This is a genomic window from Pseudomonas sp. PDM10, from assembly GCF_014852295.1.
Classification (GTDB): domain Bacteria; phylum Pseudomonadota; class Gammaproteobacteria; order Pseudomonadales; family Pseudomonadaceae; genus Aquipseudomonas.
On sequence record NZ_JACVBJ010000002.1, the window covers coordinates 798,223 to 855,893 of the forward strand.

A 57,671-nucleotide genomic window follows, 5' to 3' on the forward strand; every position below is an offset into this window, starting at 1 on the left:
TTTATCTGCTGACGCAGGATGGGTCCGATTTGCTGCTGGTTGCGCAGCAGCAGATGATGGGGTGGAAGGCGCCGGTCTGACGCTACGCGGTAAGGGAGTGGAAGTAGCGAGACGTTAGGAAGAATAAACTCTTTCTATTTTGCTGCTTCCTATTCTTGCGGATTGGTAGCGTGCTTGTCAGGCGGCATCCAACTGGGCTTAGAGATTCAGCTTGTCAGGAAAGAATGACAGGGGGGCTTGAGTAGCCTTCCATTTTTTCGCAAACTCTTTAGCTTCTACTATCTGTTCAGATGTCATTTTTTCGGCAATTTTTTGGAGTTTACTTTCGGCCATCTCCCGCAGACCACCACCGCCGTCTAACTCCCCTAGTAAATATATAAGTGCATATCCTTTAATAATATCGAATGGGAAGCCATACAGGTCCGGTTCGTGGGCAAGGTCTGATCCATAACCATAGACAGTGGATGCATAGCCTACTAACGCCGCTTGTTCATTCCAATACCGATAACCTTCAATGTCTCCTTTCTCAAACAAAATCGCACCATATTCCATCATTGATCTTGGATTGCCACCTTCGGCAGATGCTTTAAACCATTTATCAACCTCTTCCCCTCTCTTCCAAGGCAAGAAAAAGCCTTTTCCTTGTCTATAGATCACGCCCATCCAATATTGAGAAAGTGCATGGCCAGCTATAGCTGATTTTTCAAGCCATGATTCGTCAACGGTTAATTCGTACATAATATACATGGCCTCTGCGTCCCCCTGGATCGCTTTCGGCAATGCTATTTTTTTAGCTTGATTTAACCACTCGGCCGGCATTTTTTGATTAGGTGGGCAGTTGTTTGAAAATGTACAAAGATCCTTCACGATACGCCCAAGTTGAATCATTGCGTATAGATCACCTTGGGCAGCGGACGCCTCGTACCATTTTCGAGCTTCAGGATTAATATAGTGATTTTTTCTCCTGAGCGATTCTCCCAGATAATACTGTGCTTCGTGATCGCCGGCTTCCGCAGCAATGGTCAGGAAGGGGGTAGCAGAAACAGCCTTGTATTGATTGTAGAGAATTATTCCCCGCACTTTTGCTGATTGCTGCTCCGAGGAAAGTTCGGCGGATGCTGGATTTGCAAACGCAATAATCAACATAGCGGTAAATAGACTTTTCTTTATCAACGTTAACGGCTCAATTTTTCCGGGAAAAACGACAGGGGGGGATGAGTGGCCTTCCAGTTCTTTGCAAAATCGTTAGCTTCTGAAATTTCATCTGGTGTCATTTTTTCGGCAATTTCTGGAAGGGCTTCATTTACGTAAACCTGTACATCTCCGCCACCGTCAAGTTCAGATAGTAGCGAGGTCAACGCATAACCTTTAACCCTATCTAATGGGAAGTCGTAAAGCGATGGTGAATGGGCTGAATATGCGCCGTAACTGCTAACGCCTGACTCGTACCCTTTATTAGCTGCTTCGACAATCCAATGGCGAGCGACTGTTAAATCACCTTGGTCTTCATAAATAAACGCAGCGTATTCCATCATTGCAGGGGGGTATCCTCCTTCTGCAGATAGCTTCAGCCAATTTCCAACTGCCTCATGCCGCTTCCACGGCAAGAAGAAACCGTCTCCTTGCCTGGTTCCAATAGCCATCCAGTATTGAGCTAATGCATATCCAGAATTTGCAGATTTCTCCAGCCATTCATCCTTAAGCGTTAGTTCGTACATTAAGTACATCGCTTCGGGATCACCACTTTCAGCAACAGCTTTCGTCAAATCTAGCGCGCCTTTCAACCATTGCGCCGGTGTTTTTGTACTTTCAGGACAGTTGCCCATGTTGACGCAGAGATTATCACCACTTCGTCCGAGTTGTATCATCGCATAAACATTATTTTGGTTTGCTGATTCCTCGTACCACTTTTGAGCTTCGGCAGTCATGAACCGCTTTTCTTTGCGTAGTCTTTCGGCTAAATAAAACTGTGCTTCTGCATCTCCAGCTTCAGCTGCAATACGCAACTCGAGTTGCGCATTTTTATATTGATTGAATAGCAAGATTCCTCGCGATTTGGCAGTTTGCTCATCCGGAGTAAGGTGTGCGTTTGCGTTGCCTGATAAAGCTGAAATAAGTAACGCACCAATAATAAGTTTTTTCATTTCACATCGCAGATATAGGCTGTCTAGCCTCCACCCAAGGATGAGTTTAAACACGCTGAAACTCCTATGGATGGAGGCTGATATCAAAAATCGATTTTTTCAGGATAAAAAGACAGCGGGGGATGCTCATTTTTCCATTTTTTAGCAAGCTGCGTTGCATGTTCAATATCTTTGGGGGTCATATCTTTTGCTATTTGCGGTAGCGTTTCTTCGACGTCAACCTGAGCAGTTCCTCCGCCGTCTAGTTCTTTCAATAGCGAAATTAATGCGTAGCCTTTAGTTTTATCCATCGTAAAGCCTAATGTGTTAGGCTCGACAGCCAAAAAATAGCCATAGTTATAAACGCCGGATTCATATCCAGTAGAAGCCGCTTGCTCTACCCAATACCGGGCCTGTTCTAGATTTCCTTTTTCTCGGTATATCCCAAAGAGCTGCATCATTGCTTTAGGGTTTCCGCCTTTAGCGGAGGCCAAAAACCAAGTCTCAACCGATTGCTGGCGCTTCCAAGGAAGCAAAAAACCTTCCCCTTGACGATCACCGATAGCCATCCGATATTGCGCGACGGGACTTCCAGCATTAGCAGATTTTTCTAACAATTTCCGGTCGGCTGTTAATTCATACATTATATATAGTGATTCAGCGTCACCTTGATCCGCTTTTTCTTTTGCGATCGTTGTCGCTTCTGCCAACCATTCCTTCGGTTTCTTTTTTTGACTTGGACAGTTGTTCATTGTCCTGCATTGATCGCTGTTACTCCTGCCTAGTCGGATCATTGCGTAAAGATCACCTTGTTCGGCGGCAGCCTCATACCATTTATAGGCTTCGATAGTGATATGTTGCTTTTCTTTATGCAGTTCTTCGGCCAAATAGAATTGAGCCTCTGCATCTCCGCCTTCTGCTGCAATCCGCAATTCGGATTGGGCACCTTTATATTGATTGAATAGCATCAATCCCCGAGTTTTCGCTGCTTGTTCAACAACGGTGAGGCCTGCGCATGAAGCGCCTGAAAAAAATAGTGCGAACAGAGCGATTATTCGGAGAATTTTCATAGAATAGAAATTGTTAGTGCGACTCTGGTTTTTATAGAGTGTGCCCATAGAGGCGGTTGTATCCCTTGATGCGTCTGCAGATAGATTCTAGAACTCAAAGTTACAGGCCTAATTTCTCGGGATAGAAGGAAAGTGGTGGGTGTGTGGCTTTCCACTCTTTAGCAAAACGATTAGCCTCGGTAATTTGTTCGGGTGTCATCTTTTCTGAAATAAGAGGAAGTTTTCCTTCGACATAAATTTGGACGTTTCCACCTCCGTCTAGCTCTTTCAATAACGAAACCAGCGCATAACCTTTTATGAGGTCGATAGGATATCCGACTTTATCAGGGGTATGAGAAAGATAAGCGCCGTAGCTACTTACAGCGTCTTGGTAACCAGTTTTTGCAGCTATCTCAAGCCAATGACGAACGCCTTCCATATCACCACGCTGATACAAAATAGAAATGTATTCAATCATGGCCTTTGGGTAACCACCTTCGGAAGATTCTTTCAACCACTTCTCTTCGGCGGATTTACGATTCCAAGGTAGTAATAAACTACCTTCGCCCTCCGAATAACGATTGGCTAACAGCCATTGTGCGGGGGCATAGCCTGCTTCTGCCGATTTTTCTAGCCATGTTAGATCAGACTTCGCGTTATACATGATGGCCATTGCTTCGGCATCCCCCTTCATAGCCCGAGGCTCCGCCGTTTTTATTAGTAACTCTAACCAATCGCCAGCACTTTTAATTCCAGAAGGACATTTATTTGCCACCGCGCAAAGGTCCCCACCAGCTGTGGCGAGCTGAAACATTGAGTAGTAGTCGCCTTGAGCAGCAGAAGCTTCGTACCACTTTTTAGCCTCGGCGGTCATAAACTGTTTTTCTTTTCGCAGTTCTTCGGCTAAATAGAACTGTGCTTCTGTATCTCCGGCTTCCGCTGCAATACGCAACTCAAACTGCGCATTTTTATATTGGTTGAACAGCAATATTCCTCGTGATTTGGCTGATTGCTCATCTTGAGTAAGGTGCGCGTTTGCGTAACCTGATAAAGCTAAAGCGAATAATGCACCGATAATGAGTTTTCTCATAACAGTCCGTGTGCAAGAAATATTCTTCTCCAAGTTAACGACTCAACTTGTCAGAAAAAAACGATAGGGGAGGGTGAGATGCTTTCCACTCTTGCGCCACCTTCTCTGAATTTTCGATCTGTTCAGTCGTCATTTTTTCGGCAATTTCTTTATGCTTTTCCTGGACGTAATCCTGTATGGCGCCGCCGCCATCTAGTTCTTTTAACAAGGAAAAAAGGGCATGACCTTTCACCAAATCCAAGGGATAGCCGACCTTGTCGGGCATGTGTGCGATGTAAGCGCCATAATTGCTCACAGCCCGCTGCTCACCGGTCTCTGCTGCGACCCGCAACCAGTGACGAATACTTGCCATGTCACCCTCTTCGAACAAGATTTGCAGATAATCCATCATGGCCGCTGGATACCCACCTTCTGAGGCGAGTTTCAACCAGTTGCGAACTGATTCCTGGCGTTTTCCCGGGAGAAAAAAGAAGCCTTCTCCCTGGCGTTCCCCGACAGCCATCCAGTACTGCGCTATTGAATAACCGGCGTTAGCGGACTTTTCTAACCAAGCCCGATCCAGAGAGATCTCATACATCAGGTACATGGATTCAGGGTCGCCTTTTTCCACGTTGAGCAAAGCTGTGTTATTGGCTTGTACCAACCATTCGGCGTGTGTCTTTTGTCCTGCGAGGCAATTTTCCACTTGATGACAAAGGTCGATCCTACTGCGACCTAGCCGAATCATTGCGTAAACATCACCATGCGCTGCCGAAGCCTCATACCACTTCCGTGCTTCGGCATCTATGTAGCGGTTTTTCTTTCTAAGTGACTCAGCCAAATAATATTGGGCTTCGTGATCACCTGATTGTGCTGCTAATTCAAGGAATGGCACTGCTGCACTTGTTTTGAACTGATTGTAAAGTGTGATGCCTTGCGCTTTCGTGGAATTCAGGTTCAACGTAGGCTGTGCGTTAACCTGGATAGATATTTCGATCGCGAAGAGGGCTATGAAAAAATACGCTCTCATAGTGTTAATGCTTCATAGCTTGTCAGGGAAAAACGACAGCGGAGGGTGGCTGGATTTCCAGTTCTCCGAAAAAACTTTAGCTTCTTTCATTTGCTCTGGTGACATTTTTTTCGCGATGTCCGGTAGCACGTCCTCAACATCTCGTCGAACATGTCCTCCTCCGTCAAGTTCATAAAGGAGAGAAAGCAGAGCGTATGATTTAACAAGGTCTAATTTGAACCCATAATTAGACGGATCCTCTCCCAAATAGGAGCCGTATCCGAACACTCCCTCGACATATCCTGAGGCAGCAGCTTTTTCGCTCCAGAATCTGAAACTTTCAAGATCATTTTTTTCAACTGAAACTGCTGCTAGCCCCATCATCCCTGGTGGATAGCCACCTTCCGCTGAAGCTTTCATCCAGCGCTCCACAGCGTCTAATCGACTTGCTGAAAGTAGAAAAAATCCGCCGCCTTCTTGATATTTTGTGGCTAAGCGAAACTGCGCGAGAGAAAAACCATGTTGTGCCGACTTTTCGAGCCATTTGTCATCGCCGGATATCTCATACATTAGGTACATTGACTCCGCATTTCCACGTCCGGCTTCTAGACTTGCAGATTTTTTAGCTAAGTTCATCCATTCCTTGGGCGCTTTATTTCCTTGAGGACAATTATTCATTGCAATGCATAAGTCATCAGTCGCTTGACCAAGCCTTATCATTGAATAGACATTTCCTAGAGTCGCAGAGTCTTCGTAAGCTTTTTGTGCCTCAGTATTCATATGGCGATTATTTTTTCTTATGGCTTCGCCTAAATAATACATAGCCTCATCATCTCCACCTTCGGCTGCAAGCTTTAGGTATGAGATTGCGGAAATGGCTTTGTATTGATTGTATAAAGTTATTCCCTGTATTTTTGCTGCTTGTTGTTCCACGGATGTTTGCGCGAATGCACTACTTGAAAGGGCAGTAATTAATAGCGCGCATGCTAAGTGGGTGCTCATTGAAATTAGCGACTCAACTTGTCAGGAAAAAATGATAGGGGTGGATGGGTGGACTTCCATTTTTTTGCAAACTCCTTAGCTTCTATTATCTGTTCAGGTGTCATTTTTGCAGCGATTAGAGGAAGTTTGTATTCGACATTGACTTGCATTCCGCCACCACCATCAAGCTCGGAGAGTAAATATACAAGCGCATAGCCCTTTATGATATCGAACGGGAATCCATAGGTGTCGGGTTCATGCGCTATATCAGATCCGTATCCATAAACCGTATCCGCGTAACCGACCAGCGCTGCTTGTTCATTCCAATGCCGAAAACCTTCAACATCCCCACTTTCAAATAGTATTGCGGCGTATTCCATCATTGACTTTGGATAACCACCTTCGGCGGAAGCTTTAAACCATTTTGCCACGGCCTCTCCACGTTTCCATGGCAGGAAAAAACCTTCACCTTGTTGGTAACCTACCCCCATCCAGTATTGAGCAAGTGCATTACCTGCCATGGCAGCCTTTTCAAGCCAGGCGTCGTCTAAAGTTAACTCGTACAATATATACATAGCCTCCGCATCACCCTGAATTGCTTTGGGCATGGCTATATTTTTAGCTTGATTCAACCACTCAATGGGCTTTTTTTGATCAGGAGGGCAATCATTTGAAAACGTACATAGATCTTTTTCGCTACGCCCAAGCTGAATCATGGCGTAAAGATCCCCCTGTGCGGCAGAGGCCTCATACCATTTTCGTGCTTCAGGATTCATATAATGATTTTTCCTCCTGAGCGATTCACCCAAATAATATTGTGCTTCGTGATCGCCGGCTTCCGCAGCAATGGTCAGGAAGGGGGTGGCAGAAACAGCTTTGTATTGGTTGTAGAAAGTAATCCCTTGTGTTTTTGCTGATAGCTGTTCCGAGGAAAGTTCGGCGGATGCTGGATTTGCAAACGCAATAATCAACAATGCGGTAAATAGACTTTTCTTTATCAACGTTAACGGCTCAATTTTTCCGGGAAAAACGACAGAGGGGGATGAGTGGCCTTCCAGTTTTTTGCAAAATCGTTAGCTTCTGAAATTTCATCCGGTGTCATTTTTTCGGCAATTTCCGGAAGGGTTTCATTTACGTAAACCTGTACATCTCCGCCGCCGTCAAGTTCAGATAGTAGCGAGGTCAATGCATAACCTTTAACTCTATCTAATGGGAAGTCATAAAGCGATGGTGAATGGGCTGAATATGCGCCGTAACTACTGACGCCTGATTTGTACCCTTTTTTAGCTGCTTCGACAATCCAATGGCGAGCGACTGTTAAGTCACCTTGATCTTCATAAATAAACGCAGCGTATTCCATCATTGCAGGGGGGTATCCTCCTTCTGCAGATAGTTTCAGCCAATTTCCAATTGCCTCATGCCGCTTCCACGGCAAGAAGAAACCGTCTCCTTGCCTAGTTCCAATTGCCATCCAGTATTGAGCTAATGCATATCCAGAATTTGCAGATTTCTCCAGCCATTCATCCTTAAGCGTTAGTTCATACATTAAGTACATCGCTTCGGGATCACCACTTTCAGCAACAGGTTTCGTCAAATCTAGCGCGCCTTTCAACCATTGCGCCGGTGTTTTTGTACTTTCAGGACAGTTGCCCATGTTGACGCAGAGATTATCATCACTTCGTCCGAGCTGTATCATCGCATAAACGTTATTTTGGTTTGCTGATTCCTCGTACCACTTTTGAGCGTCCTCGGTCATGTAGCGTTTTGTATTTCTAATTGATTCAGCTAAATAGTACTGGGATTCCGCATCCCCACCTGTTGCGGCTATCGTCAAATACTGTATTGCAGGCGCCATCTTGTACTGATTGTAAAAAACTATTCCCGTTTGCTTGGCTGCATTCAATTCAGCTGTAGGTTTTGCAAACAATTGGCAAGAAAAAAGCAGCGAAAAAACTGCAGTAGCGAGTGTGAATTTTTGGCGCATGTGTTGTCCTCAGTTTCTACTGGTCTGGAGCAATGTATTTGGCTTTGCCAGCGGGTATATATGTTCGGCCATAAAATTGACTGCGCTGGCAGTAATTATCACTATTTGAGCCTAATAATTTCACATGTTGAGCATATCGTGTACGCATTTTGTCGTTTTCTGGATCGGCAAGTCTTAGAACTGCATCTGACATAAAGTTATCAAGCGCCAGTCGATTATCACAATAAAATTGCCTTTCGTTCGCTGGCTTTAGTCCAAAGCGATTCATGCACATGCAGATCTCCTCGAACTGACTCTGGGCTTTATCGACGGTATTCTGTTTTTTTGCGTTATCTAATATCCATCTAAGAATACGCTCAATAGCTTTTTGTTGTATCAAGTGCGCTTCGCTTTTGTCGTATTTGCGTTCTTCTTTCGCTGTATCGCCCGATGAATTGGTACTGCTAATACTGAATTCGTCTGCAGGGCTAATTAAAGTCATTAATAGCGGGCCCAAAGCACCCGGAATCGCGTTAACGCACCATTCCTCCAATTCTGCTTGGTTCGCATAATAAATAATAGTATCTGCAATCGGCCCTCCCTTGCCGGTAGCGGTCAAACTCTCATAAAGGGCCATGACTGCATCCACTCCCATGATATAGACCATAGGGATATCAAAGCCGCAAATGGCCAAGGCATTTAGCTTGGACATGTAATCGTTTGTATTTTTATCGATGGCAAAGAAAGGATTTTGCTTGTTTTTATAAAGCTCTCTACGGAACAAGTTGATCAACTCTGTCACTGCGTCGTAACCTACTTCAAACTTGAAAGCCCCACCCACACCAGGGCCGGCTACCAACGAAGCCTTCAGTACCAGAATCAACCGGCCGTCATACAACGAAATACTCGCTTCGCCCTTTATCCCCAAACCTGCGGCCACATTTAGTTCGGCGGTTAAACGAGCGAGGCTGAACCACTCGTTGGTCTTCATCGAGTCTTTGGACCCCGATGTGGGTGCCCGTTGTAGCAGGGCGACTTCGGAAGGCGGGGCCCAGTTCAAGGCGCCGGTCACCATGATTCCCGATTGCAAACCGGCGAATAAATTGAAGGCGGCTTTGCCTCCATTCTGTACTTGCAGGTTTTTATTGACTCCCTTGATTTGATCGCTGGTTTCGGTGTGGACGAAATCGCGTTTGTCTCCAGTCCGTACCACGGGTTCTGGCGGAGCCAAATGGAATCCCGCGTTGCCAACGTCCAGCGCTATCTCGGAGGAAAGCAGCAGCGAGGCGCCGGCATAGCCCCAGGCCTTGGCGCCGAGATACAACGAAAACCGGCCGAGATTGAGTGTTTGTTGGACGCTATTACCGTCCAGATAGGTAAACGTGATTTCTTTGGCTTTGCTGCGTTCAGGCAGATCGACTTTAAACAGTTCGACTTCACCACGGGCGAGGTCGACGCCGAATGACGCTTTGGCCGAGGCTTTAAATCCTTCCGCCAGGCTAAAAGCGGGGCCTTCGACTTTTGTTGACCCGTGAATGATCTCAGTGGATGACGACGTCAGGCAGCGAACCAGTTGCGCTTGGGGGCTGATATCAAAAATGCGAAAGGTCTTGCGCACGTTGTCTTTGAACAACACCTGTTGCAGGCGTACACCCCATTCCTTGCGGCTGCCGGCACTATCAAGGGCAGTGACTTTGTAATTCTTGGTTTGCAGAAAGGTGTAAAACTTTTCGATCTCGAACCAGCCTTCGGGGGAAAACCAGTCGCTTTCCTGGTCCTTGATCCGCAGAGCGCCTTCCTGTTCGAGCCATTGGCCGAACAAATTCAATTCACTGTCGGTGGCGGCTTTGCCAGTGCTGTTACCTGGGCGTTTGGTCAAGTCTTTGACTTTGGCGCCGACCTTTTTCCAGTCGTTCTTGACGGTGGCCTGAAGTCTTGGAAGCGAATACATGCTCAGGTAGGTCAATGGTTTCTTGAGGTCATCCAGCATGCTCATTTCATGAAGCGGAAAACCATCCTTGACCAGCCGATCCATCGGCTTGGCCTGGAACTGCTCGGGCTCCCACAACAGATGTCGACGAACAGGTGCGGTTTCCATGTTTTTCTCGGCTTGCAGTCGTAACTTTTCTTTATCTGCCTGCAGACGGTCCCATTCGGCGCGCTCGAGGGAAACAAGGTTGGCCGGCGCTTTGGCCTGCCGGCCGCTTGCTTCGATCCAGCCTTTATATTTTGTGCTAAGTCGTTCGTTGACCTCTGTCTGCTTTTTCTCAAGCGCCAGGTATTGCTTGAACAGGTCGACGCCACCTTCGACCGAAGCACCGCTCGCAGGAATCAGGGCGAATTCGGGTAAGGCAATTCCGTATTGAGCAACACTAGTAATGGACTCAAGGTAAGCAACATAGATCGCTTTTCTTTTTAAACGCTGTGCTTCCTGATCGCGCACGTACGTACAAAGAGGGAGTTGGTTATTCGCCCCGCAAGTCGCGACCTCGTCTAGTCGCTTTTTGTCATTAGCCAGCAGCGGCGCGAGTTCAGCCGAGCCTAATGTGGCCAGGTCTTTTTCTTTGAGTAAGGTTTCTCGAGCTTTGAGGTATTTCTGAACGCCCTCGCGCGCTGCAATGGATTCAGGGGAGTACAGACTTCCACTTTCGTAGGCGTAACCCTTTTCTTTAGCGGCGACGATGGCAGTGCGCTTCAACTTTTGCCATTCAGCATGAACACTGTGCACCCGCGTTGCGTCTTGTTGCGCCGCCATCCACTCGGACTTTTTGATGTCATCTTGTTCAAGTCGGGTTAGAGGCGTCGAGGGAGCCGGAGCCGGTGGCGCTGCAGCCTTTCTCTGTTGCTGCGCCTCCAGCAACGTGGCATCCAGGTCACTGATGCTTGGGTATTGCGCTTCAATCTCGAGCATTCGCACTTGCTCTTCGCCCGCGAGAAAGTTGCCCAATTTGGGTTCGAGGAAGTATTCAAGCAACCCTGTGCTGTAGAGGCCTTTTTTGCGCTCCTCGGCAGACTTGCTTGAACTTACTTTTTGGTCCAGGTCATTGGCCGCTTCTTTAAGCGCCGAAGTCGTGCGTTCCGGCAGTAGCCAGAACGATTCATTTTCGGTGTCGTAAATCGCGCTGCCGTAGGTTGTTGAACACGGCGTTTTTACTTTGTCATGAGAGCCGGGCGTTTCATCAGGTGCATTGGGCTGCTCACCGAGATCCCGTGGCGGCTTCGCACAGGTTTCTTCGGCTGTTGGTGCAGTAGGTACAGCACTGGTATTGGATTCCATAAATGCTTCCATTCATTCGTTACACGGACGGGTTCATCAGGCGGCGCTGGTAGCGAGTTGCTTCAGCTGTTCAACCTTGATGAACGACTCTTCCCTGGATTGCAGGATGGCCATGGCCTGGGGCTGTGTTTCGAGCAGCGGGCCATTGGCGATGTGGGCCAGTTTGAGCAAATGCCGGCCTTCGTAGATGTTGTGATTGACCAGCACATCGAGGTTTTCCGCGATGTTGGGCAGTTCTTCGTCAGTCGGCTCGCCAAATGCGGCGTATTGCTCATCGACCCAGTAGATCCAGCCCAATCGCTCTTGAACCTTTGGTGCATCGTCCGGGATGTTGAACGCTGAGGCGTCGCGCAGCCATTCGAGTTCCGAGACCGGGCGCCAGCTCAACCAATTACCGTTGCCAGCACCGAAATGAGTCGGCGCCGGGGTGTAGACGTGATGCCACGGACCAAAGAGCTGATGCGAGGTTTCGCCGGCGGTGTAGGCCAGTGCGGCCCACAGGCTTGGCTTGTGATAGCTCAGCAGGCTTTGTCCGCCGGAGCCGTCATTGGCGCGTAACAGCCAGCGCGCATGGGTTAGTGCTTTGGCTGGGTCGTCAGTGGTCAGGGCGATGCCGGAAAAGTTTTCCTCACAAAGCTTTGCGGCTTCGGCGGCCAGGCGGCTGCCCCATGGCGCGTTGAGCCACAAGGGGCCGTCAGCGGCGATCTCGGCGAAATCGGTGCCGATGAACAAGCCTTGGGAGTTCATCGGTTCGCCGACGCGGTAGAGGCGGCTCATGGCCTCAGGCTGGCGGGTGCGGTCGATGATGAAGCACAGTGTCTGGCTCGACGGTTCTCTCGGCAGTTGCTCGAACGAATGGCGGGGTTCGGCGAGGAGGGCGTTCAACGCTTTTACATGCATGTGCAATCCTTACGGCTGCAGGCGCCGTTGCTTTGTTTGCCGCACAACGGCGTGATGCCGGACTCGTTCAGGCGTTTTGGCAGCGGTATCGGGACTTTGCCGGCCTTATCGGCATCCGCCATCTTCATCGGCCCCGGCAACAACGGCGCAGCAGGCGTCCCCGACCCCGGCCCACCGCCCGAGTTAACCTTCACCTGCGCACCACTGATCGTCACGCCCCCCGCATCCACCTTCACAAAGCTCCCGCCAGCCTTGGCCGTCAGCTCCATGCCACCCTCAACCACAACCTTTTCCCCGGCGTTGTAGTGAATCTCCTGGCCGGCCTCGACAAACTGCGCCGTCCCCACCTTCACATGCTGGGTCACGCCAACGGTGAGGTGATCATCCGCCCGGGTTTCAGTCTTGCGGTCGAGGTGGGTGATGCGATGTTCTTCAACCTTGAATTCGCTTAAAACATTGGCCTCAACGGTGTCGTGTCGCTCGTTGCCGACGCGAATCTTTTGGTCATGCTCAATGTTTTCATCCCAATCGCGCTGGGCGTGCAGATAGATTTGTTCCGCACCTTTTTTGTCTTCAATCCGAAACTCGTTGTAACCGTTGCCGCCCGGCGAGCTCAGGGTTTTGAAGGTGCTGCGGGTCTTGTTCGCCGGCAGGTCGTAGGGGACGACGTTTTCCTTGTGGTACAGGCAGCCGGTGATCAGCGGTTGGTCCGGGTCGCCTTCCATAAACGACACCAGCACTTCCATGCCGATGCGCGGGATGGCGATGCCGCCGTAGGCACTGCCGGCCCAGCCGGTGGCGACGCGCAGCCAGCAACTGGTCTTGTCGTCGGCCTGGCCTTCGCGATCCCAGTGGAACTGGACTTTGACGCGACCGTATTCGTCGCAGTGGATTTCTTCACCCGCAGGGCCGGTGACGATGGCGGTCTGGCTGCCGAGGACTTTGGGTTTCGGGTGTTCGAGGGCAGGGCGGAAGTGCGCGTCCCACGGGGTGGCGAGGAAGCGGTTGCGGTAGCCCTGGTGGAAATCGTCTTTGTTCTGGGTGACGTCGCTGGTGACGTTTGCGCCGAGCACTTGCGGCTGTTTGCCTTCGTGCACCACTTCCAGCAGCAGCCAGAGGTCGTTCCACTCGGCGCGCGGGTGTTCGCTCAGGGCCATGAAGTGGCCGCTGACCAGGGTGGGCTCGTCGCCTTTGCCTTCGGCCAGTTTGTAGTCGCTGCGATGGCGTTCCAGGGCGCGGGTTGCCAGTTGCTTGCCGCGTTCGCGGTCGGTGAAGCGGCCGGGGTAGTCGTAGTCTTCAAGGTCCGGGGCGAACGTGCTTTTGGCGGAGCCCTCGGGCAGGATGCGCGGTTTCTCGAAGTCGTAATCGCGACGGCTGACGCGGGTGGTGCGGGTTTCCAGGCGCAGGTTGAAGCGCTTGATCACCGGTTTCTCGGCGGCCATGCCGGAGTCTTGCTGATAGGCCACGGGCGCGAGTTTGCGGAACACCGTCTGGTCATCGCCGAACACCAGTTTGTGGCCGCTGGCACTGTGCTGGAAGTGGAAGTGAATGCCTTCTTCTTCGCACAGGCGCTGGATGAAATGCAGGTCGGATTCGTCGTACTGCACGCAGTAATCGCGTTCCGGGTAGATCGCGCCGAGCTGGAAGCTGTAGGCATCGGCCAGGATGCCGCGCGCTTCGAGGACCTGAGCGATGATCTTCGGCACACTTAAATGCTGGAATATCTGCTGGTCATGGTTGTGGCGCAGGTAGGCGAGTTGTGGCACCAGACTGATGCTGTAGCGGGTCAGGCTTTTGCCGGAATCGCCTTGCTCGATGCGGTACACCAGGCCGTGGATGATGCCTTTGCCGGTGGCGCCGAAGGTCAGGCAGCCGGGCTTGTGCAGCAACTCTTCGAGTTTCAGGTCGGGGCGCGCGCTGACCAGTTCGATGTCGAAGCAGAACGGCTGGTTGAGGGTTTCGCGACCGACGAAGCTGAGTACCTGAAGGTCAACGGAAACGCCTTCCAGCGTCAGGGAAATATGGGTTGCGTTCGCGTCCAGCATGCCTTTAATTCCGTCCTTTGAATAAGCTGGGGCGGATGGTGCAGGATTAAAGCGCCTCGTTCAAGGAAACGAATAGTCATTTACCGACTAAAGTCGTCTGTAGCCAGTAACAGCCTTCTGCCATCATCGCCGCTCACTTCTGTGTGTCCACTTCATCCTGGCAAGTTACTTGTCCGGGCTGAAGGCTATTTTCTGGCTTATTGCGCCTTGCGCAAACGCTGCACTGTTGGAGCTTTTTTTCATGCGTCCCCCCTTTACTCTCATCACCGCGCGCCAGTCACTCGGCTTCGGCGCTTTAGTCCTGTGCGCCGGTTTTACCGGGTCGGCCTTTGCGAGCGGTTTTATCGACGACACCACGGCGAAACTCGAATCGCGCACGGTGTATTTCAATCGCGACTTTCGGGATGGGCACACGTCCACCGAGCAGGGCGCTTCGAAACGTGAAGAGTCGGCCCAAGGTTTTATTCTCAATCTGCAATCGGGTTACACCGAAGGCACCGTCGGTTTCGGGATCGATGCTTTGGGCATGTTGGGCCTCAAGCTCGACTCCAGCGCCGACAGCAGCAACAGTGGTTTGCTGCCGTCCACGGGGCAGGATCCGCGTGGGTCGAAAGACCAATACGCAAAACTGGGGCTGACCGCCAAAGTGCGCGTCTCGCAAAGTGTGTTGAAGTACGGCGCATTGCTGCCCGACGTGCCGTTGCTCAAGTACAACGACGGTCGTTTGTTGCCGACGATGTTCAACGGCGCAATGCTCACGTCCAAAGAGGTCAAGGACCTGACCTTTATGGCGGCGCGGCTGGACCAGTACACCGCCCGGGATTCCACCGATTCCCAGGACATCCGCGTGCATTGCAAGAACAAGCGTTATGCCTGCAACGTCACCGCCGATCATTTCGACATGTACGGCTTCGACTACAAGATCAACGAGCGCCTGGCCGGCCAATATCACTACGCCGAGCTGGAAGATATCTACCGTCAGCACTTCGTAGGCTTGCTGGCCAACCAGCCGTTGGGCGAGGGCGTGCTCAAGGCTGACCTTCGATTGCTCAAGAGTGCCGATAGCGGCGCTGCTCGTGCAGGTTCCATCGACAACCGCGCCCTGAGCGGCATGCTCGCTTACGCCATCAGCGGCCACACCTTCAGCGCCGGTTGGCAGCGCATGAACGGCGACAATTCGATGCCGTATCTGGATGGGACCAATCCGTACCTCGTCAACTATGTACAGGTCAACGACTTCGCTGCTGCACAGGAACGCTCGTGGCAGCTGCGTTATGACTATGACTTCAAAGCGATTGGCATCAATGGGCTGAGTTTCCTGACCCGTTACGTGAACGGTGACCATATCAAGGTGCTGGGCAGTGATCAGGAAGGGAAGGAGTGGGAGCGCGACAGCGAACTCAAGTACGTGGTGCAGAGCGGGACGTTCAAGGATGTCAGCCTGCGGTTGCGCAATGCGACGTACCGGACCAACTACGAGAAGTTTGCCCGGGATGTGGATGAGACCCGGTTGATTGTGAGTTACAACTTTTCGGTGCTCTGACAGAGCGAAATGATCGTTCCCACGCTCCGCGTGGGAGTGCAGCCCGGGACGCTCCGCGTCCCTTTCGCGAATTGGAACGCGGAGCGTCCCTTGAGGCATTCCCACGCGGAGCGTGGGAACGATCAGTTAGGTGAGTTGCTGGCGATACGGTAAGTCCGGCCCGGTCTTGCTGCAGGTCAGCGCTGCCGCCTGCACTGCAAATTTGAGCATGGCATCAATCTGCTCACGACTCAGCTGCTGCACACCCTCAACCGAATCCAGCTGCTGCTCCGTCAGCCAGGTAATCAACGCCGCCTGGAACGTATCGCCAGCGCCCACGGTGTCGGCGATTTTCACTGAACTCGCCGGTACCGACCAGGAGCCATGCTGACGGCTGAACACCGTCGCCCCCTCGCCACCACGGGTCAGAAACACCAACTGACAGCGGTGCTGCTGCCAGCCTTCAATGACCCGTTGCGGATCCTGCTCGGGGTACAACAGGCTCAAATCTTCATCGCTGACTTTGATCAGGTCGGCCAGCTCAACCAAGGTGGCAATACGCGAACGCCACAGGTCGATATTCGGCTCAGGATTGAGCCGTACGTTGGGATCAAGGCTGATCAAGCGTTTACCGCTTTCCCGTTGCACCAATGCCAACAGCGTGTCGGCAATCGGTTGCACCACCAGCGAAAACGAACCGATGTGCAGGCCACGTACCTCAGGCCCCAGTTCCGGCAGATGTTCGGTTTTCAGCTGACGATCCGCGCAGCCTTCACCCCGGAAGCTGTAATGAGGTGAACCATTGGCACCGACGGCCACCATCGCCAGGGTGGTAGGCGCGGCGAAATCCACCAGGTAATCCGGGCGCACGCCTTCATCCTGCAGCACCTGCTGCAAGCGCCGACCAAGATAGTCGGTGGAAAGGCCGGCAAACAACGCAGCATCCACCCCCAAACGGCGTAAACCCACCGCCACGTTGAACGGCGAGCCGCCGGCAATCGCCTTGAAATTCACTTTTGAAGCCAGGCCGCTGGCGTCGTCTTCACTGAAGAAATCGAACAGCGCTTCGCCACACACCAGGTACATAGTTATTCACTCTTTAAAGGGTTGCGACATGCTGTTGATAGCGTTCGTAGGCTTGCTGACAGGCCGCCACATTGTCTGCGATCGGCAAGGTTTCGCTGGCTGGATCGAACTTCACGCAGCGCTCGCATAGATCCTCCAGGCTGTCTTCATGGCCGTTTTCCCAGGAGATGCACCACGCCGCCTGAATCGCCGCGCCAAGGGCCGCGGCTTCGCTTTGTTCGGTGCAGATGACTGGGGTGTTCATGATGTCAGCGACGACCTGTCGCCACACCGGGCTTTTCGAGCCGCCGCCGATCAGGCAAATGCTGCGGCTTTGTAAGCCATTCTGGCGCAGCAGGTCCAGCCCATAACGCAAACCGAAGGTCGTGCCTTCCACCACGGCGCGGCACAGGTTGGACTGGGTCAGGTTGGTCATGGTCAACCCCAGCAGGCTGCCGGTGGCATGGGGCAGGGCGGGGACGCGCTCGCCGTTGAGGAACGGCAGCATGCACACGCCTTCGGCGCCGATGGGGGCTTGCGCGACGAGTTCGTTGAACTGTTCGATATCCAGCTCGAACAGCTCGCGAATCACCCCGGTCGCGTTGGTCAGGTTCATGGTGCAGATCAGCGGCAGCCATCCACCGCTGGAGGAGCAGAACGTTGCGACGCAAGCGTCCGGACTGACTGTCGGCTGGTCAGCGTAGGCGTACACCGTCCCCGATGAACCGAGGCTCATGGTGATTGCGCCGGGCTTGATATTGCCGGTGCCGATTGCGCCCATCATGTTGTCGCCACCGCCGCTGGAGACCAGCGCCTGCGGGTTGATGCCCAGGTGTTCGGCGATGCTCGGCAGGATCGTGCCGACGGCTTGATGAGCGTCGATCAGCTCTGGCAGCGCGGCTTGCAGTCGCCCGGTGGCATCGATATCACGCAGCAGCTGCAAGTCCCATTGGCGGGTGCGCACGTTGAAATACCCGGTGCCCGAGGCGTCGCCGTACTCACTGCAACTGCGGCCGGTGAGCCAATAGTTGAGGTAGTCGTGGGGCAGCAGGATGCGCGCGATGCGAGCGAAAATCTGCGGGTGTTGTTCTTTGGTCCAGAGCAGTTTGGAGACGGTGTAGCCCGGCGCGATCACAACGCCGAGGCGTTCCAGCGAGCCTTTTTCGCCACCCAGATGGGCCAGCAGGCGGTCGTTTTCCGGGGTGGATTCGGTGTCACACCAGAGTTTGGCCGGACGCAGCACCTGACCCTGATCGTCGAGCAGCACCAGCCCGTGTTGCTGGCCGGAAACGCCGATGCCGAGGATGTCCTGGCCATCGACCTTTGCCGCGAGCAATGCACGGCGGGTGGCAAGCGCGAAGGCTTCCAGCCATTGCGAGGTGTCTTGCTCGCGACGGCCGTTGGCGCCAGTGATCAGGCTGTGCGCGGCGGCACCCTGGCCCAGCACCTCACCGCTGACGGCGTCGAGGATGATGGCTTTGGTGCCTTGGGTGCCGCAGTCGATGCCGAGGAATAGTTGTTGGTTTGCCATGGGCGGTCCTGCTGGTTTGTAACGTTAATCTGAAAACCACCCCTCACCCCAGCCCTCTCCCCAGAGGGGAGAGGGGGAAAGGGGGCCGATCTTTGTGCTTTTCAAGCCTGAGTTCGACTCGATTTTTCAGGTCGATGTAGCACCAAGAGCAACTCGGTCAGCCCCCTCTACCCCCTGGGGAGAGGGTTAGGGTGAGGGGTGGTTCTCTCTGACACTCAAGCCACCTAGGCCAGCACCCGCTCCAAAGTCCGCGTCACCCCCCCATCCCGCAAGCTGTTACAGCACCACTCAAACGCCGCCACAAACTCGGGCGAATGCGGGATCGCCGTACCAAAAATCTCCTCAACCGCCAGCAACCGCTGCGTGATCAACGCATCATCCGCCACCAACGCCTGACAGAACGCCGCCCGCGGATCAGGAATGCTGTAGGTCTCGCCATTCTCGTCCACGCCCTTCAAATACAACGCCCAAGCGGCCACCACCAATGCCGCACGCGTCGTCTCTCGTCCATCGGCAATCAATCGATTGATCGTCGGCACAGTGAACTTCGGAAACTTCGACGAACCGTCCGAACACACGCGCTCCAGCTGATCGGCAATCGCCTGGTTGGAGAAGCGCGCCTCCAGGGTGTTTTTGTACTCGGTCAGGTCAATCCCCGGCACGGGTGACAGTTGCGGGGTCACGTCCAAGTCCATGTAGGCACGCATGTAGCGCACGAACAGCGGGTCGTTCATGGTTTCGTGAACGAAGCGGTAACCCTTCAAAAAACCCAGATAAGTGAGTGCGAGGTGACTGCCGTTGAGCAGTTTGATCTTCATCTCTTCATAAGGCGTGACGTCGTCAGTGAACTGCACGCCGACCTTTTCCCAGGCTGGCCGACCGTTGACGAACTTGTCTTCCAGTACCCACTGCACAAACGGTTCGCAGACCACCGGCCAGGCGTCGTCGATAGCGTGTTTATCGTGCAGTTGCAGCTTGTGTTCGGTGCTGGTCATCGGCGTGATGCGGTCGACCATCGCGTTGGGGAAACTCACGTTGCTGGCGATCCAGTCCCGCAGATCGGCATCACGCAGGGCGGCGAACGCCAGTAACGCTTTGCGAGTGACCGCGCCGTTGTGCGGCAGGTTATCGCAGGACATCAAGGTGAACGCCGGTGTGCCGGCTGCACGACGTTTGGCCAGTGCGGCGCAGAGAAAACCGAACACGGTTTTCGGTGCGTTCGGGTGCGCCAGGTCGTGCTGGATTTGCGGCAGCTGGGCCATGAACTCGCCGGTGCTGTCGTCGATGCAGTAGCCGCCTTCGGTAATGGTCAGCGAAACGATACGGATCTCGGGGCTGGCGAGTTTGTCGATCAGCGCTGCCGCGCCGTCTTCGGCCAGCAGCATGTCGCGAATCGCGCCGATGACCCGGACTTCGGTATCGTCGGTATCGCCCAGCTCGAACAGGGTGAACAGGTAGTCCTGCTCTTTGAGATCGTCCCGGGCGCGGCGGTCTTCGGCGCGCAGGCCGACGCCGCAAATCGCCCAGTCCAGACCTTCGCCGGTATTCATCAACGCATCGGTGTAATACGCCTGATGCGCCCGGTGGAAACCGCCGACGCCGATGTGCGCAATGCCTTGGTGGGTGTCGCTCAGGGCGTAAGCGGGCAGGACCACCTCGGGGGCGAGGCGGTTGAGGTTCTGTTTATTCAGTTTCATCAGATGCTCTCTAAAATCAGGCCGCAGCACGCAACGGGCGGGTCAGCGCCACGCCGTCGGCATCGAATAAATGGCAGTGCTCGGCGTCCAGGTGCAGGCTCAACGACTCGCCATAACGGCTGGCCAGGTCGCCGCGAACGCGCATGGTCAGCGCTTCGCCGGACGAGGTCACCACGTGGCAGAAGGTGTCGCTGCCCAGGCGTTCGCTGACGTCGGCGGTGACCTGCAAAGTGCAGTCGCCGGTTTGCGCGAGATTCAGATGCTCCGGGCGAATACCCAGGGTGACCGCGCCGCCGACGCTCAGGTTGGCGCCGCTCAGCGGCAACGTGATGCGGGTGCCGGCATCCAGCAGCACTTCGCAGCTCTGGCTTTCGACGCGGGTGACTTTGCCCTTGAGGAAGCCCATTTTCGGCGTGCCCAGGAACCCGGCGACAAACAGGTTGGCCGGTTGGTGATACAGGTCCAGGGGCGAGCCGACTTGTTCGACTTTGCCGCCATTGAGTACCACGACTTTGTCGGCCATGGTCATGGCTTCGACCTGGTCGTGGGTCACGTAGATCATCGTGGCTTTGAGTTCTTTGTGCAGGCGCAGCAGTTCCAGGCGCATCTGCACCCGCAGGGCGGCGTCGAGGTTGGACAGTGGCTCGTCGAACAGGAAGATTTTCGGATTGCGCACGATGGCCCGGCCGATGGCCACGCGCTGACGCTGACCGCCGGACAACTGTTTCGGTTTACGTTCGAGCATCGGCCCGAGTTCGAGGATGCGCGCCGCTTCGCCGACTTTCTTCTCGACCTCGGCTTTCGGTACGCCAGCCAGGTCGAGGGCAAACGACATGTTTTTGCGCACGCTCATGTGTGGGTACAGGGCGTAGGTTTGGAACACCATCGCCAGGTCGCGCTTGGCCGGGCTGACTTCGGTGATGTCACGGCCATCGAGTTCGATGGTGCCACCGCTGACTTCTTCCAGACCGGCGATCAGGCGCAGCAGGGTGGATTTGCCGCAGCCCGACGGGCCGACGAACACTACGAATTCTTTATCACGGACTTCGAGATCAATGCCCTTGATGATGGAAAAGCCTTCGAAGCCTTTTTGCAGATTCTTGATTTTCAGGTTGGCCATGATGATGGGCCTCCACTTGTTGTTATTCAGTTGAGCCGTGCGGGCTTTTTTGTGGGAGTGAGCCTGCTCGCGATGAGGCCGCCTCAGTCAGCATCACTGTTGAATGACACTCCGCCATCGCGAGCAGGCTCGCTCCCACAGTGGTCGCGTTGAGTCGGCGATCTTCATTTCACGGCGCCGAACGACAGACCGCGGACCAATTGTTTCTGGCTGATCCAGCCGAAGATCAGGATCGGCGCGCAGGCCAGGGTCGATACCGCCGACAACTTGGCCCAGAACAACCCTTCGGGACTGGAGTACGAGGCGATCAACGCAGTCAGCGGCGCGGCTTTCGACGAGGTCAGGTTCAGCGACCAGAACGCCTCGTTCCAGCACAGGATCAGCGACAACAACACCGTGGACGCCAGACCGCCCTTGGCGATCGGCAGCAGCACCCGGACCATTTCCTGCCACAGCGTGGCACCGTCGAGGCGCGCGGCTTCGAGGATGTCCTTGGGGATGTCTTTGAAGTAGGTGTAAATCATCCAGACCACGATTGGCAGGTTGATCAGGGTGTAGATCACGATCAGCGCGATGCGCGTATCGAGCAGGCCGAAACTCTTGGCCAGCAGGTATATCGGCATCAGCACGCCCACTGGCGGCAGCATCTTGGTGGAGAGCATCCACAGCAGCGTGCCTTTGGTGCGCTTGGTTTCGTAGAACGCCATGGAGTACGCCGCCGGCACTGCGATCAGCAGGCACAGGGCGGTAGCGCTGAAGGAAATCACCACCGAGTTCCAGGCGAAGCTGAAGTAGTCGCTGCGCTCGTTGATGTGCAGGTAGTTCTCCAGCGTGGGCGTGAAGAGGAACTGCGGCGGCGTGGCGAACGCATCGATTTCGGTTTTGAAACTGGTCATCACCATCCAGAAGATCGGGAAGAAGATCAGGATCGCGATGGCCCAGGCCAGGGTGCCGAGCAGCAGGCTTTGCAGACGGCGGGATTGTTGAAGGGTCATGGCGCAGGCCTCAGGCTTTGTCTGTCAGATTTTTGCCGATCATGCGCACCAGCACGATGGCGGCGATGTTGGCGATCACCACCGCGATCAAACCGCCGGCGGATGCCATGCCGACGTCGAACTGCACCAGCGCCTGGTTGTAGATCAGGTACGCGAGGTTGGTCGAGGCGTAGCCGGGGCCGCCGTTGGTGGTGGTGAAGATTTCGGCGAACACCGAGAGCAGGAAGATGGTTTCGATCATCACCACCACGGCAATCGGGCGGGCCAGGTGCGGCAGGGTCAGGTGCCAGAAAATCGCGATCGGCCCAGCACCGTCGAGGCGCGCGGCTTCCTTCTGCTCCTGGTCGAGGGACTGCATGGCGGTCATCAGGATCAGGATCGCAAAGGGCAGCCATTGCCAGGACACAATGATGATGATCGACAGCAGCGGGTAGTGCGCCAGCCAGTCCACCGGCTGCGCGCCGAACAGTTTCCAGACGTAGGCGAGAATCCCCGACACCGGGTGGAAAATCAGGTTCTTCCAGATCAGCGCACCGACGGTGGGCATGATGAAAAACGGCGAGATCAGCATCACCCGCACGATGCCGCGACCGAGAAACTCACTGGCCTCCAGCAGCGCACTGATCAACACGCCGAACACCACGCTGATCAGCAGCACGCTGCCGACCAGCAACAAAGTGTTGGTGGCTCCGGGCAGGAACCCTGAGTCACTGAGGAAGTAGCTGAAGTTCTCAAGTCCCACGAACTCGTTTTCGCCGGGGTAGAGCAGGTTGTAGCGGATCAGCGAGAAGTAAACGGTCATGCCCAGCGGCACGATCATCCACAGCAGCAACAACGCCACCGAGGGACTGACCAGGAACCAGCCGGGGTTGGCCAACCGGCTTTTACGCACCGGTTGGGGAATGTCCATGTGAGCTTTGGCAGTTGAAATATTCATGGTGATAGAACCGATTCATGCAGACCTATGAAGATCTAATGTGGGAGCGAGCCTGCTCGCGATGGCGGTGTATCAGTCCCCGCAATGTCGAATGGGAGGTCGTCATCGCGAGCAGGCTCGCTCCCACAGAAGGCGGGAGCAGGTTGTGGGGTTACTTGGGGTAACCGGCGCGCTTCATTTCACGTTCGGTGGTTGACTGGGCAGCGGTCAGGGCCTGGTCGACCGTGGTCTGGCCGATCAGCGCTGCCGAGAACAATTTGCCGACCTGGGTGCCCACGGCCTGGAATTCAGGAATGGTCACCAACTGGATGCCGATGTACGGCACGGGTTTGAGGGTCGGTTTGCTCGGGTCCGCGGCTTTCAGCGATTCAAGGGTCACCTTGGCGAACGGCGCAGCCTTCATGTACTCATCGCTGTACGTCGAAGCGCGAGTACCTGGCGGCACGTTGGCGATGCCGTCTTTCTCGGCAACCAACGCACCGTATTCCTTGGAAGTGGCCCAGGCGCTGAAGGTTTTCGCCGCGTCCTTGGCCTTGGAACTGGTCGGAATCGCCAGTGCCCAGGAATACAACCAGGCCGAGCCCTTGTCGGTGGTCTCGTGCGGTGCGTAGGTGAAACCGACGTGGTCACTGACCTTGCTTTGGGTCTTGTCGGTGACGAAGGAGCCAGCGACGCTGGCATCCACCCAAATGGCGCATTTGCCACTGTTGAACAGCGCGAGGTTTTCGTTGAAACCGTTGCTCGACGCGCCCGGCGGGCCGGATTTTTTCATGGTGTCGACGTAGAAGTTCAGCGCGTTCTTCCACTCGGGGCCGGTGAATTCCGGCTTCCACTGCTCATCGAACCAGCGCGCACCATAGGCATTGGCGACGGTGGTGATCAGCGCCATGTTCTCGCCCCAGCCGGCCTTGCCGCGCAGGCAGATGCCGTACTGTTCTTTATCCTTATGGGTGAGTTTGCTGGCGAATTCACTGATTTGGGTCCAGGTCGGGTGCTCGGGCATGGTCAGCCCGGCTTCCTTGAACAGATCGGTGCGGTAATAGGTGACGGAGCTTTCGGCATAGAACGGCAGGGCATACAGCGAACCCTTGACCGACAGGCCTTCACGCACCGATGGGAACACGTCGTCGAGGGCATAAGACGCCGGCAAATCCTTCATCGGCTCCAGCCAACCTTTGGCGCCCCAGAGTGCGGCTTCGTACATGCCGATGGTCAGTACATCGAACTGTCCGCCCTGAGTGGCGATGTCGGTGGTCAGGCGTTGGCGCAGAACATTCTCTTCCAGCACCACCCAATTGAGCTTGATGTCCGGGTGCTCGGCCTCGAAGGTTTTCGAGAGTTTTTGCATACGGATCATGTCGCTGTTATTGACGGTGGCGATGGTCAGGGTCTGGGCGCCGAGGCTGACGCTGCTGAGGGTCATGCAGGTGAGGGCAAGCAGAGCTTTTACAGAATGTTGCATCGTGCACTCCTTTTCTGCACCCGGCGGGTTACAGAAGGACAGTTATTGTTTTTGTGTCTTCCGACGGCAGGAAGAATGTGCACTGATTACAGCCTTCAATTGATGACGTGACAAATCATCCATCGCACTTCAATCGATACTATTTTGCACTGGACTTTGAGGGGAGAGGTGCAGGGAACGGGTTTTCAGCGGTTAAAGCCTATTGAATACGTACAGGTTTTCAGTGCGAAAACAGGTCTTAACCTGTGGGAGCGGGCTTGCTCGCGAAGGCGTCGTGTCAGTCAACATCACTGTTGAATGATCCATCGCTTTCGCGAGCAAGCCCGCTCCCACAGGGATTTGTGGTTAACCAAGGTTTTGTTCGGTCAACCGCTGCACCGCCAACCGCCGGTAATGCGATGGCGTCATGCCCTTGAGCTGCTGGAAGCGCCGATTGAAGTTGGAAATATTGTTGAAGCCCGACTCGAAACACACGTCGGTGACCGGTTTGTTGCCATCGGCCAGCAGCTCGCAGGATTTGCTGATGCGCAGGCGATTGACGAATTCGATGAAGCAGCGGCCGGTGGCTTGCTTGAACACACGACTGAAATAGGTCGGCTTCATGCCCAAGTGCTCGGCGACTTCTTCCAGCGGCAGTTCCCGAGCGTAATGCGCGAAGATGTAATCCACCGCCCGGTTGGTGCGATCGATATTGTGCTCGTCGGCCAATTGCGGCGTCGTGGCCCCGGACAGCAGCTGATAGTCGTCAGAGGCGGCCAACAACTCCAGCAGAATGAAAAAGTGCCCGAGACGCGTCACGCCTTGGGTATCGGCGATGCGCTGCATCAAGGTCATGGCCTGGCGGATGGTGTGCTTGCAGCGAAACTCGATGCCGTACTGGGCGCGCTCCAACAGTGGCGCCAGTGCCTTGAGTTCGGCAAACACCAAGTGGCCGCTGTCGAATAGCTCGTCCGTGAAATTGACCAGCATGTCGCGCTTGGGCACCACTTCGTCTTCGGCCACCTGGCTGATCCAGTTGTGGGGCAGGTTGGGGCCGGTGAGGAACAGCGATTGCGGATAGAAATTACCGATGTAGTCACCGATGAACACTTTGCCGGAGCTGGCGACGATCAGATGCAGTTCGTATTCCTTGTGAAAATGCCAACGCACCAGCGGGCAAGGGAATCCGTGCTGACGGTAGATGATGGACAACCCGTTGTGGTCGTCCATCAATTCGTAGGAGGGGTCTGTCACGCGGGCTGTTCGTGTCATGTCAGGATGCTTTTCTTGTTATCGCTGTTCGATCATGCCTCTTTTGGCGCCTGCTGTGCCAGCCTGCCACGACTTTCGCTAACGGGGGACCCGATCGCGCGCTTTCATCTGGTTTACCGTTCGGCAATAAGAGACGATGTTGGACTCTTCAATGAAATCGACGTTGATGATGTTGCATTTTGACGCCCAGTCGCTGGTATTCGGATCGAACCAGGAATCAAGATCGTCATGAATATCCACGGGGCCACCGAGCGCGCTGTAACTGGTGGCGGAAAGTGACCACGGTGCCCCTGTGCCTGGCGGGTATTTCAGTACATTAATAATGTGCTGCTTCAAATCAGCGGCGTTAGTGATACCGCTGCCAGACCATTTGTGCCTGATCTGCTCGTGAAATACAGTTCGATCAAGAGCGCTGTGCCATGGAGCGGCGACCAGTATCCTTTGCAGTGGGCTGATTTGCTTGAGTCTCTCAAGGCTCAGGCCCTGGTTTTGGACAGGAATCATCCGGTGGTCGATAAACCTCAACATCATGTCGTTGAAGTAGTTGAAGTCAAATGGATGCTCGCCATTCTTGAGTTGGTGAAAGTCCACAATGACAAACTCATCTGGATTTTCCATAAGGAATCTATTTAGGTCGGTTATCAGGTTTCCCAGCGTGCGATTAGAGCGATGACTGTCATGTGTAAATATGAATTTTCCTAACCCCGGGGCAGCGGCGTCATAGATCAGGCGGGCGTCAAGTACTCGAGACCCATGACACAGTTGGCTATAGAACGATTCATGCTGACAGGCCACCCAGTGGGGGGGAGGGCCGAAAAAAGGCCAGGGCGCTTTCCAGTCGCAGCCGGCGTTATGAGTGCCAGGTAGCGTCAGTTCGCTGAGGGATAAAGTGTTAATGGCTGGCGTGGCGGACATCCAGTTGTTATTGGCGTAGTTGCTCATTTAATGCATCCTTGCATTAATTTATAAGAAGGGTTGATGGCGCCGAACTTAAGTAAGTTTGGCTGGGTACTTATAAAGTTGAGTGTCAGGCTCGGTCAATAATAGTGATAATGCAAAATGTTTGTTGTTGGCGTAAGTTCTATCGCGGATTCCGATTCTTTGCCTCAATCCATTGCGCCATGTATTGCGTACTTTTGTGATGGTGATGACGCAACATACTTCCCATAAAGTTGTCGTTTCTAAGTTGTGCCAGATGTTGTTGGCAATGCAACAGTTTTTCGATCAGTGCCGGACCATGCTCCGATTGTCGATAACGATCGGCCAGCAATGTCTTCCCTTGGGATTGGGCATCCGTCCACAGAGCCTCGTCCTTGTACAGCTGAACCGCGCACTCGGCGAACGCCTGTGCCGTTCGGGTCACAGCCCCCGGCCAGAGATGTTCGCCATGCATCGCTTCTGCGCCGATTGGCGTTGTGACGGTGGGCGTGCCACACAACATGGCGTCGACAATTTTGCCTTTGATTCCGGCACCGAAGCGTAGGGGGGCCAGACAAATCCGCGCGCCAGACATGACCTGCAATGCATCTTCCGCCCAATTCATTACATGAAAACCCTGGCCGGGGTTGTGCAATGCCGTCGCTTTGGGTGGTGTGTAAGCACCGTAAATGTGCAGTTGAGCTTTTGGCAGTTGTTCGCGGATCAGCGGCCAGATAGTGGTTTTCATCCAGAGCACCGCATCCCAGTTGGGCGCATGACGGAAGTTGCCGATGCTGAGAAAGTGCGCGCGGTCTTCAAAAGAAACCGGTGGCACGCTCGGTAGATCGACCATCAGCGGGCACCAGTGCAGCAAGTGGCGCGGCAGCTTGAATTGCTCGACCAGCAACTCGATCTCTACTTCAGAAATCATCAGATTCAGGTCGCAACGATAAATCGCTGCGATTTCCCGTTTGGCCAGATCGGTCTCGGCCATGAGCTCAAACTCTTCACGTAACGCTGGTGCGAATAGCTCATTGAAGTCATTGGTGTCGTCGCTCGCCTTCAAACGCTCCTTGAGGCGTTGATGGCGGGCATCTCGCAGGCTTTGCAGGTCGGAAGTCTCAAGCACGCGCAAGGCATCCGGGCAGTGCTTCTCAACTCGCCAACCGAACTGTTCTTCCATCATGAACCGATCGAACAAAACGATATCCGGGGCCAGTTCGCTGATGAACGTGTCGAAACTGCTGTTGTTCAATTCGATCGGAACTTCGCGAATGCCCAACACCGTCAGGTCTGCCCGATGCTCACCGGAGCTGGCCGGACTACTGAAAGTTATGTCCCAGCCTTGCTGCAAGAAAGTCTCGAGAATTTGCATCATATGCCCACCGGCCGCTGAAGAACGGGGCTCGGGCCAGACGTAACCGATGACCAGGACTTTGGTTGCGTGGGGCTGGGTCATGAACCGGTATTCCTTGATGTAGGTAGATGGGCGCGAGAGAGGGGCACCATTAAATCACAGCAGACGGAACTGAAGTTCACCTCACGGGAATGGAACCCTGTCCTAGATTCAGCCGTATAGGTCCGGTAATGCGCTTGTTTCCGGCTCCCTTCAACATTGCGCGTAGATGGGAGAGATTGGCTTGAAAAGCCGGAGCATTCGTCACCGACTGACTCAGTAACGAAGTAACAACGGCTTGGGAGTCAGCATTAAGTAAACCGGGCGCCTCGTTTAGAAACGGCACGATGTCACCCTCCGATGGGTTGAGCAGCACTCCGACATCTTTACCGGCAAGCCTGCTGGAGGGGGCAATATACTCACTACCCTTGGCCAGATTGAGCAATTCGGATACTTCCGTGTCACCCAGCCCCGAGGACTTACTAAGACTTTTGTCTGCGTAGAAAAAATCCAGAGTGCCTGGCCCGCCATGAGACATTTCGTGCACCAATATGTCAGCGATTCTGCTGTCGTCGTATTTCATGCGTCGGTAGTAATGATTTAGTTGGTCGGCATAGAACACTATGAATTGTTCGTGTGCTTGATCTGCCTTCGTAGAGGCTTGCCAGGCCTTGTAGCGATTGGTGTAAAGTCCGCCCATTACATCCCCTGCGCTGGACCCATCAACCATGAAGTTACTGATCGAGACAGTCTTGAGATCGTCTCTCATGATTTTGAGACCGTCCAGATACCATTCGATCACCTCATCCGAGTCCGAACCGAAGAACGCCTTGAGTACGAATTTGCTGTCAACGTCGTGAATTCGCTTGCCCAGTACGTCAATTGCAAAGTCGATTTTTCGGCCCGCAATGGGTAACGCGTTGGTGATGACGGTTCGTGCATAGCTTTTAGGCATGACTCGATGCAAGCCGGGTACTCGCACCAAATCATTGGTGACACGAAAGTTCTTCAAAGCGGGGCCCCACGGTTCGCCAGTCCGCAGATTGAGGGCATACCACTGGTGCTTGTGGCGAATAGCCAAAATTGAGACAGCTTCAGCAGAGTCTCCCAGCGATTGCCATGTACCTTGCCTGACATCCGTACGATTGGCCGCCCTGAACAGGTCATAGGATTGTGCGCGTCCCGTGAGCCGTTGCAGCTGAAACGTCGCGTTGTCCAGGGCAACCGCTCCCTGTTTGCTCAATTTAAGGAAACCCTTTTTAAGCAGATTGACACCACCAAACAACAATTGAGGCGTGCCATCCAAAGGATTGAGGATTGAGAGCGTCACACCGACACCAATCCTGGCCAAGTGGGCGGTTTTTGCGGCCAGGGAGGCGGTCTTGGCTGCTGCGTTCGCAAACTGTGCAGGGACACCGATCACCACCGCGAGAATCGCAAGCCCATCGATGATGCACCCGACGGCACCTTCAGCCTGGCGCGTCTTGTCATCCGAAGAGAGGTCCTCAATGCATTTTTTGAATGGCACAATCAAATCAATGATGAAGGTGCCTATGCGCTCGGCTTTTTCTCGCTCAAGCTCCAGCGCCGTTCTACCCTCGGCATTGCGGTACAGCTCTTCATACGTCGCGAAGGGGCGGTGCTTGAAGATGAAGCGAGCGATAGCCTCAAACTGTTCGGTGCAAAAGCTATGGTATGGACTACTGCGCAAGGGTGGAAGTATCGACGGGGCAGACAGTACTCCGAGTTTTTCGATCACCGCCTTACTGGAAATATCGTCTCGAGGTGCAACTCCCTGACTGTAAGCGACGAAATCAATCGGCAAGTGAAAGGGGGCGACCGCCGGACTTGGGTCAGTCAAGTTCCCCTTGAAGTCCAACCGGGAAGTTGAATTTAATTTGCCCGAGTCGACAAGTAAGCGACCCAGCCTGGTATTTTTTCGACATTCGCCGCGCAGAGTGAACACTTCATAACAGCTGACGCGGCCCTGGTAAGTCGCACAGAGGACTATTCCGTAACGGCAGATGGCCGCGTCTTTGTCGATCTGTCTCTCTGTCCGTTGCGCAGGTTTGGTGTTCACGCCGACAAGACCGACTGAACTGGCTGGCGTGCTGTGCAGGGCCGCTACCGACTCTCGAATCGTATAAAAACTGATTTCGCCCACCTGAAGTGCGATCCGATCCTGATCGGGCAACTGTGCCAGGGCGAGTTTTATATTAGTGACGACACCGGCTTCAAGTTTTTCATAGTAGGCATCGAATGCGGGCTCAAACAGCTCACTCACGGGATACAACGATGTGATTTGCGGGAAAGACTTATAAATGCTGGTGCCACTTCGGTTCCACTCACCTGATGCAAGATCATCAGACATGTGCAAATCCACCATCGACATCTTTAGTGATGATCCGCGATTGGCGTAAAATCCTTTCCCTGCCTGTACCAGAATTTTTTTGTCGAGATAGTCGCACCCCGGAAGTTCTTTTTGCAACTGTGAAAGTGCGAGGGCCTGCCGGGAAGGCAGAGGGCTGGTGAGTGCATGGATAACACTATCGAAGTGACCGATATATTCGCTGAAGGCGGAAGTCGCAACATGCAATGCGTGTTCATTGTAATTGCCATGCGTATCAGCCGAAATCACTCCATTTAATGCTGCCCAGTTGATAATAGGGTTGATCGCCACAACACTGTGTAGCAGCGAGAGTTCTGAAGTCACAGGCTCAAGCGCCGCAAAGTCCAGCAGCTGACTGTACGTCATCATCCGAGACGATCCGGGGTCATTGAGCTCGGCCAACGCTACGGCCTGACTGAATGTGACCCAGGCCGGGGAGCCCAGTCGTAATGACTCGGGCAGGTCCCTGACGAGAAACTCAGGCGCGATACCCGCAAGGAGGATAAACGAAGCCAGCGGTGTCGCACGGCCTGCCTCTTTGTTCAATCCGGCGAGGTGATCTTCAAGATCCCCACGAACAGCGAGGGGACTACGATCAACGTTACCAGGCTGATAGAGGTCATAGCCTGCGATCTGATTTCGTGTTTGGCCAGCCGATGAATCAAATCCAAGGATGACCGCTGCCAACAGCAACGACTGTACGTGTTCTTTACAGGCGTCTTGTCCATCATGGGTGCCATACCATTCCACAGCGGCGAGGTATTCGCGTCCATATTCTATTGCTCTCTCGGTTTCCAGGATCTGGTCCAGCAGGTAACCGGCTCCCGCTTCCACCTGTTCGATGGATTTATCTGAAATGACTGGTCGAGCGAGCTCCTCCAGAATTTCATGAGGGTGCTTGAACACCTCACGGGTGAGCGCCATCACTCGCTCACGTTCCGCTGCGCTCAGCAAAAACGGGGAGCTTTCAGCGCCCGAGATTGCTTGCCAGTAGTTACCAACCGGAGAGGCATTGGGTAAATCGAGGTGTAGAAACCTGATCAGGTTTTTTGTTTCGCCCACCGTCTTCGGGATATTGAACTGATGGAAGGTTAGCCACTGTTCAACGCTAATAGGGTCGTTGAAGTAAATATAACCGCCCGCCATCTCTGCCAATTCACCTATCACTGATAATGAATGTTCGAGACCAGGAAAATATCTAAATTCATCCCTCAGGCTTATCCAAGGGGTGTGTCGGCGAACATCGAGATCACCGCGCACATTGACTCTAAGGCAAGTTTCTTTGTCAAAAATAGTCAGGGCTTCGCTGAGCTTGGAAAAGTCGGAAGTGTGAACCATTTTTTCCAGAAGCACTCTTCCTGGCTCATAGGCCTCATCAAACGGAGTGCCTGGGCGGTGGGGAATATGGATGTTCGAAAGATCGACAGGTTCATTGTCTTCTGCGCCCTGGATGATAATTTCAAGTGCACGAATAAAATCCTCTTGTTCACCTCGAATTGTTTTTGTCAGTTCAAAGTTGTCAGGTGTCGGAGGGGGTGAGGTGATGATGCTGCTCATAAGTAAATCCGTTGACTTTGTGTGGGTTGAAAGTTGGCGGAAATACTCTTTTAATTCGATCTGGGAAGCAAAGAGCGTTGTGTTAGTGCGTATTTCGACAGCGAAGTTTGATGGGTTGTGTTTATTTGCGAAGGCGCACGCTCTAAAGGTAATAAATAGACAATGTTTGCCGGCAGGTGGCAAACTATTGGAGAGAAGAATCAGTTTCAGGGGGAGGTAAGTTATTGATGTTGTATTAAGCGACAGCAAGCGTGGCACTGAGCTGAACGCTCCGGCGGCAGGCGCAAGAAAATGAATGACCAAAAACAGTTAAGGAAACACGACAACTCCACTGAGCAAAACGGTCGAGATTGTCGTGTCTTGATTCACTGACCCAGGGTGGGGGGTAGTGTTCTGCAAAACGCCTCATCGGCGGGTGGTGCCTGATTCGGATACGTATCCGGCAGAACCTTGACCATCGTCGTTTCGATAACGCCGTCTGCGTACTCAGCCTCGAAGAACGCTGCGCTCCAACCCACCTTGGGAGCACGGAGAGTCGCATGGACTTCCGTGGAGGCCGGCAACTGTGCTGCGGTGTAGCGCACGCCGCAGTTGTACCTGAAGTCCCGGGCCTTTGGGTTGTGGGCTGTCCACTGGGTCATCCTGATTGGCATTTCGTACAAGGTCAGTTGCAACGTGGTCGATGTGGCGTCCAGGTGCTGTTGCTGTGCCTTTAACCTCGGTGCGGTATTGCCGGCCTGCCGCCGCTTGATGTAAGGAATCAGGTTCGCTTCAACAAACGCCCGCACATCGTGGGCGGCATTGGGAATGACCCGAAGTGTATTGTCACCCGGCAGATCCATAAGATACTGGCGTGAAGCATCCGGGATGAAGAAGTCATCGCCACTGGCGTTGACGATGTATTTCGGGATCTTCAAGCGGTCGATGTAGCCGGATAGATTTCGATAGTTCATCGGATCTTCGACTTGCAGCAACTTCTTGAACGGCTCGCTCTTGCGTTGGGCGATCACGCCTTGCGAGTGGTAGTCGAAGTACGCCAGAGGCCAGTTACCGCCGTAAGCCAGAGCCGTCTGGTCGAACACTTTGTCCGTATTCAAGACGTCTATGACAAACGGCACGATGCTATCGACGCGTGAGTCCGCAAGGGCAGACAGCCATACCGCCCAACCGCGTTTCGACGCGCCGGTAGCCAGAAAACTCACCACCTGGCCTGGCTGCGTTTCCTTTTGCGCCAGGTCCATGGCCTTGACCAGCGCTTCCATCATTGGCACATGCAGCGACATAAAGGGTTGTTGTTCCGGGGCCTGCATGAATAGGTCCCAGCTGCGGGCAACGCTGTCATCTTCTGTGCGCCGCACGCCGTCATCGCTGTAGGTCAAATACTGGTTAGGGACATTGCTGACAGCCACTACGATCAAACCGGTTTGCCGGGCAATGTTGAGCAGTGTTTGCTGCGAAAAGTTATTGGGTGCTCCCGGGGACCCACCGGGCAAAGGGTTATTAACGCCGTCGTTGGCGACCAGCACGGCGCGCGTCCCCTTTACGTGGTCGGGAATGTACAGGTCGACTCCGTGAATCCAGTCTGCCGGGGCGACTTGACCGCTCTGGCCCCAGGACTGTGACCTCAGCTCGAAGCGCCGGATGTTGACGCCGGGCTGTTGCTCTTGTCCCTTACTGATGTAGCGCAGCGGTTGTGCCGCTTGGGCTTTGTGATAGCAGCTCAATACTTCGCTGAACGCCTGTCCGCTCTGTTCAAAGCAGTGCTGGGGATTGTCGGAAGAGGCTGACTGGCAACCATATCCGGCGATGAGCATCAACGACAATCCGCTGATTCTCAAATAACGTGCGTAGCGTTCGGTTCGACTCGGCATGGACTCGGTTCCTTATGAGTGGGATCACCGGTCCAATCAAACGCCAGGCGGGCGGCCTTTTCTACTGTCAGAGTTGACAGGTCAGAGCCGAAAAACGCCGAAAAATGCAGCCTTGCGTCGGTTTATGCAGAAGTGGAGGGGCCACAGCCCCAGACAACTTTCTCAAGCCAGCATGCCTTTGACCTTGTCGCGCAACTGATCAATAGAGAACGGCTTGCCGATCACCGACATGCCTTCGGGCACATCCATGCTTTCGGCATAACCGCTGGCAAACAGGATGGGCAGCTCGGGACGCAACATCCGGGCCTGGGCGGCCAATTCGCGACCGTCCATGATTGGCAGCCCCACATCGGTCATCATCAAATCGATGTACTGGTCTTCATCGTTGAGAAACTCCAGCGCCTGTTCGCTGCCATCGGCCTCGAGCACCTTGAACTCGAGTTCCTCCAGCACATCGACAATCAGCATGCGCACGATGGCGTCGTCTTCGACTACAAGGATGATGGACGCGGTAGCGGACATAGTGGGTTCTCAGAGAATGAATTCGCGGTTGTCGGTCGATCGAAATCGCCGGGCTCTTGCTTGAGTAAGTGACGGAACCCGACAAGTTCCCACGCGGTAGAAAAAAGAATAGCCGCCCACGTGCCGGCAAGGATAACCGCTCCTTTGCGGTGGAGCAGTGGAATGTAGGATTTTGCGCGGAAAGGTATCAGATAGTTGGATCAAACCGGCGCTTTTGGGGCAAACTCCTTGGTTTTCAACAGTTCGACAAGGTTTCCCCCCATGACATCCGCGTCTTCGGTTGATGAGCAACGATTCCGCAAACTCCTGAGCCGCAACCTCAGCCTGCCGTTAGGTGTCGGCGTGCTCAGTGCAGTGTTCTTTGTTTCGCTGATTACTTACCTGCTGTCGATGATCCAGTGGGTCGAGCACACTGACCGGGTGATCAATAACGCCAATGAATCGATCAAGCTGACCGTCGATTTGGAAACCGGTATGCGCGGCTTCCTGCTCACTGACGACGAGCACTTCCTTGAACCTTACGAAACGGCCAAGCCGCGAATCGCTGTCGCCCTCAATACCTTGCTCGACCTGACCGCGGACAACCCGGTGCAGACCGATCGTCTGCACCGGCTCCAGGCCTTGCAGAATGAGTGGGCCACTTACGCGCAGTCCCTGATTGAATTGCAGCGATCCAGCGGCGATTACCGCAGCGCGGTCAAGGCCGGGCGCGGCAAGCGGCTGACCGATGAGATCCGCAAGCAATTCGAAGACGTGATCGACATGGAGCAACAGTTACGCACCACGCGCAACGAAGAAGTGCGCCGTACCACGATCTGGAGCATCAGCCTTTACCTGTTATTCATCGCCGGGATCAGCGCCTTGCTGGCCTATATTGGTCGTCGGGATTTGCTCAATCTTTCGCAAAACTACAGCGCCACCCTCGCCAGGCAACAGGCCAGTGCCCAGCGTCTGGAACAGCAAGCCTGGCTGCGCAATGGCCAGACTGAACTGGCCGAACAAGTGCTGGGGCAACTGTCGCTGAATCTGCTGGGCCGCAACATCCTGCAGTTCTGCGCGCAGTACCTGGGCACCGCCGTCGCCGCCATTTATGTCCGCGAAGACCATGGCGGTCTCAAGCGCATTGCTTCTTACGGTTTCTCCCGCGAGCAGGAAGCGCGCAAACAGCAGATTTACAGCGATGAAGGCATTGTCGGCCAGGTAGCGCACCAGGCTCGCTTGATCCGTCTCGATGACGTACCGAGCGGTTACTTCAAGGTCAGCTCCGGCCTGGGTGAAGGTCTGCCGCACAGTGTGCTGGTGGTGCCGACCAGTGATGACGATCGGGTCAACGGTGTGATCGAGCTGGGTTTCCTGCGCCCGCTGACGGACCGCGATGTCGAATTGCTTGAACTGATTGCCGGCAACATCGGCACGTCCATCGAGGCCGCTCGCTATCGCCAGCGCCTGCAGGAAGTGCTGGCTGAAACCCAGCAGCTCAATGAAGAGCTGCAAGTCCAGCAGGAAGAACTCAAGACCGCCAATGAAGAGCTGGAAGAACAGTCGCGGATTCTCAAGGAATCTCAGGTGCATCTGGAGACCCAGCAGGTCGAGCTTGAACAAACCAATGAGCAGCTCGCCGAACAGGGCCAGATCCTGGCGGAACAGCGCGACGCCATGGACCTGAAGAACACCCAGCTCAATCAGGCCCAGATCCAGCTCGAAGAACGCGCCGAAGAGTTGCAGCGCTCGAGCAAGTACAAGTCTGAATTCCTCGCCAACATGTCCCACGAGTTGCGCACGCCGCTGAACAGCTCGTTGATCCTGGCCAAGTTGCTGGCAGAAAACCCTCAGGAAAACCTCAGCGCCGAGCAGGTCAAGTTTGCCGAGTCGATCTATTCTGCCGGCAATGATTTGCTCAACTTGATCAACGACATTCTCGACATTTCCAAGGTCGAGGCCGGCAAGCTGGAGATGCGACCGGAAAACACCAGTGTCGCGCGCCTGGTGGATGGTTTGCGCGGGATGTTCCAACCCCTGGCGACCGACAAGAAACTGGATTTCCACGTCGAGGTGCAGGCCGGTGCGCCGATGATGATCTTCACCGACCGCCAGCGTCTGGAGCAGGTGATCAAGAACCTGCTGTCCAACGCGGTGAAATTCACCGAAAAAGGCGAAGTCAGCCTGACAGTTGCCAGTCAGCCCGCCGACGGTATTGCCTTTATCATTCGCGATACGGGGATTGGCATTGCCGCGGATCAGCAGGACGGTATTTTCGAAGCCTTCCGCCAGGCCGATGGCACCACCAATCGTCGTTACGGCGGCACCGGCCTGGGCTTGTCGATTTCCCGTGACCTGGCCGCTTTGCTCGGCGGCTCCATCAGCGTCACCAGCGAGCCGGGGCAGGGCAGTGTGTTCACCCTGGTGTTGCCGCAGCAATACGTTGAACCGGGCGAAGAGCCTGTCGAACCGATGAGAGCCACGCCGGTTGCCATAACACCGAGAGTAACGCCCGCCGCGCCGGTGCCGTTGATTGCCGAAGTCGATATTCCGCGTTTCGACGACGATCGCACCAAAGCGCCATTCGCCACGCGTTGCATTCTGGTGGTGGAAGACGAGCCGAACTTCGCCAATATCCTTTACGACCTGGCGCATGAGCTGGGTTATCAGTGCCTGGTGGCGCACGGGGCGGACGAGGGTTACGACCTGGCCAGGGAATTCATCCCGGACGCCATTCTGCTGGACATGCGTCTGCCGGATCATTCCGGGTTGACTGTGTTGCAACGCCTGAAGGAACACGCCGAAACCCGACACATTCCGGTGCATGTGATTTCCGTGGAAGACCGGGTCGAAGCCGCGATGCACATGGGGGCCATTGGTTACGCGGTCAAACCGACCACCCGCGAAGAACTCAAGGACGTGTTTGCCCGCCTTGAGGCCAAGCTGACCCAGAAAGTCAAACGCGTCCTGCTGGTCGAAGACGATGATTTGCAGCGCGACAGCATTGCCCGGCTGATCGGTGACGAGGACATCGAGATCACTGCCGTTGGCCTGGCACAAGATGCGCTGGACCTGCTGCGCACGACGATTTTCGATTGCATGATCATCGACCTGAAGCTACCGGACATGCTCGGCAACGACTTGCTCAAGCGCATGTCCACGGAAGATATCTGCTCGTTCCCTCCAGTGATCGTCTACACCGGGCGCAACCTGACCCGGGACGAAGAGGCCGAGCTGCGCAAGTATTCGCGCTCGATCATCATCAAGGGGGCGCGCTCGCCCGAGCGTTTGCTCGATGAGGTGACACTCTTTCTGCACAAAGTCGAATCCGGGTTGTCCCATGAACGCCAGAGGATGCTCAAGACCGCGCGCAGCCGCGATAAGGTCTTCGAGGGTCGTAAGGTGCTGCTGGTGGACGACGATGTACGCAACATCTTCGCCCTCACCAGTGCCCTGGAGCAAAAGGGTGCAGTCGTGGTCATCGGCCGGAACGGCCGTGAAGCGATTGAAAGACTGAATGAAGTCGAGGACATCGATCTGGTGCTGATGGACGTGATGATGCCGGAGATGGATGGTTTCGAAGCCACCATCGAGATCCGCAAGGACCCGCGCTGGCGCAAGCTGCCGATCATTGCGGTGACGGCCAAGGCCATGAAGGACGATCAGGAGCGCTGCTTGCAAGCGGGCTCCAACGATTACCTGGCCAAGCCCATCGACCTGGATCGCCTGTTCTCGCTGATTCGCGTGTGGTTGCCGAAGATGGAACGCATTTAGTGGAAAAGAACACTGAAATCGAATTGCGCTTGTTGATCGAGGCGATATACCTCAAATACAGCTATGACTTTCGCGATTACTCCGGTGCTTCGATCAAACGCCGGGTCAATCACGCGTTGAGCCAGTTCGAGTGCACGACCATTTCAGCGTTGCAGGAAAAGGTCCTGCACGACCCGGCGGCATTCATGCAGTTGTTGCAACTGCTGACGATCCCGGTCAGCGAAATGTTCCGCGACCCTTCGCATTTCCTGGCGATCCGCAGGGAAGTGGTGCCGCTGCTCAAGACTTACCCCTCGATCAAGATCTGGATTGCCGGTTGCAGCACCGGTGAGGAGGTCTATTCGATGGCCATTCTGCTGCGCGAAGAAGGCTTGCTCGATCGCACCATCATCTACGCCACCGACATCAATCCGCGCTCGCTGGATAAAGCCAAGCAAGGGATTTTCTCCATGGAGAGTGTCCGCGCCTACACTCATAACTACCAGCAGGCAGGTGGCCAGGGTTCGTTCGCCGAGTACTACACGGCGGCTTACGGTTACGCCATTTTCGACAAGACCCTGTGTGAGAACGTGACCTTCGCCGATCACAGCCTGGCGACTGACAGTGTTTTTTCAGAAACTCAATTGATTTCGTGCCGTAATGTTTTGATTTATTTCAATAAAAAGCTTCAGGATCGTGCTTTCGGTTTGTTCCATGATTCCCTTTGCCATCGAGGATTTCTGGTGCTGGGCAGCAAGGAAACCCTGGATTTCTCGTCTTACGGCAACCAGTTCGAACCGTTGGTCAAACAAGAACGGGTCTACCGAAAATCATGAACAGTGCAGCGGATCTGCCTTCTATAGAGGCTATTGTGATCGGCGCCTCGGCCGGCGGAGTGGAGGCATTGCTGAATATCCTCGGCTCACTGCGAGAAGGCTTCAAACTGCCGATCATTGTGGTTTTGCACTTGCCGGACGTACGTCGCAGTCATCTGGTCGAGGTGTTCGCACGGCGCGTAGCCATGCCTGTGCGGGAAGCCTGCGACAAGACGCTGGTCGAAGCGGGAACGCTGTATTTCGCGGCTCCGGGTTATCACTTGTCGGTGGAGCAGGACCGCAGTTTTTCCTTGAGCCTGGAAGCCCGCGTGCATTATTCGCGACCGGCCATCGATTACCTGTTCGAGTCGGCCGCCGATGCCTACGGTTCAGCGCTGGCCGCGGTGTTGTTGACCGGCGCCAACCGTGATGGCGCCCGCGGCCTGGCCCAGGTCAAGCGTCGTGGAGGCATGACCATCGTTCAGGACCCGGACGAAGCCCAGGTCGCGACCATGCCCCGGGCGGCGCTTGATATACACCAGCCGGACCATATTCTCCCTATTCGCGGCATCGGCCGTCTGCTTGTCGAGCTGGAACGAATCGCATGCTAAGTAATATCCAGGCCAAACTGCTGATCGTCGACGACTTGCCGGAGAACTTGTTGGCGCTCGAAGCGTTGATCAAGCGCGAAGACCGTATCGTCTATAAAGCCTTGTCCGCCGACGAAGCCTTGTCGCTGTTACTGCAACACGAGTTCGCCATGGCCATTCTCGACGTGCAAATGCCCGGCATGAACGGCTTCGAACTGGCCGAGCTGATGCGCGGTACGGAAAAGACCAAGAACATTCCAATTGTGTTCGTCAGTGCGGGCGGTCGTGAACTGAACTACGCGTTCAAGGGCTATGAAAGCGGCGCCGTGGATTTCCTCTACAAGCCGCTGGATATCCATGCGGTCAAGAGCAAGGTCAACGTGTTCGTCGAACTGTATCGCCAAAGCAAGGCGATGAAACAGCAGGTCGAAGAGCTGGAGCAAAGCCGCCGCGAGCAGGAAGCGCTGCTCAAGCAGTTACAGAGTACCCAGCTGGAACTGGAGCAAGCGGTGCGCATGCGCGATGACTTCATGTCCATCGTTGCCCACGAAGTCCGCACGCCGCTCAATGGCCTTATCCTCGAAACCCAGTTGCGCAAGATGCACCTGGCCCGGGACAACGCGGCGGCGTTCACCCTGGACAAAATGCACGCGATGGTCGATCGCGATGAGCGGCAGATCAAAAGCCTGATTCGCTTGATCGAGGACATGCTCGATGTGTCGCGCATTCGCACGGGCAAGTTGTCGATCCGACCGACGCGCTTCGATCTGTCGGCGCTGGTTCGCGACTTGTTGCAGAACTTTGCACCGCAGATCGATGCTGCCGAGTCCTCGGTCACCCTGGAGGCCGAGCAACCGGTGCTGGGCAGCTGGGACGAATTTCGCATTGAACAGGTGATGTCCAACCTGCTGACCAATGCTTTGCGCTACGGCGCCAAGAGTCCGATCACCGTTAAGGTGTACAGTGAGAGCGGTCAGGCTTGGGTGGAAGTGCGCGATCTGGGGATCGGCATCGGCGAAGAGAACCAGAAGCGTATTTTCCAGCAGTTCGAACGCGTCACGGCTAAACACGCTGTCGCGGGGCTGGGCCTGGGGTTGTTTATTTCCGAGCAGATTGTGGCCGCCCATGGCGGTTTTATTACCGTCGAAAGCCGGATTGGCGAAGGCGCCTTGTTTCGCGTTTGTCTGCCGCTGTAGGAAAACAGCCAGATAAACGCAACCTCTGATCGACCCCACGGTCGTATCAGCAGCTATTGACCGAACAAAGGCTTCCCATGAGTGAAGATGCACAAGACGTCGTATTGATCGTCGAAGATGACCCCTCGATTTTGATGGTGCTGTCTGCCTATCTGTCGGGTGAGGGCTACCGGGTATTGCAGGCCGAAAACGGCGAGCAGGCCTTCGAAATTCTGTCGAGCAAACCGCACCTGGACATGATGATCACCGATTTCCGCCTGCCGGGCGGGATCTCTGGCGTGCAGATTGCGGAACCTGCCGTGAAGCTGCGACCGGAGCTCAAGGTGATCTTTATCAGCGGTTATCCGCAGGAGATCCGCGAGACGGACAGCCCGATCACCCGTAAGGCGCCGATCCTGGCCAAGCCGTTTGATCTGGATGTGCTGCAAGAGCTTATGCAGGAAATGCTGTCCTGATGCAGGACACCGTTCGTTGACCGGTGTCCTTTCAGTAGCTCAGCGTTTTACCTGATCCGCTGCAATGTAGGTGAATACAGCATCAGTCGTTGCGGTGGGCATCGTAAGTTTTATGATTGGAACCACCGCTCCACCGGTTTTGGCGAAGTAGTCTGTCTGATCATGTTGCGCGCCAGGCAGCCCACCCGAGATGTAGAAAAACGCTTCGATCGGAAGTTCGCGTGGGATGTTTTGCGGCCAAGTGGCAAGGATCAATTCGATGTACTCATGCTGGCCTGCCATGAAATTTCCCAAGTTATGGGCTCGAATGGATTGATAGAACGAGTCGGCACCCAGATTGTTCATCGAGTCGCGCACATCAAAACTGCACAGCGCATTGTTTGTTCTGAAATTGGCCAGCCATTGATCACCGGTGGTTATGCCTTGTGATTGGCAGCGATTGCTGTGAGCGGGCCTAGGTTTGTAAGGACCGCAGCCTGGATCCTCTCGTCGATCCGTTGCACCGTCTATAGGAAACGAACATAACACTTCGATCTGCCGCGTACCGGTGGGCCTTGCCAGTACCGGAGCCAATACGAAGCCATTTTTGTACAGGAACACCATGCTGGCGAACTTGGCGTCCTTCCTCAAATATGAAAAAGATACGCCTCCGCTGGTTTGTGAGCGTGGGCTTGGGTTCCAGCTCGAATACTGGGTCGACGGCAATGTTGCGCGCAGCATTACGCCTGCGCACAGAAACGCGGGCATCGAAGCCTTGCCGCAATCCTGGCGAATGTCGTTGTAACGACTGGTCAGGTTGGCTGCGACCGCTGCACCGTCGGCCGTTGCTGCGGATGAATACGTTTGTGCGCTGGAACCCGAATCCAGGATCCCGATGGATCTCCGTTCGACTGGCGGTACTGGTTCTTGTTGTTCGTGGACCTGGCAGCCCGTGAGGGCAACCGTCAGTACAAGTGCGATTATCTTTTTCATGAGTGTTCATCCCTTGAGCGTTGACCTGCCCGTGACAGGCGAGCGCACAGCCGCCTTCGAGCAGGCACGCTGCGTACTTCAGGGGGGATTGAACCCAAAAAAAACTACCGCGAATAGCTGTCAGAGTTGACAGGTGACAGGCTTCAAAACGAGGCCTAGTCTTGGCTGTTGTGTGGTGATGCTCAATGACGCCGGGCTGGTGCTGATTAATGCCGGATCATCTCCTGTACCTTCGCCGTCAACAGGTCGAAGGTGAAGGGCTTGGTGATCATCTGCATGCCTGGATCAAGGAAGCCACCGCGCACCGCCGCGTGCTCGGCGTAGCCGGTGATGAACAACACCTTCAGATCAGGCCGGTATTGCCGGCCGATTTCCGCCAGTTGCCGGCCATTCATGCCGGGCAATCCAACGTCGCTGATCAACAGATCGATACGCTGCCCGGAATCGAGAATCGGCACCGCGCTGTTCGCATCGCCCGCCTCGACGAAGGCATAGCCCAGGTCACTCAACACTGTACTGACCAACACCCGCACCGCCGGATCGTCCTCGACGATCAGCACCGTTTCGCCATTGCGCGCGAACGGAGCGTGCTGGACGTTCACCGGGCTGGCCTTCGGCAGCTCACCGTCGAATCGCGGCAGAAACAGACTCACCGTGGTGCCTTTGCCTACTTCACTGTGAATGGCGACATGGCCGCGTGATTGCTTGCTGAAGCCATAGATCATCGACAATCCAAGGCCTGTGCCCTGACCGATAGGCTTGGTGGTAAAGAACGGGTCAAAGGCCCGGTTGATGGTGCTTTGCGGCATGCCACACCCGGTATCCGTGACGCTCAGCACCACGTAATCACCCGGTTGAAGGTTGCTTTGCGTCTCGGTGAAGTCACGGTCCAGATACTGATTGCTGGTTTTTACCACCAGTTTGCCGCCATCGGGCATCGCATCCCGAGCATTGATCACCAGATTGAGCAGGGCGCTTTCCAGTTGATTGGGGTCAGCCTCGGCCACCCAGAGTTGCTCGTTCAGCTGCATGTCCAGCTGAATGGTTTCGTTGATGCTGCGCTGAAGCAGTTCGCCCATGGACACGACCAGGGTATTCATCTCCACGGGTTTGGAGTCCAGCGACTGACGCCGGGAGAACGCCAGCAGGCGGTGGGTCAGGCCCGCCGCGCGGTTGGCTGAGGTCACGCCGAGGTCGATCAGGCTGTCCAGATCCTCGGTGCGCCCACGGGCCAGACGTCGGCGCAGCAGCTCAAGGCTGCCGATGATGCCGGTCAACATGTTGTTGAAGTCGTGGGCAATGCCGCCGGTGAGCTGGCCGACCGCTTCCATCTTCTGCGATTGGCGCAGGGCTTCTTCATTGTGTCGCAGCTGGGCGGTGCGTTCCTCTACCTGCTGTTCAAGGGTTTCGAGGGTATTTTGCAGTCGCAGTTCGCTTTGACTCAAATCGATCAGCCGGTCCCTGGCTTCGTATTGTCGTCGACGACCGCGCAATGCGGTGGTCACCAGGCTGATCAACGTGACCGGGTGGAACGGACGCTCAAGAAAGGTCACGTTCCCCAGTTGTGGGCCGTAGCGCGATGCCGGGTTCTGTTCCGGGCCGCCATGGTAGGTCATCAATACAATCGGCAGGTCGGACCAGGCCGGCTGTTGCTCGATCAGCCCGAGCAGCGGTTCAAGATCACCGCCCAGCAAGGCCTCGGAAGAGATCAGCAGTAATCCTGCCCCTTGCTGCAGTTCTCTGCACAACGCCACCAGGTCCCGAGTAATGACCCCGTCGTAACCCGCTTCATTGAGCATCATCAGCGCAATCTGGCTGTCGCGACCCAGCGGCGCGAGAATGATTGCACGCTCGGACATCGCTTCCCGGGCGATCACGGGCTTTGTTCCTCAAGCAGAGGATTGCTGGCACCCAGATAGGTCGGGACACCGCGCAATACCCCCTGAAATGCATCCAGCGGTTCACCAATGGTCATGCCCTGAGCGCTGATGCGGTATTCACGAATGGTCGATTCATGGCTGCCCGTGCGTTTCTTGATGATCGAAATCGCCCGGCGCACCTTGCCCAGTGCCTCGAAGTAGCGCAGCAGGACGACCGTGTCGGCCAGATAGGTGATGTCCACGGGGGCCTGCATGTCACCGACCAGTCCATGCTGGGCGACGGTCATGAAGGTCGCGGCACCCTGGCGATTGAGGTACAGCAGCAACTCGTGCATGTGCAGTACCAGGGCGTTTTCTTCGGGCATCGCTGCCTGATAGCCATTGATGCTGTCGATCACCACGGTTTTGATGTTGCGCTCATCGACGCAGCGACGAACCCGGTAGGAAAACTCCCCGGGGGACAACTCGGCCGCGTCCACTTGCTCGATCAGCAGGTTGCCGGTGTCTTGCAACGCCTGGAGGTCGATGCCAATGTTCTTCATGCGTTCGAACAGCAACCCGAGCTCTTCATCAAAAATAAACAGCGCGGCTTTTTCGCCACGGGCCACGGCGGCAGCGGCGAAGATCATCGAGATCAGCGATTTGCCGGTACCGGCCGGGCCGAGGATCAACGTGCTGGACCCGGTCTCGATCCCGCCACCGAGCAGGGCATCCATTTCCTTGATGCCGCTGGACAGTTGCTGACGGATATAGCGACCGCGATGCTCGGCGGCCACCAGGCGCGGAAACACATGAACGCCATCGCCCATGATGGTGAAGTCGTGAAACCCGCCACGGTACTTCTGGCCACGGTACTTCACCACACGGACTCGCCGGCGCTCGGCGCCATAATTTGGGGTCAGTTCCTCAAGGCGAATGACGCCGTGGGCCACACTGTGCACGGTTTTGTCGAGGGATTCGGTGGTCAGGTCGTCCAGCAACACCACCGTGGCGTCATAGCGCACGAAGTAGTGTTTGATCGCGAGGATCTGGCGACGGTAACGCAATGAGCTTTGGGCCAGCAGACGGATCTCGGAAAGACTGTCGAGTACCACGCGGGTCGGCTTGACCCGTTCGACCACTTCGAAAATCTGCCTGGTGGCTTCGCCCAGTTCAAGGTCCGAGGAATACAACAAGCTCTGCTGATGCTCGGCATTGAGCAGGCTTTCCGGGGGCGTCAGCTCGAAGATGTGGATGTTTTCATCCAGCTCCCAGCCGTGGGACAACGCACCCTGTCGCAGCTCCCGCTCGGTTTCCGACAACGTGATGTACAACGAGCGCTCGCCGGCACGAGCGCCGGCCAACAGGAAATGCAAAGCGACGGTGGTTTTGCCGGTTCCGGGTTCCCCCTCCAGTAAAAACACATGCCCGCGGGACAAGCCACCGGCCAGGATGTCATCCAGACCTTCGATGCCGGTGGCGGCTTTTGCACTGATCAACTCGTTTGATGTAGACAAAAAATGCCCTCTCATGACTAGGGGAAGCGAGGCAGCAGGCCGTAGCGCCTGAATGGACTACCTGTTCTCTTGACCCTTGGCCGAGACGACGAGTTCAACGAAATTTTTGCTGTTGTTAAAGCCCTTGCTGCAAGGCGGGGTCGTCGGGATTGAGTTGTTCAAGTTGCGCCAACAGAATCTGTACGTTTTGCAGCTGGCCGCTTTCTTTCCAGTAGTTGATCAACAGTACCCGGGCTCTTCGGTCGGCCGGGTGGCGCTGGACGATCTCCTGCAACTGTTTCTGCGCTGCTTCCAGTTCCTGTTCAGCGTGTAGCGTGGTGGCCAGGTCGTAGCGGTAATCCTTGTTGTCCGGCTCCAACTCCACGGCTTTGGAAAGGCCGAGGAGGGCGAACTCACTTTGCCCGTGATGCAACAGCCAGAGTCCAAGGGCATGTTGCAGGTAGGCCGAGTCGGGCTGAGCCTTCAGTTGCTTGGCCAACAGTTGCCGGGCCGCATCGTTTTGGCCCAGGCGATCCAGTACGTCGATTTGCATCACCAGCGCGGGCAGGTTGCCGGGCGCAAGACGCAAGGTGTTCTCCAGCGCCTGCTGCGCCTCTTTCAATTCGGCATTGTGCAGATGCAGCCGAGCCAGTTGATATTGGTTGTCGGCACTTTCCGGTTGACTCTTCAGGTCCTGTTCCCAGGCATCGATGGCTTGCTCCAGCGGCCCGAAGTACAAGCCGAGATCGTCCGGCGATAGCCCCAGCAAGGCATTCACGGCGGCATAGCGGACGCGCTGTTCGCTGTCATCGAGTAACGGGCCCAGCAGCAGGCTGCGCTGACCGCTGGGCACCAGACCGCTGATGCTTTTGATCGCCGCGATGCGCACGTCCGGTGATTCATGCTGCAAGTCGGCATCCGCCAGTTTCAGGGCCACGGAGCTGGGGTAGTTGGGCAGTTCGGCATGCAACCAGACGCGGCGTTTGGGCGATATATCGGGGCGGCCCAATTGCTGGTAGAGAACCCGCGCTGCACCCGGTTGGCCCGCGCGCGCCTGATTCAGCGCCTCGCTGTAGCCACGCTTGATCGCCTCCGGCACGGCGGGGGGTGTGCTGCGCAGGAAAAACCAGGCAAGGCCGATGGCAAACAGGACGCAGAGGCTGATGAGCAGGTAGCGGCGAGACTGGGGCATGCAGGAATCCGGGAGCTGGCAAGCTGTTGCAAAGGTGCCAGCTTCGGTCAGCCAAGGCTGTGAGTCAAACCCAGACTCAGTTCAATTCGTTAGTCAGGCAATTCGAGGCTGGCTGGCTTTTCAATGATTTTGCCTACAGGTTGCGTCGACATTGAAACCCGTCGAGGCGCCTTGGCAGTGACTACGCTTGCTGGAGATGACTCAATGAGCGCTCCCATGCAACCGCTGCTTCAGTACTTCAAGGCGATACTCAACCCCGGGCCCGGCGTGGCGTTGTTCGCTCTGCGGACCATCGTGGCCGGGCTGCTGACGTTGTATCTGGCGTTCCTGTTCGACCTTGAACAACCCAAGTGGTCGATCATGGCGGTGGTCATCGTCAGCCAGCCATTGGGTGGCATGGCCCTGGCCCGAAGTTTCGGCCAGGTCATCGGTACCACGCTAGGGGCGGTCGTGGCGGTGTTGATCATGGCGATCTTTCCCCAGGCGCCCCTGCCTTTCATCCTCACCCTGGCCTTGTGGCTGGCGCTGTGTACCGCCGGCGGCACCTTGTTGCGCTACACCAGTTCCCAGGCGTTTGTTTTGAGCGGGTACACGGCAGTGGTCGTGGCACTGCTGGCGGTACCCGATCAGGGCGGTACGTTCCTTCTAGCCGTCACCCGCGTGACCGAGACGCTATTGGCGGTGGCTTGTGTGTGCGTGGTCAGTCTGCTGACCGCGCGACCGGAAGCGGTGGCCCGGGATTACTTCGCCAAGATCGATCAGGTCATCAAGCTGCTCGCGACCCACGCTGCTGCCGTCATTCGAACCGAAGAAAGCGAGGCCGATTTCCATCGGCGGCAGATGCAACTGCTCGGTGCCATCAGCGCCCTGGAAGGTGTAAGGCGGCATTTGTATTACGACGCACCCCGATTGCGCAGCGCCAATGGTCTGGTGCAACTGCTGGGCAATCAGCTGGTGCTGCTAACCTCGCGGCTGACGGCGCTACGTCACCAGCGGCAACTGCTGGCCGAGCGCTGGAAAGGAGCGTTGCCCGAAGAGATACAGCGTTTGCGTGGCGAAGAACTGGCGTTTCTCGATGAATTGGCCCTGCAAGGGCGCTCACTGTCGACCGAAGCGCGGCACCATTTCACGGCGCTGCAACAGCGTTTCGATGATCAAGCCTATAAGGCAGAACAACTGACCGAGACGATGCCCGCCACGTTGCGCTCACTGGCCTGGTCACTGCGCTGGGAGCAGGCGCGGATGCTGGAGCAACTGGGGCAGATTCTGGAGCTGAGCGACGCGATTCAGGAAGGGCGTGCGGCCAGCAGCATGTTTCGCGGCCAGGAGAATCCGCTCCACCTGGATTTCACGTTGGCGGCAATGAACGCGATCCGCGCATTTACCGCGTTGCTGGTGGCCGGCCTGATCTGGATCGAGACCGCCTGGGACGGGGCGCGTGGCGGGATGATCGTGGCGGGAATTCTCTGTTCGCTGATGGCGACTTTTCCAAGGCCGTTGCTGGCCAGCCAAAGCTTCGCCAGGGGGCTGGGTCTGGCCTTGGTGGTCTCGGCACTGTATCTGTTCCTGCTGATACCGATGATCAGTGACTTCGAGTTACTCGCCTTGTTGTTAACCCCATTGCTGTATGCCGTCGCGGTGGGGTTGTCCAGTCCGGCCACCACGGGCACAGGCATTGGTCTTGGACTGACGACAATGCTGTTGTTGGGCCCGCAAAACACGGAAATCGGCAAAAACAGTGCCATTCAGTGGTTCGAGTTTGCCGGTTCGTATGTCTGCGCAGCCGCGCTGGCGCTCAGTGTCTACGCCTTGATCTTCCCGTTCAGGCCCGATTTACGGATGCGTAGACTGTTCAATGAGAACTGTGAGCAGGTCTACGCATTGCTGAAGACGCCGGCCACCGATGAGCAGCAATTTGCGTTTGAAAGTCGCATGGTCGATAGCCTGACCATGATGTTGGGACTGTTGCCGGCCACCAACGACAAGCAATCCAGCGAGCTGTTCGAAGTCAGTCTCGGGTGCATGGCGCTGGGTGTGGCGTTGAACCAACTCAGGCAACAGGGGCAAAGCAACACCTTGCTCAGTACTGATCAGCAAAACCGTTTGCTGGCGGCGGTTCGTGAGACAGGACGATTGATCGCCGGGCGCCCCGGGACTGACCTTGAACAGTTGCTCGGAAAGCTGCGTGTCTTGGGCGATGAAATGGACGACCTCCATTTAGACGTTCATGAACACCTGTGGTCGGTCTTCAGGATGCGCGTGGCGTTGTTGATCGTGGTGTCGTTTCTGGAGCGACATCGCCAATACTTTCAACCCGCAGAAACGGAAGGAGTGCCAGCCCTTGCCCATTGATTTCGAATTGGGTGGCGTCTACTTGCCGCCGATTGCCCAGGCGTTATTGCTGGCCTTGCCGATTTACTTGCTGCTGGACTGGATCTTGCGCCGTGCTGGCGTGCTGCGGTTCGTCTGGCATGAAGCCTTGTTCGAAGGCGCGTTGTACGCCTGCGTTTGCGCGACGCTGATTCTGGTAATGGGAGCTTGATGCGTTGAAGAAGATCCTTGCCCGACTCGTAACGGTGGCGGTGGTATTGCTGGCTTTTGTTCTCGGCTGGTTTGCCTGGGAGCATTACACCCGCGCGCCCTGGACCCGCGATGCACGGGTGCGTGCCGATGTGGTGACCTTGTCCGCCGATGTCTCGGGGCGCATCGTCGGCCTCGGCGTGCAGGACAACCAGCACGTGGAGAAAGGCCAGTTGCTGCTGGAGATCGACCCGGCGCGCTATGTCCTGGCGGTGGAGCATGCCAAACGCTCGGTGGAAGTGGCGAAAGCCGCCCTTGGTCAGTCCGAGGCAACGATTGTCGCCAGTGAAGCGCTGCTCCACCAGCGTCAGAGTGAAGAACGCCGACGGCGCACGCTCAAGCAGCGTTTCGCCATTTCTGGCGAAGAATGGGAGAAATCCAGCACGGAAGTGGCGGTGGCGCAGGCCGAGTTGCTGCGCAACCAGGCCAACCTCGGTTTGGCCCAGGCCAATGTGCAATTGGCAATCGCCGCATTGACCCAGGCCGAACTGGATTTGAAGCGCACGCGGGTCGAAGCGCCCGTCAGTGGTTACGTCACCAACCTGCTGACCCGTCAGGGTGACTATGCCGCGGCCGGTGGCGCGCTGCTGGCGCTGGTGGACAGCGACTCGTTTTTATATGGACTTATGGCTGTCTCAAATGAAAAAATCATATAAATATCAATAACATGTACATTGAGACAGTTTTTTAAATAAGGAATCGACATTGGACTTCCTCGATTTTTTGCTGGGGCGTTCATTGGCGCGGTAGATTGCTTATCACGTGACTTGCCGACGGGCGGCAGTTCGCTTTTGAAAGTCGAATGGTGGATCGCTTGACGATGAAACAGAGGTTATTACCAGTGGCCGATAACTCTCGTACAGTTGAATGAGGTCATCCTGGCGTGCATGACACCGAATGTCACCCTGAATCAGATAGAAGCAGCAAAGTCAGGACACTGTGCAACTAAGCCCGATAATCAATGACCGCTTGCGGTCGATCCTACGCCAAACAAGTCGCTACGTCGGATCGGTTTGCTGAGGTTCGCCTGGCATTAAGCTTTGTTTAGAGGGGCGTTCTATGCTTGGGTGTGCGCGGTGGTAATTTTGGTGATGGGTGTCTCATGAATCTGAAGAGAACTGTTTCACAACTGGTAACGTTAGCCGTTGTAGGGTTGGCGCTCCTACTCGGTTGGTTTGCTTGGGAGCATTACACTCGATCGCCCTGGACTCGTGATGCGCGAGTACGTGCCGATGTGGTGACGCTATCCGCCGATGTCGCGGGGCGCATCGTCAAACTCAACGTGCAAGATAACCAGTATGTGGACAAGGGACAGTTGCTGCTGGAAATCGACCCCTCGCGCTACGCCTTAGCGGTGGACCATGCATTCCGTTCGGTGGAGGTGGCGAAAGCTTCATTGGGGCAATCGCAAGCAAACATTGTTGCCAGCCAGGCGCTACTCAAACAACGTCAAAGCGAAGAAAATCGCCGGCGGACGCTCAAGGAACGCTCGGCGATTTCAGGCGAAGAGTGGGAAAAAGCCAACACCGAAGTGTCGGTAGCCCAGGCTGATCTGCTGCGTAGTCAGGCCAACCTAGGCTTTGCCCAGGCCAATGTGCAACTGGCAATCGCCGCACTGGCTGAGGCCGAGCACGACCTAGAACGCACCCGGGTTCAGTCGCCGATCAGCGGCTACGTCACCAATCTACTGACCCGCCAGGGCGACTACGCCACCGCAGGCAGTCCGCTGGTGGCGTTGGTTGACAGTAAATCGTTTTATATCAGCGGGTACTTCGAAGAAACCAAACTGCCGCGAATCGGCGAGGGCGATAGGGTCGATATCGAACTGATGAGTGGCGAAAAATTTTCCGGCACCGTGCAAAGTATTGCCTTCGCCATCGCCGACCGAGAAAACTTGCCCGGCGGCCGTTTGCTGGCCAACATCAATCCCAGCTATACCTGGGTCAAACTGGCGCAGCGGGTGCCAGTGCGGATACAAATCGATGAGGATTATGTGGGTAAAAACAAATTGCGCGCGGGGACAACGGCCACGGTGACGGTGCAGGAAAACCAGGAACTACACTGAACCCCCAGTGGGAGAGAGCAGGCTCACGAGGCTCCAACAGATATCTCCGAAAAAGTGTATCGCGATGACCTCATAAAACAGTGTGATCTACGTTTGCGAGTAACCGGAACGTCAGGGTTTAAAAGCCGCCAGCAACTCCATTCAATAGTGCTGCTGCTAAATTGCATGCCACGTAACCACCCGTTTGCATTTGGCCTAATCAGCCATTTGCATGCGTCCTGACCACCGATTACATCGAATTTGACCTGCACGCTTTGTAACCATGATCGACAGAAAACGGCCGATTGTGTTGAAAAAGTCGGTTCTTCCAGATTGCCCTCGTACTGACTGCTGAAAATGCCTTTTTTTGCGCGCAGTTACGCGAAATGTGAGCCCGGAATCCTCTGCTGAAAGTAAAGATTTCAATCTCAAGCGCGTACTTTACTGCAGTGGAAACCATGGCCAACTTTTTCAACAGAATTGACCCTAAGCTGCCTTTCGCAGAGGGCAGATAGGGGCTAAAGGCGGACACTACCGTTGGAGCTAACCGGTTTTCCGGAGTTAGGTCTGGTTGACCGAGGGGGTGGAGCGCACTTTTCCGAACAGCCGCATCTGAATGGCGAACCTGTGTGAGCAATAGAGCTAGAGCGCGACCAGCTCGGCGATTTTTGCCGCAACTACCGCCATTGAGTCTTCTTCAGTGTCCAGACCGCTTCGGGAAGCGAGCAAGGGGCTGACGTTGCGGAGAGCTGCATACGTCGTGTTGTGCACGATGGGAACGAGCTGATTACCAGCCAGGAGTGCCGAAAGCTCTTTGTCGGCGACGCTCTCTTTGGGAAGGCGGGCCAGCAGCGCAGGGGTCACCAGCACAAGCCCAATTCGCGAATTCGCTAAGCCCTTGTCGATAGCGCGCATCATCGGAACGCCGAGGCCAAGGTCCTTCTCGCTGAACCAAACTTTGACACCTGCCGCCACGAGCAACTCGTGCAGCTCTTTGGCCGGCCCTTGGCGGTCGTCCCACGCGTGGCACAGGAAGACGTCACGAAGATCAGGCTGCTGCGCTGCTCGCGTCTCAACGGTTTGGCGGATTGGCGTGAGTGACTGCACTTGGGTAGACGTATACGACACGGACGAACCCGCTTTCGACCAGCGCGGCCTTGAACTGCTGCTGGACCTGCCGCCACCGCCGCCACTGTTGCCAGAGCTACCTACGCTGCTGCTCGACGAGGAGTAGGATGAGGGCGAATAGGAGTTTGAACTGTAACGGCTATAGCGGCTACCGCATGCGGGGCAGTCCGCTGCCGCGCTTGCTGAGCGATGGCCTCTTGATGGTGCTGTGCATCTAGCCATGTCGTAATCCTTCCATTGGTCAGTCCCTTTGCAACACACGGATGTGGGTCTGACTTAACAGTAGCCTAGTGCTATGCCTAAACAGAAGAGGTAATTCCGGGCTCAGTATTAGGCCCTCCACAAGCGGAGCCAAAGCTCTGCCTATGTGAGCGACTTACAATCACCTTCCTCCGCGACAATCCCTCTGTTGGCGGGCATCGAACCCCAAAGGGCCCACGCTATCAAGCCCAGCAACAACGCATTTGTGCGGGCGGTGATCTGTGTGTCCTTCACTCGTTGTACACGTGCATGGTCACTAACGGTACTTCTGCATTGGCATCGCGTTTCAGCCATTCAGCTGGCGGGCAGCTAATCACATTGAGAAAGCTTTTCGAGAAAGATGCCTGCGAGCTGTAACCAACCGACTCAGCAATCACTTTGATCTGGACCCCATCGCGAAGCATGTCTTGGGCTACCTTCATCCGCCACGCAGTGACATACCCCATCGGCGATATCCCCATTATCTGAGTGAAGTAGCCAGAGAATTTCGACCTGGACATGTTCGCCAGGCTCGCCAGTTTCTCTACGCGCCATAGTGCGTCGGGCACGGTATGGATTCTGTTGAATACCTCACCAAGACGACCATCCTGTAGGGCATAGAGCAAGCCACCGGATAGAGGATGCGGATAACGGTTTGACGGCACGCTTTCGTCGTCTACTGGATGGTTTGTGGGACGACCTTCGTGCGCTGGATGGGCGTGTATCCAAGCTCGACGGCGAGATCACTGCGATCGCGACAAACGAGCCGTCCGCCGTTCACCTTCAACAGCTGCGCGGTGTCGGTCCAATGATCGCCACAGCGCTCGTCGTCGCTCTCGGTGATGCCCGTCAGTTTGCCAATGGCCGACAGTTTGCCGCCTCGCTGGGACTGACACCGAGGCAACACAGTTCTGGTGGTAAGGATCGACTACTCGGTATCAGCAAGCGCGGTGATACGTATCTGCGAACATTGATGGTGCATGGCGCACGCTCGGCGCTACGCACAGCCAAATCCAAAGAGGATCGGCTCAGCCAGTGGGCCGTTCGTTTAGCCGAGCGATCGCATCCCAATGTGGCCGCTATTGCGCTGGCCAATAAAACTGCACGCATGGCTTGGGCGATGCTGCGTCACGGCACTGATTACCAACCGAATCAGGCAGCGGCCTGATCTATTTACCCGACGTGTTCTACGAGAGAAACAACTCTTAACCACGATTGCGAAGCAACCTGAACGATGGCAAACCGGTCGAACCGGCGTCGGCAAAACCCTCGAATGTCCAAGTGCGAAAAGCACGAAAAAGCGATCGGGAGCCGGCGCGCGAATAGCCCATCATGGCCCAGCATCAAAACGATGCCGCAGTAAGAGGCCGAATATACGTGTGCAGTCGGCACGGGCGCCAGAGCAACGGGGCTTGCAATGAGGAGGAGTCCATATACGGACACTCGTTGCTGGAAGCAGTCGGCCAAAAGCGGCTTCCAATTCACAATGGGGCTGCCAGCTTATATGACATTCGCACCTACAAGCCGCAAAGAAGTTCGCGTCTCACCTGAAGAGCAATCGCTGCGAAGCCCTTTCCACTGCCACGCTTGCGGGGCGTGTCGTCCTGATGAGTAGAAACATCCGCCCATTGACTCACCGATTCCACGTACCTATGAGTGCTATCGGTATCAATTTCAAACGCAATGAACCGCTCTGCATGAGTGAGCAACAGGTCGATTGCTGTCTCCTCGTATTCAACATCGATTTCCAGTCTTCTGGCTGAGACATCGTGCCTCCAGCCCCTTTGTATAACCCTAGCTTCTACTTATTCATAACCTGGGCTGTTTGCTCCCAAACCCGGCTGCGCCTAGGTTAGCGCCTAGCCGAGCTTCAAGCTTTGCGTAAAAGAACAACAACAAGAGAAGCGAAAAATGCCTGTGATAACCATCGGTATGGTGGGAATCGGCCAGCTTGGCCTTCCTATCGCAACCAACCTGCTTGCGGCCGGATTTCGCGTTGTCGGTTACCGACGTCGAGATCGTGAAGCCTTCATCCGTCAGGGTGGCATCGCGCTCGAAAGTCCAGCCGCCGTAGCGGCGCAATCAAACTTCATCCTCACTTGCTTGCCCAGCGAAGTGGCCCACATGGGAATCATGGAGGGGCCTGATGGCTTGCTTCAGTCCATAGGGCCGCAGCACACGCTCATCGAGATCGGCACCTATCACAAAGCCTTCAAGCAACGTATGGCTCTGCGTATTGAACAGCGCGGTGCTCGGGTGTTGGAGGCGGAGGTCAGTGGTACTCCATCCATGGTTTCCCTACGCAAGGCTTCCTTGTTTCTGGGCGGTGATTCTGAGCTGGTGGAGCACTGCAAGCCGGTTCTCGATGCAATCGCCGACATCCAGTTCCACATCGGTGGGTTTGGGTGCGCAGTCGCGATGAAATTGATCGCCAACTATCTCGTGACTATTCACACCCTGGCCGCAGCCGAGGCGTTAAACCTTGGCGTGAAAGCAGGGTTCAGCGCACAGCAGGTGGTTGAGGTAATACGCCAAAGCGCGGGTGGCTCAACGATGTTCAGCGCAAGAGCACCAATGATGGCTGATCGTCACTTCCTGCCGGCGCCCGGACCTTTCGCCACGCTGGAAAAGTACATCGATATGGCCAGTGAGCTGTCCGAGGAGCTCGGTAGCGCCGCGCCTTTGTTCAATGCCGCCAAGCCTTACTTTCAACGGGCTATCGAAGAAGGCATCGGTGAAGAAGACATCTCGGCAGTGATCAAGCTGATCGAGGCCGACTCCCAGGCTGATTCCCAGAAACATTCCAAAAAAGAGAAAACAACATGCTGATCGAACAACGCACCTATCAACTCAAGCCTGGCGCCCTGCACGAATTCCTGCGTGTTTACGAGGAGGAGGGGCTGCCACTTCAGGGCGAGGCGCTGGGCAATCTGATCGGTTATTTCAGGCCGGAAACGGGGGACATCAATCGGGTCATTCAGTTGTGGGGATACTCCAGCTATGAGGACCGTGCCCAACGCCGCGCGGCGCTGTCCAGCGACCCAAGGTGGCGCGCGTTTCTCGGCAAGAACGGCCATCTGGTGGTTGCCCAGCAGGTGGAACTGCTGAGCGCCGCAGCCTTTTCCCCTATCCGTTAAAAGGAGCATCCAAGATGATTCGTTCTCTACAACATGTAGGCGTGACCGTTCCAGATCTGGAAGTGGGTCGTTCCTTCTACGAAGCTGTCGGGCTCGAAGCCCGCATGGCAGGTGAGCATTTGGTGTTGCGTTGCAAAGGGCGCGCCCAGGATCAAGTGCGGCTGATGCCAGGTACTACAAAGCAACTCAGCTACATCTCGTTTGGTACCGATGCTGAGGGGTTGCAGACTATTCGCGAAAATCTGAGCTACCACGGTGTGGTCATCCATCCGGCACCGTTTGATATCGGGCAAGAAGGGCTGTGGTTTCGTGATCCATCCGGCGATTGGGTTCACGTCACCGACGCCGACTCCATGCCGTTAGCTCCTTTGCCGACGCCAGAGTCGAACACCCCGGGCCGTTACCGCCGCATCGGTCAGCGCGGGTGCACACCGTCCTCGAAGCTGCGTCGAGTGACACCGTTGCGCTTGGGTCACTTGATCAAATTTACCCCCGATGTGGATCGTTCGATTGATTTCTATACCCGGGTGCTAGGGATGAAAGTCTCTGATCGCGCGGGGGACAAGATAGCCTTTCTGCGGTGTGGCTGTGGCGGTGATCACCATGTACTGGGCCTGGCCAAGAGCAGTCATAGCGGCCTGCACCATCTCAGTTTTGAGGTGATGGGTATTGATGAGATCGAATTGGGCGCTCAACACCTGATGAGCCTGGGCTATGAAAGCGCATTTGGCCTGGGCCGGCATGTGGCCGGCTCCAACTACTTTCATTACATCCGCGACCCTTGGGACAGCATGGTCGAATACTTCTGGGACATCGATGTCATTCCTGAAGATGACAGCGAATGGCTGGCTATCGACGGGGCACCACCAGACCTGATCGCCGTGTGGGCAACCAATCCACCTCCTGAGACGTTCATTCAGAACTTCGAGGCGGCGCGTGATGAGTGACAGCTCTGCGACCAAGGAACTGCTGGCAGGGATGTTGAACAAGCCGCTGTTCGTGGTCATGCGTACGCCACGGGATCTGACCCGCGTACCAGAGCTGCTGGACGCCCACTTGAAGTGGGCGATTCTGGCGCAGCAACGCGGCGAGTTGTTTGCTTCCGGGCCCTTTGTCTCGGATGAGACCTTTCCCGGTGAGCTGGGTGGCATGAGCATTCTGCGTGCGGCGGATCAAGCCGAAGCGCTGCGCATCGTCCAGTCAGATCCCTTTATTGCCCACGGTGTTTATGACGTAGAGGTACGCAAGTGGTTGCTCATGGAAGGCGGCCTCACGCTTCACGTCAGTTTTTCCAACCAACGCTTTTCGCTCCTGTGATGGTGGCCCCATGAAGTATCAGCTTTTCACCTATCGGACGGATGTCCAGTCAAACGCTACCGGCCTGCTGGTTGGCGAGTATGCCTACGATCTGGGGCAGCTGGTGGCCAAGGCCGGCCTTGAGTTACCGGCAGCTTCCATGGATGCATTGCTCGAGAGCTGGGAAACGTCCAACCCAAAGCTTCAAGACCTTGCTGTGTCAGTATTTGAAACGCCAGCGCTCTATGAGGCGCAGCGGCTTGATCTTGCCACTTTGCACTTTGCTCCGT

General features: G+C 55.3%; 46 protein-coding genes and 2 pseudogenes (2 of these 48 only partly in view). 18 read left to right on the forward strand and 30 right to left on the reverse strand.

All coding sequences use genetic code 11. The features are described from left to right. Positions 1 to 80 carry the 3' portion of a hypothetical protein gene (locus IB252_RS10295; RefSeq protein WP_192408411.1) on the forward strand. It extends 217 nt beyond the left edge of the window, so the window shows 80 of its 297 coding nt (coding positions 218-297); its start codon lies beyond the left edge, outside the window; the stop codon is at positions 78 to 80. Positions 81 to 198: 118 nt separating this feature from the next. Here IB252_RS10295 and IB252_RS10300 read toward each other — a convergent pair whose 3' ends face one another. From IB252_RS10300 to IB252_RS10350, 11 genes are all read right to left on the reverse strand, one after another. Then, positions 199 to 1,146 (reverse strand): tetratricopeptide repeat protein, encoded by a 948-nt coding sequence (locus IB252_RS10300; protein ID WP_192408619.1) that lies wholly within the window; start codon positions 1,144 to 1,146, stop codon positions 199 to 201. A gap of 29 nt (positions 1,147 to 1,175) precedes the next feature. Beyond that, a complete protein-coding gene (locus IB252_RS10305; RefSeq protein ID WP_192408621.1) occupies positions 1,176 to 2,144 on the reverse strand; it encodes a tetratricopeptide repeat protein in 969 nt (322 codons plus the stop codon). An 83-nt stretch (positions 2,145 to 2,227) separates the two neighbouring features. Next, positions 2,228 to 3,241: a tetratricopeptide repeat protein gene (locus IB252_RS10310; RefSeq protein WP_225607359.1), complete on the reverse strand. Its 1,014-nt coding sequence runs from the start codon at positions 3,239 to 3,241 to the stop codon at positions 2,228 to 2,230. Positions 3,242 to 3,293: 52 nt separating this feature from the next. Then, a complete protein-coding gene (locus IB252_RS10315; protein ID WP_192408412.1) occupies positions 3,294 to 4,262 on the reverse strand; it encodes a tetratricopeptide repeat protein in 969 nt (322 codons plus the stop codon). Between the two features lie 34 nt (positions 4,263 to 4,296). Then, on the reverse strand, positions 4,297 to 5,271 hold the full coding sequence (locus IB252_RS10320) for a tetratricopeptide repeat protein (protein WP_192408413.1): 975 nt from the start codon (positions 5,269 to 5,271) through the stop codon (positions 4,297 to 4,299). Positions 5,272 to 5,283: 12 nt separating this feature from the next. Beyond that, positions 5,284 to 6,252: a tetratricopeptide repeat protein gene (locus tag IB252_RS10325; protein WP_192408414.1), complete on the reverse strand. Its 969-nt coding sequence runs from the start codon at positions 6,250 to 6,252 to the stop codon at positions 5,284 to 5,286. Positions 6,253 to 6,257: 5 nt separating this feature from the next. Further along, positions 6,258 to 7,229, reverse strand: a complete 972-nt coding sequence (locus IB252_RS10330) for a tetratricopeptide repeat protein (protein WP_192408625.1) — start codon at positions 7,227 to 7,229, stop codon at positions 6,258 to 6,260. Positions 7,230 to 7,234: 5 nt separating this feature from the next. Beyond that, positions 7,235 to 8,215 (reverse strand): tetratricopeptide repeat protein, encoded by a 981-nt coding sequence (locus IB252_RS10335; RefSeq protein ID WP_192408415.1) that lies wholly within the window; start codon positions 8,213 to 8,215, stop codon positions 7,235 to 7,237. A gap of 16 nt (positions 8,216 to 8,231) precedes the next feature. Next, a complete protein-coding gene (locus IB252_RS10340; RefSeq protein WP_192408416.1) occupies positions 8,232 to 11,471 on the reverse strand; it encodes a hypothetical protein in 3,240 nt (1,079 codons plus the stop codon). A 36-nt stretch (positions 11,472 to 11,507) separates the two neighbouring features. Then, positions 11,508 to 12,371 carry a DUF4123 domain-containing protein gene (locus tag IB252_RS10345; protein WP_192408417.1) on the reverse strand — a complete coding sequence of 288 codons (864 nt, stop codon included), beginning with the start codon at positions 12,369 to 12,371 and terminating at the stop codon, positions 11,508 to 11,510. Continuing rightward, on the reverse strand, positions 12,362 to 14,416 hold the full coding sequence (locus tag IB252_RS10350) for a type VI secretion system tip protein VgrG (RefSeq protein WP_192408418.1): 2,055 nt from the start codon (positions 14,414 to 14,416) through the stop codon (positions 12,362 to 12,364). The genes IB252_RS10345 and IB252_RS10350 overlap by 10 nt, the downstream gene beginning before the upstream one ends. A 241-nt stretch (positions 14,417 to 14,657) precedes the next feature. Here IB252_RS10350 and IB252_RS10355 point away from each other — a divergent pair, with 241 nt between their 5' ends. After that, positions 14,658 to 15,959, forward strand: a complete 1,302-nt coding sequence (locus tag IB252_RS10355) for an OprD family porin (protein WP_192408419.1) — start codon at positions 14,658 to 14,660, stop codon at positions 15,957 to 15,959. Positions 15,960 to 16,085: 126 nt separating this feature from the next. On the opposite strand, the gene IB252_RS10360 is transcribed toward IB252_RS10355, so the two are convergent. The 13 genes from IB252_RS10360 to IB252_RS10420 all read right to left on the reverse strand — a co-directional run bounded on the left by IB252_RS10360 (position 16,086) and on the right by IB252_RS10420 (position 34,649). Further along, positions 16,086 to 17,024, reverse strand: coding sequence for a carbohydrate kinase family protein (locus tag IB252_RS10360; protein ID WP_192408420.1), 939 nt, complete (start codon positions 17,022 to 17,024; stop codon positions 16,086 to 16,088). Positions 17,025 to 17,037: 13 nt separating this feature from the next. Further along, positions 17,038 to 18,534 carry a xylulokinase gene (gene xylB, locus IB252_RS10365; protein WP_192408421.1) on the reverse strand — a complete coding sequence of 499 codons (1,497 nt, stop codon included), beginning with the start codon at positions 18,532 to 18,534 and terminating at the stop codon, positions 17,038 to 17,040. A gap of 224 nt (positions 18,535 to 18,758) precedes the next feature. Further along, positions 18,759 to 20,231, reverse strand: coding sequence for a mannitol dehydrogenase family protein (locus tag IB252_RS10370; RefSeq protein WP_192408422.1), 1,473 nt, complete (start codon positions 20,229 to 20,231; stop codon positions 18,759 to 18,761). 16 nt (positions 20,232 to 20,247) lie between these two features. Further along, complete coding sequence (locus tag IB252_RS10375) at positions 20,248 to 21,351, reverse strand: ABC transporter ATP-binding protein (protein WP_192408423.1); 1,104 nt, start codon at positions 21,349 to 21,351, stop codon at positions 20,248 to 20,250. A 164-nt stretch (positions 21,352 to 21,515) separates the two neighbouring features. Continuing rightward, positions 21,516 to 22,346 (reverse strand): carbohydrate ABC transporter permease, encoded by an 831-nt coding sequence (locus IB252_RS10380; RefSeq protein ID WP_111450004.1) that lies wholly within the window; start codon positions 22,344 to 22,346, stop codon positions 21,516 to 21,518. A gap of 10 nt (positions 22,347 to 22,356) precedes the next feature. Beyond that, the gene (locus tag IB252_RS10385) at positions 22,357 to 23,283 is read right to left on the reverse strand and encodes a carbohydrate ABC transporter permease (RefSeq protein WP_046055095.1); all 927 of its coding nucleotides are present in this window, start codon (positions 23,281 to 23,283) and stop codon (positions 22,357 to 22,359) included. A gap of 151 nt (positions 23,284 to 23,434) precedes the next feature. Continuing rightward, entirely contained in the window at positions 23,435 to 24,745 is a 1,311-nt protein-coding gene (locus IB252_RS10390; protein WP_192408424.1) for an ABC transporter substrate-binding protein, read from the reverse strand. Between the two features lie 345 nt (positions 24,746 to 25,090). Further along, positions 25,091 to 25,996, reverse strand: coding sequence for an AraC family transcriptional regulator (locus tag IB252_RS10395; RefSeq protein ID WP_192408425.1), 906 nt, complete (start codon positions 25,994 to 25,996; stop codon positions 25,091 to 25,093). A 78-nt stretch (positions 25,997 to 26,074) separates the two neighbouring features. After that, positions 26,075 to 26,938 (reverse strand): phospholipase, encoded by an 864-nt coding sequence (locus tag IB252_RS10400; RefSeq protein WP_192408426.1) that lies wholly within the window; start codon positions 26,936 to 26,938, stop codon positions 26,075 to 26,077. 139 nt (positions 26,939 to 27,077) lie between these two features. Further along, on the reverse strand, positions 27,078 to 28,373 hold the full coding sequence (locus tag IB252_RS10405; RefSeq protein WP_192408427.1) for a glycosyltransferase: 1,296 nt from the start codon (positions 28,371 to 28,373) through the stop codon (positions 27,078 to 27,080). 76 nt (positions 28,374 to 28,449) lie between these two features. Continuing rightward, positions 28,450 to 32,514: a hypothetical protein gene (locus tag IB252_RS10410; protein WP_192408428.1), complete on the reverse strand. Its 4,065-nt coding sequence runs from the start codon at positions 32,512 to 32,514 to the stop codon at positions 28,450 to 28,452. Positions 32,515 to 32,621: 107 nt separating this feature from the next. Next, a complete protein-coding gene (locus IB252_RS10415; protein ID WP_192408429.1) occupies positions 32,622 to 34,127 on the reverse strand; it encodes a PhoPQ-activated protein PqaA family protein in 1,506 nt (501 codons plus the stop codon). 162 nt (positions 34,128 to 34,289) lie between these two features. Further along, the gene (locus tag IB252_RS10420; protein WP_192408430.1) at positions 34,290 to 34,649 is read right to left on the reverse strand and encodes a response regulator; all 360 of its coding nucleotides are present in this window, start codon (positions 34,647 to 34,649) and stop codon (positions 34,290 to 34,292) included. A 261-nt stretch (positions 34,650 to 34,910) separates the two neighbouring features. Between IB252_RS10420 and IB252_RS10425 the strand changes: the two genes are divergently transcribed. From IB252_RS10425 to IB252_RS10445, 5 genes are all read left to right on the forward strand, one after another. Further along, positions 34,911 to 38,402, forward strand: coding sequence for a response regulator (locus IB252_RS10425; RefSeq protein ID WP_192408431.1), 3,492 nt, complete (start codon positions 34,911 to 34,913; stop codon positions 38,400 to 38,402). Continuing rightward, positions 38,402 to 39,217, forward strand: coding sequence for a CheR family methyltransferase (locus tag IB252_RS10430; RefSeq protein ID WP_192408432.1), 816 nt, complete (start codon positions 38,402 to 38,404; stop codon positions 39,215 to 39,217). The genes IB252_RS10425 and IB252_RS10430 overlap by 1 nt, the downstream gene beginning before the upstream one ends. Beyond that, complete coding sequence (locus IB252_RS10435; protein ID WP_192408433.1) at positions 39,214 to 39,807, forward strand: chemotaxis protein CheB; 594 nt, start codon at positions 39,214 to 39,216, stop codon at positions 39,805 to 39,807. The genes IB252_RS10430 and IB252_RS10435 overlap by 4 nt, the downstream gene beginning before the upstream one ends. Further along, positions 39,801 to 40,982, forward strand: coding sequence for a hybrid sensor histidine kinase/response regulator (locus tag IB252_RS10440; RefSeq protein WP_192408434.1), 1,182 nt, complete (start codon positions 39,801 to 39,803; stop codon positions 40,980 to 40,982). Before IB252_RS10435 ends, IB252_RS10440 begins: the two co-directional genes overlap by 7 nt. A 77-nt stretch (positions 40,983 to 41,059) precedes the next feature. Next, complete coding sequence (locus IB252_RS10445) at positions 41,060 to 41,437, forward strand: response regulator (protein ID WP_008146959.1); 378 nt, start codon at positions 41,060 to 41,062, stop codon at positions 41,435 to 41,437. 39 nt (positions 41,438 to 41,476) lie between these two features. On the opposite strand, the gene IB252_RS10450 is transcribed toward IB252_RS10445, so the two are convergent. From IB252_RS10450 to IB252_RS10465, 4 genes are all read right to left on the reverse strand, one after another. Further along, positions 41,477 to 42,409, reverse strand: coding sequence for a halovibrin HvnA (locus IB252_RS10450; RefSeq protein WP_192408435.1), 933 nt, complete (start codon positions 42,407 to 42,409; stop codon positions 41,477 to 41,479). Between the two features lie 206 nt (positions 42,410 to 42,615). Next, the gene (locus tag IB252_RS10455; protein WP_225607401.1) at positions 42,616 to 44,268 is read right to left on the reverse strand and encodes an ATP-binding protein; all 1,653 of its coding nucleotides are present in this window, start codon (positions 44,266 to 44,268) and stop codon (positions 42,616 to 42,618) included. Between the two features lie 14 nt (positions 44,269 to 44,282). Beyond that, the gene (locus tag IB252_RS10460; RefSeq protein ID WP_192408437.1) at positions 44,283 to 45,785 is read right to left on the reverse strand and encodes an ATPase domain-containing protein; all 1,503 of its coding nucleotides are present in this window, start codon (positions 45,783 to 45,785) and stop codon (positions 44,283 to 44,285) included. Between the two features lie 115 nt (positions 45,786 to 45,900). Continuing rightward, positions 45,901 to 46,956 (reverse strand): tetratricopeptide repeat protein, encoded by a 1,056-nt coding sequence (locus IB252_RS10465; protein ID WP_111449989.1) that lies wholly within the window; start codon positions 46,954 to 46,956, stop codon positions 45,901 to 45,903. Positions 46,957 to 47,160: 204 nt separating this feature from the next. Between IB252_RS10465 and IB252_RS10470 the strand changes: the two genes are divergently transcribed. The 4 genes and pseudogenes from IB252_RS10470 to IB252_RS10485 all read left to right on the forward strand — a co-directional run bounded on the left by IB252_RS10470 (position 47,161) and on the right by IB252_RS10485 (position 51,601). After that, positions 47,161 to 49,308, forward strand: a complete 2,148-nt coding sequence (locus tag IB252_RS10470) for an FUSC family protein (RefSeq protein ID WP_192408438.1) — start codon at positions 47,161 to 47,163, stop codon at positions 49,306 to 49,308. Next, positions 49,298 to 49,498, forward strand: coding sequence for a DUF1656 domain-containing protein (locus IB252_RS10475; RefSeq protein WP_192408439.1), 201 nt, complete (start codon positions 49,298 to 49,300; stop codon positions 49,496 to 49,498). The genes IB252_RS10470 and IB252_RS10475 overlap by 11 nt, the downstream gene beginning before the upstream one ends. 4 nt (positions 49,499 to 49,502) lie before the next feature. After that, positions 49,503 to 50,150 (forward strand): annotated as a pseudogene (locus tag IB252_RS10480) (HlyD family secretion protein); the annotation flags it as partial. Between the two features lie 488 nt (positions 50,151 to 50,638). Next, entirely contained in the window at positions 50,639 to 51,601 is a 963-nt protein-coding gene (locus IB252_RS10485) for a biotin/lipoyl-binding protein (RefSeq protein WP_412548168.1), read from the forward strand. 621 nt (positions 51,602 to 52,222) lie between these two features. On the opposite strand, the gene IB252_RS10490 is transcribed toward IB252_RS10485, so the two are convergent. After that, positions 52,223 to 52,708 (reverse strand): toll/interleukin-1 receptor domain-containing protein, encoded by a 486-nt coding sequence (locus IB252_RS10490; protein ID WP_318652719.1) that lies wholly within the window; start codon positions 52,706 to 52,708, stop codon positions 52,223 to 52,225. On the opposite strand from IB252_RS10490, the gene IB252_RS30430 reads away from it, so the two are divergent. Beyond that, entirely contained in the window at positions 52,674 to 52,814 is a 141-nt protein-coding gene (locus IB252_RS30430; protein WP_318652725.1) for a hypothetical protein, read from the forward strand. The genes IB252_RS10490 and IB252_RS30430 overlap by 35 nt on opposite strands. Before the next feature lie 385 nt (positions 52,815 to 53,199). Here IB252_RS30430 and IB252_RS10495 read toward each other — a convergent pair whose 3' ends face one another. Beyond that, positions 53,200 to 53,613 carry an AraC family transcriptional regulator gene (locus tag IB252_RS10495; RefSeq protein WP_318652720.1) on the reverse strand — a complete coding sequence of 138 codons (414 nt, stop codon included), beginning with the start codon at positions 53,611 to 53,613 and terminating at the stop codon, positions 53,200 to 53,202. Between IB252_RS10495 and IB252_RS10500 the strand changes: the two genes are divergently transcribed. From IB252_RS10500 to IB252_RS10525, 6 genes and pseudogenes are all read left to right on the forward strand, one after another. Beyond that, positions 53,604 to 54,116, forward strand: coding sequence for an IS110 family transposase (locus IB252_RS10500; RefSeq protein ID WP_225607361.1), 513 nt, complete (start codon positions 53,604 to 53,606; stop codon positions 54,114 to 54,116). The two genes, IB252_RS10495 and IB252_RS10500, sit on opposite strands and share 10 nt — an antisense overlap. A gap of 734 nt (positions 54,117 to 54,850) precedes the next feature. Then, a pseudogene (locus IB252_RS30435) lies at positions 54,851 to 55,777 on the forward strand (NAD(P)-dependent oxidoreductase); the annotation flags it as partial. Beyond that, a complete protein-coding gene (locus IB252_RS10510) occupies positions 55,771 to 56,085 on the forward strand; it encodes an NIPSNAP family protein (protein ID WP_192408442.1) in 315 nt (104 codons plus the stop codon). The pseudogene IB252_RS30435 and the gene IB252_RS10510, both read left to right, overlap by 7 nt. Before the next feature lie 14 nt (positions 56,086 to 56,099). Next, a complete protein-coding gene (locus tag IB252_RS10515; RefSeq protein WP_008157161.1) occupies positions 56,100 to 57,032 on the forward strand; it encodes a VOC family protein in 933 nt (310 codons plus the stop codon). Then, positions 57,025 to 57,402: a YciI family protein gene (locus IB252_RS10520; RefSeq protein ID WP_192408443.1), complete on the forward strand. Its 378-nt coding sequence runs from the start codon at positions 57,025 to 57,027 to the stop codon at positions 57,400 to 57,402. The genes IB252_RS10515 and IB252_RS10520 overlap by 8 nt, the downstream gene beginning before the upstream one ends. A gap of 10 nt (positions 57,403 to 57,412) precedes the next feature. Further along, positions 57,413 to 57,671 carry the 5' portion of a fumarylacetoacetate hydrolase family protein gene (locus IB252_RS10525; protein WP_192408444.1) on the forward strand. Its footprint extends 695 nt past the window's final position, so only the first 259 of its 954 coding nucleotides appear in the window; it begins with the start codon at positions 57,413 to 57,415; the stop codon falls past the right edge of the window.

Coding starts and splice junctions, on each gene's coding strand:
- IB252_RS10455 (WP_225607401.1), bottom strand. CDS start 44,268: ATGTCCGAGCGTGCAATCATTCTCGCGCCGCTGGGTCGCGACAGCCAG.
- IB252_RS10440 (WP_192408434.1), top strand. CDS start 39,801: ATGCTAAGTAATATCCAGGCCAAACTGCTGATCGTCGACGACTTGCCG.
- IB252_RS10445 (WP_008146959.1), top strand. CDS start 41,060: ATGAGTGAAGATGCACAAGACGTCGTATTGATCGTCGAAGATGACCCC.
- IB252_RS10310 (WP_225607359.1), bottom strand. CDS start 3,241: ATGGGCACACTCTATAAAAACCAGAGTCGCACTAACAATTTCTATTCT.
- IB252_RS10370 (WP_192408422.1), bottom strand. CDS start 20,231: ATGAAACTGAATAAACAGAACCTCAACCGCCTCGCCCCCGAGGTGGTC.
- IB252_RS10315 (WP_192408412.1), bottom strand. CDS start 4,262: ATGAGAAAACTCATTATCGGTGCATTATTCGCTTTAGCTTTATCAGGT.
- IB252_RS10515 (WP_008157161.1), top strand. CDS start 56,100: ATGATTCGTTCTCTACAACATGTAGGCGTGACCGTTCCAGATCTGGAA.
- IB252_RS10395 (WP_192408425.1), bottom strand. CDS start 25,996: ATGACACGAACAGCCCGCGTGACAGACCCCTCCTACGAATTGATGGAC.
- IB252_RS10300 (WP_192408619.1), bottom strand. CDS start 1,146: ATGTTGATTATTGCGTTTGCAAATCCAGCATCCGCCGAACTTTCCTCG.
- IB252_RS10350 (WP_192408418.1), bottom strand. CDS start 14,416: ATGCTGGACGCGAACGCAACCCATATTTCCCTGACGCTGGAAGGCGTT.
- IB252_RS10335 (WP_192408415.1), bottom strand. CDS start 8,215: ATGCGCCAAAAATTCACACTCGCTACTGCAGTTTTTTCGCTGCTTTTT.
- IB252_RS10375 (WP_192408423.1), bottom strand. CDS start 21,351: ATGGCCAACCTGAAAATCAAGAATCTGCAAAAAGGCTTCGAAGGCTTT.
- IB252_RS10385 (WP_046055095.1), bottom strand. CDS start 23,283: ATGAATATTTCAACTGCCAAAGCTCACATGGACATTCCCCAACCGGTG.
- IB252_RS10415 (WP_192408429.1), bottom strand. CDS start 34,127: ATGCCGAGTCGAACCGAACGCTACGCACGTTATTTGAGAATCAGCGGA.
- IB252_RS10360 (WP_192408420.1), bottom strand. CDS start 17,024: ATGTACCTGGTGTGTGGCGAAGCGCTGTTCGATTTCTTCAGTGAAGAC.
- IB252_RS10320 (WP_192408413.1), bottom strand. CDS start 5,271: ATGAGAGCGTATTTTTTCATAGCCCTCTTCGCGATCGAAATATCTATC.
- IB252_RS10520 (WP_192408443.1), top strand. CDS start 57,025: ATGAGTGACAGCTCTGCGACCAAGGAACTGCTGGCAGGGATGTTGAAC.
- IB252_RS10465 (WP_111449989.1), bottom strand. CDS start 46,956: ATGCCCCAGTCTCGCCGCTACCTGCTCATCAGCCTCTGCGTCCTGTTT.
- xylB (WP_192408421.1), bottom strand. CDS start 18,534: ATGGCAAACCAACAACTATTCCTCGGCATCGACTGCGGCACCCAAGGC.
- IB252_RS10510 (WP_192408442.1), top strand. CDS start 55,771: ATGCTGATCGAACAACGCACCTATCAACTCAAGCCTGGCGCCCTGCAC.
- IB252_RS10400 (WP_192408426.1), bottom strand. CDS start 26,938: ATGAGCAACTACGCCAATAACAACTGGATGTCCGCCACGCCAGCCATT.
- IB252_RS10470 (WP_192408438.1), top strand. CDS start 47,161: ATGAGCGCTCCCATGCAACCGCTGCTTCAGTACTTCAAGGCGATACTC.
- IB252_RS10405 (WP_192408427.1), bottom strand. CDS start 28,373: ATGACCCAGCCCCACGCAACCAAAGTCCTGGTCATCGGTTACGTCTGG.
- IB252_RS10420 (WP_192408430.1), bottom strand. CDS start 34,649: ATGTCCGCTACCGCGTCCATCATCCTTGTAGTCGAAGACGACGCCATC.
- IB252_RS10425 (WP_192408431.1), top strand. CDS start 34,911: ATGACATCCGCGTCTTCGGTTGATGAGCAACGATTCCGCAAACTCCTG.
- IB252_RS10435 (WP_192408433.1), top strand. CDS start 39,214: ATGAACAGTGCAGCGGATCTGCCTTCTATAGAGGCTATTGTGATCGGC.
- IB252_RS10305 (WP_192408621.1), bottom strand. CDS start 2,144: ATGAAAAAACTTATTATTGGTGCGTTACTTATTTCAGCTTTATCAGGC.
- IB252_RS10390 (WP_192408424.1), bottom strand. CDS start 24,745: ATGCAACATTCTGTAAAAGCTCTGCTTGCCCTCACCTGCATGACCCTC.
- IB252_RS10355 (WP_192408419.1), top strand. CDS start 14,658: ATGCGTCCCCCCTTTACTCTCATCACCGCGCGCCAGTCACTCGGCTTC.
- IB252_RS10325 (WP_192408414.1), bottom strand. CDS start 6,252: ATGAGCACCCACTTAGCATGCGCGCTATTAATTACTGCCCTTTCAAGT.
- IB252_RS10450 (WP_192408435.1), bottom strand. CDS start 42,409: ATGAAAAAGATAATCGCACTTGTACTGACGGTTGCCCTCACGGGCTGC.
- IB252_RS10380 (WP_111450004.1), bottom strand. CDS start 22,346: ATGACCCTTCAACAATCCCGCCGTCTGCAAAGCCTGCTGCTCGGCACC.
- IB252_RS10340 (WP_192408416.1), bottom strand. CDS start 11,471: ATGGAATCCAATACCAGTGCTGTACCTACTGCACCAACAGCCGAAGAA.
- IB252_RS10345 (WP_192408417.1), bottom strand. CDS start 12,371: ATGCATGTAAAAGCGTTGAACGCCCTCCTCGCCGAACCCCGCCATTCG.
- IB252_RS10485 (WP_412548168.1), top strand. CDS start 50,639: ATGAATCTGAAGAGAACTGTTTCACAACTGGTAACGTTAGCCGTTGTA.